The following is a 56,737-nucleotide window of genomic DNA, read 5'->3' on the forward strand; positions in this document are numbered from 1 at the left end:
CCGCGCCTCCATCGCGCCGGTCAGCCAGGACCAGCACACCTCCGGCAGCAACGGGTCCGCGGCCATCTCCGGCTCCAGCTCCGCCCGTACCAGCGTCACCAGCCGGAAGGTGCCCTTCCAGGTGTCGTGCCCGGCCGGGTCGTGCAGGAGGACCAGCCGGCCGTCGGCCAGGTCGTCCTCGCCGTCGACGACGGCCGCCTCCAGCGCGTACGCGTACGGCGCGAGCCGCTGCGGAGGCCGGGTCGGATCCATCTCGATCTCCGGCCGCAGCCGGGCCGAACGCAGCGCCTCCACCGCCCGCCGGAACGCGGGCGGCACGGGATTCGTCTCCGTGGTGCCCGCCGTCCCGTCCGTCTCCTCGTCGCCTTCGGAATGATCGGAAAAATGTCCCTGAGCCGCAGCCATGCCGGGAAGAGTAGGCGGAACGGGGCCCCCGCGCAGGGAGGGACACCCGGCCCGGGCGAGCGGCTTCCGCGCACATGCGAAGATTCTGGGCGTGAGTGCCAACGACGCCCCCACGGGCCAGCAGACGAAGCAGCAGCCGCAGACGTACGACTCCGCGTTCATGAAGGCGTGCCGGCGTGAGCCGGTGCCGCACACGCCGGTCTGGTTCATGCGGCAGGCGGGGCGCTCGCTGCCCGAGTACCTGAAGGTCCGCGAGGGCATCCCGATGCTCGAGTCCTGCATGCGGCCCGAGCTGGTCACCGAGATCACGCTGCAGCCCGTACGGCGCCACAAGGTCGACGCGGCGATCTACTTCAGCGACATCGTCGTCCCGCTCAAGGCCATCGGCATCGACCTCGACATCAAGCCCGGCGTCGGCCCGGTCGTCGCCGAACCGATCCGCACCCGCGCCGACCTGGCCCGGCTGCGCGACCTGACCCCCGAGGACGTCGCGTACGTCACCGAGGCCATCGGCATGCTCACCGCCGAGCTGGGATCCACCCCTCTGATCGGATTCGCCGGCGCGCCGTTCACCCTCGCGAGCTACCTCGTGGAGGGCGGCCCGTCCCGCAACCACGAGCACACCAAGGCGCTGATGTACGGCGACCCGCAGCTGTGGGCCGATCTGCTCGACCGCCTCGCCGAGATCACCTCGGCCTTCCTCAAGGTCCAGATCGAGGCCGGCGCCTCCGCCGTCCAGCTCTTCGACTCCTGGGTGGGCGCCCTCGCCCCGGCCGACTACCGCCGATCGGTGATGCCCGCGTCCACGAAGGTCTTCGACTCCGTCGCCTCCTACGGCGTGCCGCGCATCCACTTCGGTGTCGGCACGGGCGAACTCCTCGGCCTCATGGGCGAGGCGGGCGCGGACGTCGTCGGCGTCGACTGGCGCGTCCCGCTGGACGAGGCCGTCCGCCGCGTCGGCCCCGGCAAGGCGCTCCAGGGCAACCTGGACCCCGCCGTGCTCTTCTCGACGCGCGAGGCCGTGGAGGCCAAGACGGACGAGGTCCTGGCCGCCGCGAAGGGCCTGGAGGGCCACGTCTTCAACCTGGGCCACGGCGTGCTGCCGACCACCGACCCGGACGCGCTGACCCGCCTGGTGGAGTACGTCCACACGCACACCGCCGTCTGACACCGCGTACCGCCCCCGGCGGCACCGCGCTCGGCAGGCCGATGCCCGTCACCCCACGGGGGCGACGGGCATCGCCGCGGGGACACGACCTAGCCCGCCGCGCGGACCGCCGCCTGCGCCTTCCGTGCCGCGACCAGGACCGGATCCCATACCGGCGAGAAGGGCGGGGCGTAGCCGAGGTCCAGGGCCGTCATCCGTTCCACCGTCATCCCGGCCGTCAGCGCCACCGCCGCGACGTCCACCCGCTTCCCCGCCCCCTCACGGCCCACGATCTGCACCCCGAGGAGCCGGCCCGTGCGGCGCTCGGCCAGCATCTTCACCGTCATCGGGGCCGCCCCGGGGTAGTAGCCCGCCCGGCTGGTCGACTCCACCGTCACCGTCACGTACCGCAGCCCCACCGCGCGGGCGTCCTTCTCGCGCAGGCCCGTCCGCGCGATCTCCAGCTCGCACACCTTCGACACCGCCGTCCCCACCACGCCGGGGAAGGTGGCGTAGTCGCCGCCCACGTTCGCGCCGATGACCTGGCCGTGCTTGTTGGCGTGCGTCCCCAGGGCGATGTGGCGCTCACGGCCCGACACGAGGTCGAGCACCTCGACGCAGTCGCCGCCCGCCCACACGTTCTCGTGGCCCCGCACCCGCATCGCGAGGTCCGTGAGCAGCCCGTCGTACGTCCCCGTCGGCAGGCCGGCCGCCCGCGCCAGCGTCGTCTCCGGCTCCACGCCCATGCCCAGGACCACCACGTCCGCCGGGTACTCGGCGTCCTCCGTCGCCACCGCGCGGACCCGCCCGTCCGCGCCGGTGAGGACCTCGGTGACCGCCGACGAGACGACCGTCGTGATGCCGAGCCCGTCCATCGCCCGGTGCACCAGGCGGCCCATGTCCGGGTCCAGCGTGGACATCGGCTGCTCGCCGCGGTTGAGGACGGTCACCTCGTAACCGCGCTTCAGCAGCGCCTCGGCCATCTCCACGCCGATGTACCCCGCGCCCACGACGACCGCCCGGCGGCCCCGCGTCCGCTCCAGGGAGTCGAGCAGCGCCTGCCCGTCGTCCAGCGTCTGCACGCCGTGCACGCCCCGCGCGTCGATCCCCGGCAGCCGGGGCCGGACCGGGCGGGCGCCGGTCGCGATCACCAGCTTGTCGAAGCCGGTCCACGTCTCGGCGCCCGACTCCAGGTCCCGGGTGCGCACGCGCTGCCCCGCCAGGTCCAGTTCGGTCGCCTCGGTGCGCATCCGCAGATCGATGTCCCGCGCCTGGTGCTCCTCGGGGGTGCGGGCGATCAGCTCGTCGCGCGCGTCGACGTCCCCGCCGACCCAGTACGGGATGCCGCAGGCGGAGTACGAGGCGAAACGCCCCCGCTCGAAGGCGACGATCTCCAGCTCCTCGGGCTTGCGGAGCCTGCGTGCCTGCGAAGCGGCGGACATCCCCGCCGCGTCCCCACCGATGACCACCAGTCGTTCACTCATACGAACACGCTACGTCGCAGCGGCCGTTCAGTCCTCCCGCTGCGCGGGCGCCGCCGCGGACGGGCCCGCTCCCGGCGCCGCCTCCGACGGGCGGGCTCCCGGCGCGGGGAAGGGACGCGGGGGCAGCTGCGGGGCGGGACGCCGGGGCAGCCGCGGCCGGACCAGCCACCGCCACACCGCGTACAGGACCGCCGCCACCGCCAGCCACGGCGCCAGCGCCGCCAGCACGACCAGCACCCAGGCAAGCGCGGTCACCAGCGCGCCCCAGCCGCCGGCGAGCGCGTCGAGGAAGCCGGGCCGGTCCTCGCCCTCGGACGGCCGCTCCGTCCCCTTCTCGGTGAGGGAGAGGGTGACGGTCGCCAGTGTCGTCCGGTCCTTCAGCGACGCCTGCTGGGCCAGCAGCGACTCCAGATCGGCCTGACGGCGGCTCAGCTCCCCTTCCAGGGTCACCACCTCGCTCAGCTGCGTCGCCCGGTCCATCAGCGCGCGCACCCGTGCCACGCTCGCCCGCTGGGTGGCGATCCGGCTCTCGACGTCGACCACCTGCTCGGTGACGTCCTTGGCGTCCGCGGTCCGCGAGAGGAGCCTGCCGGTGCCCGCCAGCTCCCGCAGGACCGACTCGTAACGCTCCTGCGGCACCCGCAGCACCACCCGCGAGGTGGTGTGCGTGTCGTCGGCCCGCTCCGTCGACTCGTTGGCGACGTGGCCGCCCGCGGCCTCGGTGACCCGCCGGGCGGTGGCCAGCGCCTTCGTCGCGTCCCCGACCTCCACGGCCAGTTCGGCGGTACGGATGACGTGCTGCCGGGGCGCGGCGGCGGGCTTGCGGGCCTCCGCCCCCCGCTGCCCCTCCTGCGTCGCCCCGGCCCGGTCCTCGCCCGAGGCGTTGTCGCTGTCGGCGGCACCCTCGGGGCCCGGCGCCCGGCCGGCCTCCTCGGCGCCGCTCACGCTCTTCTCGTCGCCGGCGCCGTCCGACGCGGCGCAGCCGGTCAGGGCCAGCGAGGCCGTCAGCAGCGCCACGGCCGTCATGCGTGCTGCACGCATCCGGATCCCCCCAGGGTGGTGGTGAATGTCGATCGTTCGACGTTCGGGAGGGGGGAGCGGGTTGCCCTCCACCGGTAGCGAAGTGGTCACGTTCCGGCCTCGGAACGGCTCGGCGGCCTCGTTTGAGAGAGTGGACCCATGAACGCGGACACCACGGGCAGGTCGCTGGGGCACGTCGTCGTCGTGGGAGGCGGCATCGCGGGACTCGCCGCCGCGCACCGCCTGGCCACGGCGGGCGTGCGCGTCACCCTCCTCGAAGGCGGCGACCGCGTCGGCGGCAAGCTCCTCGCCGGGGAGATCGCCGGCGCCCCCGTCGACCTCGGCGCCGAATCGCTGCTCGCCCGGCGCCCCGAGGCGGTCGCGCTCGCGACCGCCGTCGGCCTCGGCGACCGGCTCACGGCGCCGGCCACCACCACCGCGTCCGTATGGTCGCGCGGCGAGCTGATCCCCATGCCCAAGGGGCACGTCATGGGCGTCCCGTCCGGCGGCGCGGCCGTCGCCGGGCTCCTCTCCGACGCGGGCGTCCGCGCCGTCGGGCGGGATCTCGACCTGCCGCCCACCGAGATCGGCGACGACATCGCCATCGGCGCGTACGTCTCCGAACGGATGGGCCACGAGGTCGTCGACCGACTCGTCGAGCCGCTCCTCGGCGGCGTCTACGCCGGAGACGCCTACCGCATCTCCCTGCGGGCCGCCGTGCCCGCGCTCTTCGAGGCCGCCCGTACCCACCCCACCCTCTCCGCCGCCGTCCGCGCCGTCCAGCAGGCCGGCGCCGCCACCCCGGCCGACGCGGCCGGAGCGGCCACCGGACTCGGCGGCTCGGTCTTCGCGGGCATCCAAGGCGGCATCGGCACCCTGCCCGCAGCCGTGGCGGACGCGATCCGCGCGGCCGGCGGAGAGATCCTGACCCACGCCCCGGTGACCGAACTCCGCCGCGTCACGGCCGAGGAGTCCGACGCGCACCCCGGGGCCGGACACCCTTACGCCGCCGCCACGGCAGGCCTGTCCGCCGCCGCGGGCCTGGCCTCCGCCACCGTGGCCGGTGCCGCCGTGGCCTCCGCCTCCGCCGCCGCCCGGCTCGCGGCCGCAGCCGACGGCGGGACCCCCGGCACGCGGTGGCGGATCGTCGCCGGCGACCGGGTGCACCACGCCGACGCGGTCGTCCTCGCCACGCCCACCTGGGCCGCCGCCGCCCTCCTCGCCGACGAGGCACCGGCCGCCGCCGCGCAGCTCGACACCGTCGAGTACGCCTCGATGGCGCTGGTCACCTTCGCCTTCCGGCGGAGCGACCTCCGCGCCGCCCTGCCCGGCTCCGGCTTCCTCGTGCCCCCGGTCGACGGCCACACCATCAAGGCCTCCACCTTCTCCGCCCGGAAGTGGCAGTGGGTCGCCGACGCCGCCCCCGACCTCTTCGTCCTGCGCACCTCCGTCGGCCGCTACGGCGAGGAGGAGCAGGTCCACCGCGACGACGCCGACCTCGTCGCGGCCTCCGCGAAGGACCTGGCCGCCGCGACCGGCCTGGCCGCCCGGCCCGTCGCCACCACCGTCACCCGCTGGATCGACGGCCTGCCGCAGTACCCCGTCGGCCACCTCGACCGCGTCGCCCGCGCCCGCGAGGCCGTCGCCGCACTGCCCGGGCTGCGCCTCGCCGGGGCCGCGTACGACGGGGTCGGCATCCCCGCCTGCATCGCCTCCGCCCACCGCGCGGCCGACGAACTCCTCGCCGACGCCTCCGCCGGGCGGGCGGGGTGACGGCCGGGGCCGGAGGCCGGGCGTACGCCGGGGAAACGGCCGGGGAGATCATCGCCACGTCGCAAACCACCGACCCTGGTGCGGGGCACTGTCCGTGACGGGCGAGAATAGGCGTATGAGTGCGCCCGAAAAGATCCCGAACGCCGGTAAGAAGGCGAAGGACCTCAACGAGGTCATCCGCTACACCCTGTGGTCCGTGTTCAAGCTGCGCGACGTCCTGCCCGAGAACCGCGCCGGCTTCGCCGACGAGGTCCAGGAGCTCTTCGACCAGCTCGCCGCCAAGGACATCACCGTCCGCGGCACGTACGACCTCTCCGGTCTGCGCGCCGACGCCGACGTGATGATCTGGTGGCACGCCGAGACGAGCGACGAGCTCCAGGAGGCGTACAACCTCTTCCGCCGCACCCGGCTCGGCCGCGCCCTGGAGCCGGTCTGGTCCAACATGGCGCTGCACCGCCCCGCCGAGTTCAACAAGTCGCACATCCCGGCCTTCCTGGCCGACGAGATGCCCCGCGACTACGTCAGCGTCTACCCCTTCGTGCGCTCCTACGACTGGTACCTGCTGCCGGACGAGGACCGTCGCCGGATGCTCGCGGACCACGGCAAGATGGCCCGCGGCTTCCCCGACGTCCGTGCCAACACGGTCGCCTCCTTCTCGCTCGGCGACTACGAATGGCTGCTCGCCTTCGAGGCCGACGAGCTGTACCGGATCGTCGACCTCATGCGCCACCTGCGGGCCTCCGAGGCGCGGATGCACGTCCGCGAGGAGGTCCCGTTCTACACCGGCCGTCGCAAGAGCGTCGCCGAGCTGGTGGCGGGCCTGGCCTGACGGCCGGTCCTACCGACCTGGTGACGACCCGGCGCCCAGCCGGGCCGCCACCCCTCGACCCGGAAGATCAGACGGCGGACGGAGCTCCGACCGCCGTTCCAGCGACACCGGGTCCGGCTCCGGGTGCGGCGCGCACGACGCGCGCCGCACCGGCGTCCTTCCCCCGGCCGGCGTCCCGGCCCCTCCCGGTGCCCCGGCCCGCGCCGCCGTCGCGCCCGGCACCTCGCCGGTGAGCAGATACGTCTCCAGATGCCGGTTCACGCAGCTGTTCGGCCCGCCGCCGATTCCGTGCGTCCCCGCGTCCCGCTCGGTCACGAGCGCCGCCCCCCACAGCCTGCGCTGCAGCTCCAGGGCCCCTTCATACGGCGTGGCCGCGTCCCGCTCGGCCGCCAGGATGAGCACCGGCGGCAGCACGCCCGCCCCGGTCCGGACGTCCACCGGCGTCCGGCGCGGCGCCGTCCAGTAGGCGCACGGCAGGTTCATCCAGGCGTTGTCCCAGGTCTCGAACGGGGCGAGCTTCGCGAGCCGGGTGTTGTCCCGGTCCCACACGGCGAAGTCCTCCGGCCAGGGGGCGTCGTTGCACTCGACCGCCGTGTAGACGGCCCTGCCGTTGCCGGGATCCGGGTCGCCTTCGCGCACCGGCCCCTCCGCCGGCGCGGCCTGCTCGATCAGGGGCTTCGGGTCGCCCTTCAGGAACCGTGCCAGCGCGGCGGCCCGCGGGGGCCAGTAGCCGTCGTGGTAGCCGACCTGGATCATCGCCGCGTGCAGCTGCCCCGGGCCCACCTTCCCGCCCGCCGGGCGGGCCGCGAGCGCGACGCGCACCTTCTCGTAGCTCGCCAGCACCGCCTCCGCCGTGGATCCCAGGCCGTACGTCCCGTGGTGCTTGGCCACCCAGCCGCGGAAGTCGGCCCACCGGCGCTCGAACGCCAGGGACTGGTCGAGGTTGTTGGCGTACCAGACCTGCCGGGGATCGGGGTTCACCGGTGCGTCGAAGACCATCCGGCGCACCCGCTCCGGGAAGAGCGTCGCGTACAGCGCGCCGAAGTACGTGCCGTACGAGGCGCCCATGAACGTCAGCCGGGGCTCGCCCAGCGCGGCGCGCAACACGTCCAGGTCGCGGGCGTTGTTGAGCGAGTGGTAGTGCCGCAGACCGGCGCCGGTGCGCCGCGCACAGCCCTGGGCGTACGTCTTCGCGCGGGCGATCCGCTCCTGCTTGTAGACCTCCGACGGCTGGGAGGGCGCCGGGGTGGGGCCCTTGACGCGGTCGGCGGGATCCTGGCAGGACACCGGCGCGGAGCTGCCCGTCACCCCGCGCGGGGCGTAGCCGACCAGGTCGTACGCGGCGGAGATCCGCTTCCACACGGGGAGCCCGGCGACCAGCGGGAAGGACGTCGAGGAGGCGCCGGGGCCGCCCGGGTTGTAGACCAGCGCGCCCTGGCGGCCGGAGGCCGGACCGGAGGCCCCGGTCCGGCTGACGGTGAGTCCGATCCGGGGGCCGTCGGGGTCGGCGTAGTCGAGGGGGACGCGGACGGTGCCGCAGCGCACGGAGGCGGGGAGCCTCTCGGCCGCCGGGCAGGCGCCCCAGTCGATGCCCTCGGCGGCGGCGCGGGAGGCGGCCGCGAGCAGGCCGCGGGCCTCGGCGGGCCAGGTGTCCGTGGCTCCGGCCGGTGCGGCGGGCGGGGTGCCCAGGGGTCCGGCCGGTGCGGCGGCCGCAGTGTCCAGGGCTCCGGCGGGTGCGGCGGGCACCGCGGTCTGGGAGGCGAGGACCAGGGACGTGAGGACCAGCGATCCGAGGGCTCCGTACCGTGCGAGCGTTCTCATCGGCCCTACCTTCGTGCGCGTGCGGGCAAGCGGGACGTCCCCGGATGCGTGCGTGCGGCCGTGCCCGATGCTCGCCCGCGCGTCTTCGTGCCCGGGCGCGCGCGGGCACGCGCGCATGCGGAACACAGGGATCGTTGGCGGGCCGGCGCGGGAAGTAAAGGACCGTCGGCGGGTGTCGCCCCGGATGCCCCCGGCGCGCCCCCTCGGGCGACCGCGCGCCCCGGCCGTCGGACGGCCGGGGCGCGAGGGAGGGGCAGGGGTGCGGTCAGCTGCTGGAGCCGCCGCCGCAGCTCGAACTGCCGCCGCTGGAGCACGAACTCCCGCTGGAACTCGAACTGGAGCACGAACTTCCGCTGGAACCGGAGCAGCCGCCGCCACCCCCGCCGCCGCCTCCGGAGCACGATCCGCCCGAGCAGCCTCCGCCGCCCCCTCCGCCCGTGCCGCAGCCGCCCCCGCCGCTGCCGCCGCCCGTGCTGGCGGCGCACCACACGGTGACCAGAGCGGCGGACGAGTCGGCCGTGGACGAGTGGCTGTGGTGGGTCCGGCGGGTGGAGGCGCGGGGGACCCGGATCCGGGCCGCGGTCAGCAACTGCTCCCGCAGCAGCGGGTCCGGCAGGGCGCGCAGTCCGTGCAGGGCGACCAGCTGCCCGGCGTCGGCGATGTGTCCGTGGGCCTGTCCGTACGCGAGGACGGCGCCGCGGCCCGCCGGGGGAACCCGCCGGGAGGCGATCGCTCCGCAGACGGCGGCGGTGATCCCGGCGCCGACCAGGGCGGGCAGCACCTTGAGGAAGAAGGGGACGTACATCTCCTCGCTGTCCGTGCCGGCGAATTCGGCGATCGTGAGGATCAGCGAAACGGGCACCATGGCCAAGGAGACGATGCCGACGGTCACGCTCCAGCGGATCGCGGTGCGGCGCACCCGGGGCGCCACGATCAGTCCGCGCGCCGCCAGTCCGTCGCCGATCTCCTGGACGGCCGGGTGGCTCATGGTCATCAGACGCAGATGGTGCAGGGCGCCGTGCGGGGCGGCCGCGTGCTCCTGGAGGAGGGCGCGCTCGACGTGGTCGCGGGGGGCGGGGCGCAGCACGGAGACGATGCCCGGGCCGCCGACGGCGATCCGGCCGTCGGCGTGGAGGGCGGCGAGGGCCGCGTCGACGACCCTGGCGGGGCCGCCGTTGAGGAAGGCGGCCTCGTGACGGTCGTGGATCTGCCCGCCGTTGCCGGAGCGGGTGCGGGAGGTCATGACGATCAGGGTGACCACGGCCGCCGCGGCGGCCAGGTAGTAGAGGACGGCGATCGTGTTCATCGGTCTCTCACCTTCGTACGAGCGCGGCGCGGGCGGCCCGGGCCAGGCGGGTGACCGGGCCCGGCGGGCGGGAACCGGAACGGTCCTGCCACCACTGGGTGAGCCGGTGTCGGGCATCGGGGTCTTCGGGGCGTCCGGCGACGAGCAGATGCTCGACGAAGTCGAGCGCGTCTCGGCGGTAACCGCCGGTCATGGGGCGGGACCTGGCGTACGCCAGGAACGCGGGCCGGAAGCCCGTGCCCAGGATCTCCGGGAGCTCGGGGGCGACCTTGGCGACGACATCGGCCCGCTTGGCCGACAGCGCGCGGCTCTGCACCCCCAGCCGGCGCGAGTCGAAGCCCTCGGGGGCGGGCGTCCCGGCGACCAGCGCGGAGAGCACCGCGGCCTGGTCGAGGGCGAGCCGCTCCCGGGCGGCGCCGGTACCGGCGGCGGCCGAGCGCGCAGCCGTACCCGCACGGCGCGGACCGGAGTCCGTATCCGCGTGCGTACGCGTCCCCGTACCGGAATCCGTATCCCCGTCCGTACCCGTTAGACGCGTACCGGAGTCCGTATCCGCGTCCGTACGCGTCCCGGTACCGGGGGCGGCCGGCGGCACCGGCATCGGGCCGCCCGAGACCCGGGCGCCCGCGCCGATGAGCAGCGGGCCCTCCGCGCGGGTCTCCTGCCCGGCCTGCTCCTGGGCTCCCCGTCGGCGCCCCGCGGCCACGGTCTCGCGGATCGAGGTCAGCTCCGCCGCCAGCTCCGCCCGCGCCGGGAAGTGGTCGTCCCGCTCCAGCAGGACTCCCGGCGGGGCGACCCGGGAGGCCAGGTCGGACAGGATCGCGAGGACGGGGGCGGTTACCGGATGGGCGTGGGTGTCGTGCCAGACGCCGTCGCGCTCGAGGCCGCCGGCGACGTGCACGTACGCGATCGCCTCGACCGGCAGCTCGGAGAGGGCCTTCGACGGGTCCTCGCCGCGGTTGACGTGGTTGGTGTGGAGATTGGCGACGTCGATGAGGAGCCGTACCCCCGTACGCTCCACCAGCTCCGCGAGGAACTGCCCCTCCGTCAGCTCCTCGCCGGGCCACGAGATCAGCGCCGCGATGTTCTCCAGGGCCAGCGGCACCGGCAGGGCGTCCTGCGCGATCCGGACGTTCTCGCAGAGCACGTCGAGCGCGTCCCAGGTGCGGGGGGCCGGCAGCAGGTGCCCCGCCTCCAGGACGGAGGTCGCGGTCAGCGGGCCCCCGGCCCGGACGAACGCGATGTGCTCCGTCACCAGGGGCGCCCCCAGCGCCGTCGCCTTCGCCGCCAGCTCCGCGAGCCGCCCGGCGTCCGGACGGTCCGCGCCGCCGATGCCCAGCGACACCCCGTGCGGGACGACCGTGACCCCCCGCGAGCGCAGCCGGGTCAGGGAGTCGGGGAGGTGGCCGGCGCAGAGGTTCTCCGCGACGACCTCCACCCAGTCGACGCCGGGCAGCGCCTCCACCGCGTCCGCGATCTCGGGCCGCCAGCCGATGCCGATGCCGAGTTCCGTCATGTCCCCCTCCTTCAGTCCCCGGTGTGATGGCCCCGCCGGATCCGTTCGAATCCAGCCGGAGGGACGTTCAGAGGTTGATTTGAGGTTCCGGCGTATCGGGCCCCGATGGCGCCGCTATCCGGACATGCCCTAGGAGTGCGGGGTGACGATCCCCCCGTCCGGCACCGGCCGGGAGGTGAACGACTGGTCCGTCCCCGACGGGACCACCGGCGTCGGCACGCCGGGCGACGGCACCGCGGGCGGCCCCGTCGGGCTCGACGTCTTGCGCCCGGCGGCCTCGTTCGCCAGCGCGTCGAAGTCGACCATCCCGGTCGCCTCCAGCATGGTGATGTGGTCGAGGACCGTCTGGTTCGCGTCACTCGCCAGCTGGCGTATCAGGGTGTTGCGGGTGGTGTGCCGGACCTCGGCGATCAGCGCGAAGACCTTGCCGTGCGCGTTGCGGAGCAGGTTCGCGAACTTTCGCTCGTACTCCTCCCCGCGCGACGCCGTCAGCTCGCGCAGCCAGCCCTGCTGCTGGTCGGTGGGCTGGTTGGGCAGCTCCACGCCCAACTGCGCCGCCACGGTCCGCGCCCGCCGGTCCAGGTCGGTGTGGCCGACGACGAGGTGGTCGCCGCACTCCACCATCGCCTTGCTGGGGGCGCGCTCGATGGCCTGCTGTCCGGCCGGTAGCTCCCAGAGGCCGGCCAGCCGCACCTTCACCAGGAAGTCCCGGTCGGTGGCGGAGAGCGGCCCCCACTGGGTGGCCACGGACGAGGCGTTGAGATTGGCCTCTCCGGTGCCGGAGCGGTCGGCATAGGACCAGACGGGGAAGGCGAGCGCGCCGACCGTGGCGACGAGCGCCGCGATGATGAGTGCCGTCCCGTTGACGCGTAGCGACAAGGTGTCTCCCGTACGTTCGTGGTACCGCAGACTGAACCGCCTCACGGGCAGCGGTTCAACCTCCTTGGCGATATGAGGAGATACGCACGGGGAGGGAGGTGCGTTCAGCCGAGGAGCCGACCCGCGGCCGGGAAGTCGGACACCACCGTGCACGAACCGGGAGCGATCTCCGTGAATCCGGCGTCCCGTACCACCGGCAGGCCGCTCGTCGTCAGCGCAGCCCAGCGCGCCGGGTCCGCCGTCCGCACCGCCAGCGGGAAGCCGGCCTCGCGCCAGGCCTCCCGGTCCGGCTCCGGCATCGCCCACCAGAGGAGCTGCGCCCCGTGCCCGGCCTGCGCCATCGCCTTCCCCGCGGACATCTCGAGGCCGGGATTGAGCCACAGCCGCGCGGCCCCGGCCGGTATGTCGCCGGGCTCGGCCGGGTCCTCCAGGTCGGTGCCGGAGACCTGGAGCTTGACCAGCTCCTTGGGCCAGCCGTCCAGCGGGACCGGCGGGAAGACCCGCACCTCCGCGGTCTCTCCGTGGACGGTGATGCCGGGCAGGGCGGCCGCCCGGCGCCACTCCGCGCCGCGCGCCCGGCGCACGACCTTCCGGATCCGGGCGTCCTGCCATTCGGTCATGACCCGCGCCCACTCCCCGTCGCCGTGCGCGCGTGCGTCGGTGAGGATCGTCAGCACGGCGCGGGCCGCCGTCTGCAGGGCGTCGGTACGGGCGGGGGGTTCGGCGCGCTCCACCCGGACGACGAGGGGCAGGACGAACTGGGGCTTGTCGTCGCGGGGATCGGTCTCGTTGCTGCTCACCCGGCAAGTCTGCCATCGCGGCCGCCCCCCGCCCGCGACGGGCGATTCTTGTAGGAACGACCGGTTCCGGGTCAGGATGCGAGCATGAAAAGTGATCTGTTCACCGGCGAACACCTTGCCGACGCCGCGACGTTTCCGGGGATGACCCTCCAGAACGCGAAGTCCGTGAAGTACACCGTCCAGGGCGAGATGCACGCCCGCCAGGGCTCGATGATCGCCTTCCGCGGGGACCTCCAGTTCGAGCGCAAGGGCCAGGGCCTCGGCGGCATGCTCAAGCGCGCCGTCACGGGCGAGGGGCTGGCGCTGATGGCCGTGCGCGGGCAGGGCGAGGCCTGGTTCGCGCACGAGGCGCAGAACTGCTTCATCGTCGAGATCGAGCAGCACGACGCGCTCACCGTGAACGGCCGCAACGTCCTCTGCTTCGACCCCACCCTCTCGTACGAGATCAAAACCGTGAAGGGTGCCGGCATGACCGGCGGCGGCCTCTTCAACAGCGTCTTCTCCGGTCACGGCAAGATCGCCCTGGTCTGCGACGGCACCCCGATCGTCATCCCGGTCTCCCCGCAGCTGCCGGTCTTCGTCGACACCGACGCCGTCGTCGGCTGGAGCGAGCGCCTGCACCCCTCCCTGCACCGCTCGCAGTCCTTCGGCTCGATGATGCGCGGCGGCTCGGGCGAGGCGGTCCAGCTCAAGCTGGAGGGCGAGGGCTTCGTCATCGTCCGGCCGAGCGAGCTGACCCCGCAGAAGGCGTCGGCCAACTGACCGTGTCCCCCACGCGCTTGGCGGGGGTGGGCCGCCGCTACGGCCTGCGCGGCTCGTGGGTGCTGCGCGGCGCCGACCTCACGCTGCCCGCCGGCGCCCTGGTGCGGGTCACCGGGGGCAACGGCTCCGGCAAGTCCACCCTGCTGCGGCTGATCGCGGGGATCGACGCGCCCTCCGAGGGGCGGATCACGGGCCGCCCCGCCCGCACGGCGTACGTCCCCGAACGCTTCCCTGCCGCACTGCCGTTCACCGCGCGCGGCTATCTCCGCCACCTCGGCCGCGTCCAGGGCCTCGGCGGGGCGGAGGCGGAGGCGCGGGCGGGGGAGTGGCTGGAACGCTTCGGCGGGAGCGACTTCGCCGACACCCCGCTCGCCGCACTCTCCAAGGGCAGCAGCCAGAAGGTCGCCGTCGCCCAGGCCCTCCTCGCGGGCCCGGAGCTGCTGGTCCTGGACGAGGCGTGGACCGGCCTGGATGCGGCGGCCCGCCGGGAACTCGACCACGCGGTCCGCGGCCGGCTCGCCGCCGGGGCGGCGGTGGTCTTCGTCGACCACGACCCGCGGAGACTGGTGGGGGAGGCCGACGCGGTGTACGCGGTGGCGAAGGGCCGGGTCCACCCGGCCTCGGTCGCGGCCAGCGGCACCGCGGCCTCCGGGGCTGCCGCCTCCGGGGCGCTCCCGGGACCGGCCTCTGCCGGCGGGGTCCGGGTGCGCATCGTGGTCTCCGGCGGGGGAGCGCTGCCCGACGGGCTCCCGGGCCGGCCCGCGTCCGCCCCCGGCCCGGACGGGACCACGGCTCTGACCGTCGACGCGGCCCACTCCGACGCGGTGCTGCGCACGCTGCTCACCGCCCGCCCCGCCTGGCACGTCCACCACCTCAATACCGAAGGCGTACGGGTATGACCGCACTGGTCCGCTACCACACGGCCCTGCTCCTGCGCTCCCAGCGCTGGCTCGCCCCGCTCCTCCTCTATGGCGTCTTCCTCGTCGTGGGCCTCCGCGCCGGAGAACCCGTGCTGGGCGCCCTCGGTTACGCCGTGGCCGGACTGCTGCCGGTGACCGCCTGGGTGGTACGGATCTGCCTGAGCCAGGAACCGGCCGCCGCGCGCGGGGTGGTGGCGGCCGCGGCGGGCCGCCAACGGGCCCACGTCGCGGCGATCCTGGCCGCCGTGGGCTGCGCGGGGGCGGTCGGCGCGGTCGCGGCCCTCGCGGTGACGGCGACGAGCGACCTGCGCCGGGTCGACCCCGTGGCGGCGGGCGCCGCCGGGCTCCTCGCCACGGCCGTCTGCGTACTGACCGGCGCGGCCGTCGGCACCCTCACCTCCCGCCCCTTCCTCCACGCCCGCGGCCTCTCCCTCGCCGCCCTGGTCCTCGGCTCCCTGCTCGCCCTGGTCACCACCGGCTCCCCGGCGGCCCACACCATCACCTCCCTGGTCACCGCCTCCGCCACCCCGACCGTCCCCCTCCCCTGGCTCCCCCTGGCCGGCGCCGTGACCCTCACGGCGGCGACGGTGACCCTGGCGTGCCGGGCGACGGCGTGGCGCGAGTGAGTACCCTCGATTCCATGGACAAGGACCCGGCCGAGCACCCGTCCACCGCTACGCCGCCGGCGGTCGAGGAGCCGTACGCCGACTGCGTCCTGTGCGGAAAGCCGACCGAGCACCCGGAGTCGACGAAGGGCATCACGCTCTGCCCGGTCTGCACCTGGCACGAGGCCCAACGCACCGCCTGCTCCGGCTGACGGAAGAGCCCGTTCCTGCCGGGGCCCCGCCCCCCGGGCCTTCCCGCGCTGCCGCCGCGCGCCTCCGGTGCCTTAATCTGTCCTGGGCCTTCACACTTTCCGCACGGGAGCGACCGAGCAATGAACGTTTCGCCTGCGTCGATCGTCTCCTCGGTCATTCCCCTGCGTGACGCGAGCCGTACCGGGAGCGGGCGCCCGCAGGGCCGAGCCGTCCACCTGCCGCCGCGGCGGAACGGCTGACCCGCTCACACGCCGAAACTTTCACGGCGGCCGGGCGCACCATGCCCGGCCGCGCATTCTGGAGACACAGTTGAAGACAGATCTGCCCCCGGAGACGGCCGCTCCGGCTCCGGCTCCGGCCGTGACACGTGCGCCGTCCCGGCGTGGTCCCCGGAACCTCATGGGGCCGAAGGCCAGGCGCTGGGCGCCCGCCTTCGGCGAGATAGCGGTCGGTGTGGCAGCCGCGCTCGGGTTCACGTACCTGGGGCTGGGGGTCGACAACAGTCCCGTCACGCGGGTGGGGCAGGTCAGTGGGCTGTCGAACCTGCAGTTGTGGTTCGCGCTACTCGTCCTGGCCGTCCTCGCCGCCGTGGGCTGGGCGACCGTTCGGGCGGGCGAGCGGGTGCGGAAGCTGTCGGTGCGGCTCGGTGCCGCCGCCGTCGCGGGGTTGAGCACCGGCTTCCTCGGGGCCGCTCAGGTTTTCGCACTGCGTGGGACGCCGTGGCCGCTGAACGGGCCGTACGGGGACAACAACCGCATCCTCGGATGGGCGGAGGAGGTGCTGCACACCGGGGCGATGGACGCGTTCTATCCGCCGGGGGTGCCGTACTCCATCGGCTACCTCGCCAAGGCCGGGCTCTTCGACGGTGAACCCGCGCTGGCGTTCAAGTGGGTGTTCATCGCTCTCGTGGCGCTCACCGGACCCGCCGCCTATCTGTTCTGGCGGATGAGCGTCACTCCGCTGCCCGCGCTCGCGCTCGGCCTCCTGCCCGCCCTGCAGCAGACGCTGCCGCACAAGCCGTACAGCCCCCTCGTCCTCGTCCTGATCGTGCCGCTGATCGCGAAGCTGCTGCTGTGGCTGCGCGCCTCGCCGCAATTCACCACCCGCGGGACCGTCCTGCGCGGCGGTTTCCTCGGGCTGCTCTTCGGGCTGCTCTTCCTCGTCTACTCCGGCTGGCACCTGTGGTCGCTGCCCGGCGTGCTCGTCGCCGTCCTGTTCTTCTACCCGTGGCGGACCGGCCGGCTGCGCGGTCTCGCCTTCCTCGGCAGCTCGCTGCTCGGCTTCCTGTTGGTGGCGGGCGTCTACCTGCGGGTCCTGTTGGGCGCGACGAGCACGCGTGACCAGTGGTGCTCGGGCTACACGCTCACCGAACCCGGGTACATCGGGACCACGCCGCTGAGCAGCCGGGCCTGGGACGAGCCGGGGGAGTACCCGGGCTTCGGGGAGTTCGCCGGCCTGCATATGTACGCGGTCGTCGTCCTGGTCGGCCTCGGCTTCGCCGTGGCGCTCGGCCTGCGCAAGGCCGTGGTCGTCGCCCCGCTCGCCTGCTTCGCCAGCGCGTGGCTCATCCGCTTCTGGCTGGCGGGCCACATGGAGGCCGACCAGCAGGTGCAGCTCTTCCCGCGCACCATCATGCAGATCCAGGTCACGCTGACCGCACTGACCGTCCTGGCCTGCGTGCTCGCAGCGCAGCGGCTCGCGCCCCTCGTGAAGCGCCTGCGCTCAGCGGATGCCGAGACCGAGACCGAGGACGGTTCCGAGGCCAAGCCCACGGCCAAGGGCGCGAGCACCGAGGCGCGCCGGTTCACCGCGGTCGGTGTGCTGCTGGCCATGGCGCTCGCCGGCGGCATGATCGGATCCTTCTTCGGCAACCAGTACCTCCCCACCCATCCCGACGAGAAGCTCGCCGGCACCCTCGCCTGGCAGGCCCATCAGTTCCGCAAGCCCGACGGCGACTGCCCGAAGTACGCCAACTTCGGCAAGTGCAAGCCCTTCCCGGCGCGCACCGTCGCCGAGGAGCCCGTCGAGGTGGAGTGGATGGTGTGCGAGTACCCGTGGCGGAAGGCGACCGAGGGCGGTTCGATCGTGCTGGATCTGATGACGCGGCCCTGAGGCGCGTCAGCGGGTGGGGGCCATCAGTTCGGAGACCTTCACGAAGCGGTAGCCCCGGGCGCGCAGTTCCGGGACGATCCGGCGGATCGCCTGTTCCGTGACGGGGGCGGCGCTGCGCGTGCAGTGCATGACCACCAGTGAGCCCGGTTTCACGCCGTCCAGGACCTGCTGGGCCACCGCGTCGCCGTCCTTCGCGAAGGCGTCGCCGCTGACCACGTCCCACTGCACCGCCGTCACCCGGGCGGGGCCGAGGGCGCGCAGCGCGGCGTCGTCGTAGCAGCCGCCGGGGAAGCGGAAGTACGGCACGACGTTGCTCGCGCCCGCGTCCCGGAAGGCGTCGAAGGCCCGCTGGACGTCGGCGGCCATGTCCGTCCGCGCCACCGTCGGCAGGCCGTAGCAGGGGGTCGCGAAGGCGTGGTGGCTGTAGGAGTGGTTGGCGATCTCGAAGAGCGGGTCGTTGCCGATCGAGCGGGCCTGGTCGGGGTACTCCTCCGCCCAGCGGCCCGTCATGAAGACCGTGGAGTCCACCCGCAGCCGGCGCAGGGTCTCGATCAGGCGCGGGTTGTCGAACCGTTCCCCGGCCGCCGCGCGCGGCCCCTGGTCCGCCGTCATGTCGGCGTCGAAGGTGAGCGCGACGACCTTCTCGGTGCCGCGGGCGGTGCGGTGCGTGTAGACCGGCGTGAGGCCGCCGGGACCGGGCGCCATCGTCGGCGGTGCCGTGCGCGCGGGCGCCGCCGGTCCCGGTGCGGCGGTACCGGGGCTCTTGGCGGCACCCGGGCCGCCCACCCCACCCGGGCCGCCCGCCCCGCCCGGGCCGCCCGCGTCGGCGCGGACGGTCGGGCGGGTGGGGGGCGGGGTGTCGGTGGTTCCCCCGGCGCAGCCGACAAGAACGGTACTCAAGAGGGCGAGTGCCGACATTCTTCGTACAGAAATGGTCACTCACGGAAATTATCTGATGATTCGCTCGGTGGCCGCCACCGGCACTCGGTCGGCGGCCGGATCAGCCTCCCGGCCGCCTCAGCGCCACCGCCGCCACCGCCGGATCAGCCTCCCGGCCGCCTCAGCACCACGGACCCCGCACCGCGAACGTCGTCCCCGGCGTGTAGCAGTTCACGTACATCGTCCGGCGGTCAGGCGAGAACGTCACGCCCGCGAACTCGCCCCACTCGGGCGCCTCCGGCGTCCCGATGTTGTTCGCCCCGCGCGCCACCGCGTACAGCCGGCCCTTCCGGCTGAGCCCGTAGACGTGCTGCGCGCCGTCGCCGTCCTCGCAGACCATCAGTCCGCCGCCGGGCGCCAGGCAGATGTTGTCCGGGGACTCGCCCGGCAGCCGGATGTCCGTGCTCGGACCGAAGACGACGACGAGGGTGAGCCGGCGCAGGTGCGGCTCGTACTTCCAGACCTGGCCGAAGTGGGTGGCCCCCGAGCCGTCCGCCGCGCGGGCGAAGCTGGAGACGAAGTAGACCGCCCGCCCGCCCCAATAGCACCCCTCCAGCTTCTGCGCGTGCGTGATGCCCCGCGGGCCGAAGTCCTGGAGGCGGATCGGGGTCCGCTCCGCCTGCGGATCCGGTACGGGGACCCACTCGACGCCGTCGAAGGACGCGCCCGTCTCCTGGATCACGGACAGGTCCGGGACCCCCGGCACCCGCATGGCCTGCAGCGCGCCGCCCGCGCGCAGCGAGCCGGTGCCGCCGAGCGGCTTGCGGGGCAGGAAGCGGTAGAAGAGGCCGAAGGGGTGCTGGAAGGCGTCCTCCGTCTCGTAGACGATCCCGCTGCGCGGGTCGACGGCGATCGCCTCGTGCTGGAAGCGGCCCATCGCGGTGAGCGGGACGGCCCCGGTGCGGTGCGGGTCGGCGCCGTCGACCTCGAAGATGAAGCCGTGGTCCTTGGTGTAGCCGGCGGTGCCCGCCTTCTCCTCGGTCTCCTCGCAGGTGAGCCAGGTGCCCCAGGGGGTCGGGCCGCCCGCGCAGTTGACTGCGGTGCCCGCGATCGCGACGCGCTCGCCGAGGACCTCGTTCCGGCCGTCCAGCTCCAGCGCCGTACAGCCCCCCTTGGCGGCGGGGTCGTAGGTCAGCCCTTTCACGGTCGGGACGCCGACGCGGCCCGTGGTCCGGTTCTCGTGGTTGCGTACGAGATGGGTCCGTCCGCGCCGTCCGGCGAAGGCGCCCATGCCGTCGGGATTGCTGGGGACCGGGCCCTCGCCCGAGCGGAGGGGGTCGCCCTCGCGGGAGAGGACCTTGTAGCGGAAGCCCTTCGGGAGGTCGAGCAGTCCGGCCGGGTCGGGGACGAGCGGGCCGTACCCGCTGCCGCTGCTCGCGGCCGCGCTGCCGGCGAAGAGTTCGCCGAAGGCGCCGGCGAAGGCGATCCCGGCGACGGACGCGCCGGTACGGGACAGGATCTGACGTCGTGTTGCGGACACGCTCATGAGGCAACCCACTCTGTTGGCGGACAGGTGTGTGTGACCCGCATGTGTGTACCACGCGTGGTGGTGACACGTGAACCATGCGGGCCCACGGTTACCTCGGGTGACAGCCGATCAGATGAGCGCGCGGCTCCGGCCGTCGGTGGCCCGGAAGGCCGGTGGATCAGGCCAGTTCGGCGGTGAGCGTGATCGTCGTGCCGGTGAGCGCCTGGCTGACCGGGCAGTTCTTCTTGGCGTCCTCGGCGAGGGACTGGAACTGGTCCGCGTCCAGGCCGGGGACCTCGCCGCGCACGGTCAGGTGGATGCCCGTGATGCCCTCGCCCGGCTGGAAGGTGACGTCGGCCTTGGTCTCCAGCCGGGTCGGCGGGTTGCCGGCCTTGGCGAGGCCGTTGGAGAACGCCATGGAGAAGCAGGAGGAGTGCGCGGCGGCGATCAGCTCTTCCGGGCTCGTCTTGCCGTTGGGCTCCTCGGAGCGCGCCGGCCAGGAGACGTCGTACGAGCCGAGGCCGGAGGAGTCGAGGGTGACGACGCCCTCGCCCTTGAGGAGGTCGCCCTTCCAGACGGTGTGGGCGTGACGGACGGTGGCCATGGTGAATCCCTTTCGATCGGGTATGGCCCCCAACCTACTGCTCCACCAGACCCTTTGCGTCGCGTGCCAGCGCCGTGAGCCGGGAGATCGCCCGGAAGTACTTCTTCCGGTACCCGCCCTTCAACATCTCTTCACTGAACAGCCGGTCGAAGGGGAGCCCGGAGGCGAGCACCGGGACCTCGCGGTCGTACAGCCGGTCGGCGAGGACCACGAGCCGCAGCGCGGTGGACTGGTCCGGGACCGGGGTCACCTCGGTGAGGCAGACCGCGGTCACGTCGTCCGTCAGGGCGCCGTAGCGACTGGGGTGCACCTTGGCCAGGTGGTCGAGGAGATGGGGGAAGTCGTCGAGGGAGGCGCCCGGGGTGGCGTACGCCGCCCTGACGACCTGCTCCTCGGCGTACGGAGCGGGGGCCTCGGGCAGTCCGCGGTGGCGGTAGTCCTCGCCGTCGATCCGCAGCGGGCGGAAGTGGGCGGACAGGCCCTGGATCTCGCGCAGGAAGTCGGCGGCGGCGAACCGGCCCTCGCCGAGCTTGCCCGGCAGGGTGTTGGAGGTGGCGGCCAGCGCGACACCCTCCTCGACGAGCCTGCTAAGCAGGGAGGAGACGAGGACGGTGTCGCCCGGGTCGTCCAGTTCGAACTCGTCGATGCACAGCAGCCGGTGTCCGCTGAGGGTCTTCACGGTCTGCTGGAAGCCGAGCGCGCCGACCAGATTGGTCAGCTCGACGAAGGTGCCGAACGCCTTGAGCGCGGGCTCGGCGGGGGTGGCGTGCCAGAGGGAGGCGAGCAGGTGCGTCTTGCCGACGCCGTAACCGCCGTCGAGATAGACGCCGCGCGGGCCGGTGGGGACCGCGGGCTTCTTCGCGAACAGACGGGCGAGGACCGGCTGCCGCTTGCCGGCGCCACTCGCGTGCGCGCCGCCGAGCCCCTCGGCGAAGGTGCTCAGCACCTCGACCGCCTCGGTCTGGCTCGGCTGGTTCGGGTCCGGGATGTACGTGTCGAAGCGCACCGAGTCGAACCGCGGGGGCGGCACCATCTCCGCCACGAGCCGGTCGGCGGGGACATGCGGCTCTCGGGCGCAGAGCGAGAGGGGGGCCGCTTCCGTGGAAGCCGCTTCGGTAATGGCACGGGTCGACACAGTTCCCCACTCTAAGGGCCGTGTCAGACTGCGGGGATGCGACGCCTGTTCCCTGTGACGGACATGACAGCAGCCGATGCGGCGGCCGGGGACCGGGAGTGGTCCCTCGACGAGCTGGCCGACGCCTACCCGTATCCGGAGGGTGACGGCGCGTGGCTGCGCGCCAACATGGTCTCCTCCCTCGACGGCGCCGGACAGCACGACGGCCGCTCCCAGCCGCTCTCCTCCGACACCGACATGCGGATCTTCGGCACCCTCCGGGGCCTCGCGGACGTGATCGTCGTGGGGGCGGAGACGGTACGGCTGGAGGGGTACCGCCCCGCCCGGGCGCGGGAGGCCTTCGCGGGCCGCCGGGCCGCCGCCGGGCAGGGCCCCGCGCCGGTGATCGCGGTGGTCAGCGCCTCCCTGGACCTGGACTTCTCGCTCCCGCTCTTCACCGGCCCGCTGGTTCCGACCCTCGTCCTGACCGGGGCGGCGGCGGACCCCGGGCGGGTGAGCGAGGCCGGGAAGGCGGGCGCGGAGGTGGTGGTCGCGGGGGATGGTCCCGGGGTGGACCCGGCGCGAGCCGTGGCCGCGCTGGCCGAGCGGGGCCTGCGGCGGCAGCTGACCGAGGGCGGCCCGCGGCTGCTCGGCCAGTTCGTGGCGGCCGGCGTCCTCGACGAGCTGTGTCTGACGGTCTCCCCGACGATGACGGCGGGGGACGCCCAGCGGATCGCCGGAGGGCCCCCGGTGGCCGTGCCGAAGCGCTTCGCCATGGCGTCGGTCCTGGAGGAGGCCGGGTTCCTTTTCACCCGCTACCGTCGGATCTGACATGGAGCGGAATTTGCCGTTCCGGTTAGCGTCCGCTGGGCACACTTACTCTCGCAGACCCCGTGTGGGCACGGGGAAGGATGGTTTCCGCAGAAGGGCTCCTGAGGTGTTCACAAGCGTTTTGATGATCGAGAAGCCCCTGACGTCGGTCGACGTGGAGTTCGTCACCACCCTGCACGGCGACGAGGAGGTCTCCTTCATCGTGCTGATGCAGCCGCGCGGTGACCAGGCCGATGTCCTGCTGCGTGCCATCGACGACGTCGCGATGGGCGAGCTGAAGGAAGCGACCCGGGAGGGCGAGGAACCGGAGGGCAAGGAGGCCAGACGCCCGGCGGAGGCGGCCCTGGAACACTCCCTCCAGGCCCTCCGCGACGCCGGCTGCGGCGCCGTCGGCCAGGTCGTCGAGGACCATCCGCTCGACAGGATGAAGACCGTGGTCGACGAGTCCGGCGCCGACGAGGTGATCGTCCTGACCGCGCCGCACTACGTGGAGGAGTTCTTCCACCGCGACTGGGCGTCCCGGGCCCGCCACAAGGTGGGCGTCCCGGTCCTGAAGCTGTTCGCGCACAGCGAGGAGCCGCAGGAGCCCGGGAAGGAGTAGGCGGGGGCCCGCGCGGGGGAGGGGCGCCCGGTGGGGCCCGCCCCTCCCGCACGCAAGCCCGCCCGCGCCGCCTCCCGCCCCCGGCAGCCCGCCCCGGCTCCCCGCCCGCCGCGTGCGGCGCCCGGAGGGCGGGCCGGGAGCCACTAGGCTGGGACCTCCTGTACGCCGCACTCCGGGGAGAGATCCGCATGGCATCCGCCATCCCTGCCGCCGCCGTCGTCCCTGCCACCATGGAGCGGCCGCACTTCATCGGCATCGGCGGTGCCGGAATGTCGGGCATCGCGAAGATCCTCGCCCAGCGCGGCGCGAAGGTCGCCGGCAGCGACTCCAAGGAGTCCGCGACCGCCGAGGCGCTGCGCGCCCTCGGCGTCACCGTGCACATCGGGCACGCCGCCGCCCACCTCGCCGACGACTCCTCCGCCGTCGTCGTCTCCAGCGCCATCCGCGCCGACAACCCGGAGCTGGTCCGCGCCGCCGAGCTGGGCATCCCGGTCGTCCACCGCTCCGACGCCCTCGCCTCCCTCATGGACGGCCTGCGCGCCGTCGCCGTCGCCGGGACGCACGGCAAGACGACGACCACCTCCATGCTGGCCGTCGCCCTGACCGAGCTGGGCCTCGACCCGTCGTACGCCATCGGCGGCGACCTCGCCGGGCCCGGCACCAACGCCCGCCACGGCGCCGGCGCGGTCTTCGTCGCTGAGGCCGACGAGAGCGACCGCAGCTTCCAGAAGTACGACCCCGAGGTCGCCATCGTCCTCAACGTCGAGCTGGACCACCACGCGAACTACGCCTCCATGGACGAGATCTACGAGTCCTTCCAGGCCTTCACCGCCAAGATCCGCCCCGGCGGCACCCTGGTCGTCGGCGAGCACCCCGGCGCCCGCGAGCTGGCCGCGCGGGTCTCCGGCAACCGGGACCTGCACGTGGTCACCGTCGGCGAGTCCGAGACCTCCGACGTGTGGATCCGCTCGATCGTCCCGAACGGCATGACCAGCGAGGTCGTCGTCGTCATGGACGGCGTCACACACACCTTCACCGTCTCCGTCCCGGGCCGCCACTACGCCCACAACGCCGCCGCGGCCCTCGCCGCCGGCGCCCGCGTCGGCATCGACCCCGCCGAGCTGGCCCAGGCACTCACCGCCTACACGGGAGTCGGCCGTCGCCTCCAGCTCAAGGGCGAGGCGGCCGGCGTCCAGGTCATCGACTCGTACGCCCACCACCCCACCGAGATGACCGCCGACCTGGAGGCCATGCGCGGCGCCGCCGGGGCCGCCCGCCTGCTGGTCGTCTTCCAGCCGCACCTCTTCTCCCGCACCCAGGAGCTGGGCACGGAGATGGGCGACGCCCTCGCCCTCGCCGACGCCTCGGTCGTCCTCGACATCTACCCGGCCCGCGAGGACCCCATCCCGGGCGTCACCAGCGAGCTGATCATCACCGCGGCCCGCGCCGCCGGCGCCGACGTCACGGCCGTCCACGACAAGGGCGCCGTCCCCGAGGCGATCGCGGGAATGGCGAAGCCCGGCGATCTCGTTCTGACCATGGGCGCGGGCGACGTGACGGACCTGGGCCCGCTGATCCTCGCCCACCTGGCGAAGTAACAGAGGGAGTGAGCCGATGTCGTACGACGTCGAGAAGCCGGACGAGCAGTGGCGCGCGGAGCTGACCCCGGCGGAGTACCAGGTGCTCCGCCAGGCGGGCACCGAGCCGGCCTTCCGGGGCGAGTACACCGACACCACGACCAAGGGCGTCTACTCCTGCCGCGCCTGCGGTGCGGAGCTGTTCACCTCGACGGAGAAGTTCGCGTCGCACTGCGGCTGGCCGTCCTTCTACGACCCTAAGGACTCCGACGCCGTCGAGCTGATCGAGGACCGCTCCCACGGCATGCTCCGCACCGAGGTCCGCTGCTCCCGCTGCGGCTCCCACCTGGGCCACGTCTTCGAGGGCGAGGGTTACCCGACCCCGACGGACCAGCGCTACTGCATCAACTCCATCTCCCTGCGCCTGACCGCGGAGCCCGACGCCGGCTGAGCCCCCGCCGGTACGCGTCAGCCGGCGGTCCCGCTCGACAGGGCGCCGCCGGCCACCACATCGGGCGGATGGAGCATATCGGGGACGACGGCCGCGCCCGGGGCCGTGTGGACGAGCGCGGTCACGGTGATGCCCTCCCGCGCGGTCCGGAAGTCCCGTGACCGCAGAAGGCACCCGGCGTAGGCCGCCGACAGCACGTTGTCGTACTTCGACTCCGGGATGGCGCACGGCGCGGCCGCCAGCGCCGCGCAGACACGGGACGTGTCGATGGCCGCGCTCTGCGCGTTGCTCACGCCGACGACGACGTTGCGGGTGCCGTACGCGTTCGGCATCGGGTAGTACCCCTCCAGATAGCCGCCCTTGTGCGCGCCGCAGTACCCGAGGGCCGCGGCGGGCAGGAAGGGGGAGACGGCCTCCGCCACCGTGGTCGCGTTGAGCCGCAGGTCGCGGCCGCCCAGGACCAGCGCCGGGCGGAATTCCGGATCCTTCGTGTACACCCCCACCGAGAGCGCCGTTCCGGACGCGCCCTCGACCACCTGGACGGTCTCCCACTCGCGCTCGTACTGGTGCAGCCGGTTCCCCGAGGGGAGAGCGACGGAATGGTCCGGCTCGGTGCCGAGGGCCTGCTGGATCCGGTAGTAGCCCCGCCCGGGGACGAGTTCCGTGAGGAGCCGTTCCTCGGCCGCCATGCGGTAGCCCGGGCTGGACGTGTACAGCTGACGGCCGAACCAGAACAGCCCGGCCGTCACGGCCAGTACGGCGACGACGACCACGGTCGTGGTCAGCGGGCGGCGCGGGGTGTGGTGGACGTTGATCTGGGGGCCGTCGCCCAGGTGCAGGGGGCCGTGGAACTGCCCGCCGTGGACGCTGACGGCGGGCCTCCGCTCTTCGGACGGCATGCGCGCGGGTCCGGTCCGGCCTAGCGCGGGCCGAAGTGGTTGATCTGGGTGCCGCTGCCCAGGTGCATGGGCCCGTGGAACTCCCCGCCGTGGATCTCGGTGCGCACCGGGGCCTTCTCGCCCTCCTGCGGGAACTCCCCGAGGATCGCCCGGAGTTCGCCGACGGACTCCGGGTGCTCCGCGAGCACCGCCCGGAGTTCCGTCCGCCACTGCTGCCTGGCGCTCTCGTGCGCGCCGCCGGGATCGGCGAGGACCCGGGCGCGCGAGGCGTCCAACTCCGCCTCGGCCGCGGCGCTCGACCTCCGGAGCAGGCTGCCGAACCGTTCCCGCGCGCGCTCCCAGCCGTCCGTCACCATCAGTGCGACCAACGTCGTCGCCCCCGAAGAGGCCAGCGCCACCAGCTCGGCTTCCATGTCGTTCTCCCCCCGCGGATCCAGCAGTTCGGTCGTGCCGGTGGCCATCCTAGATCGACGTGCGGAGGAGGCGCCGAGGGGCGCTTGCCCGCGGGGCGGGGGAGGGCCGAGGATTCCCGATGATCCATCAGAGATCGTCCTGGGGAGGGGAAATGATGATCAAGGGGGCCAACGCCTTCGTCCCGTCGGTGCCGCTGCGCATCGCCGTGCGGAGCGGGGTGGACGTCATGGCGCTGCTGCTCACCGAGCGGGGCCGGGTCAGGGGCGACGGGGATGTCGTCTTCCACGGCGCGCCGGTCCATCCGTCCGGCGCCGTGCGGCTGCTCGGGGAGGAGAGCGGCACGATATGGCTGGAGACCGACCTCACGGCCGTGGAGGGGGACATCGCCCGCGTCCTCGTCGTCGGATCGACGGAGGGCGGCGCGATGCGGGACGTGCACGGGCTGTCGGTGGAGGCGTACGCGCCGGACGGCACGTCGGTCGCGCGGTACGACGTGTCCGACGCGGGCGGGGAGACCGCGATGGTGCTGGCGGAGCTGTACCGGCGGGCGGGCGGCTGGAAGTTCCGTGCCGTGGGGCAGGGCTACGTCCAAGGCCTCGCCGGCCTGGCCACGGACCACGGCGTCGACGTGGCGGACACCGCCCCGGCCCCCGTTCCGGCCCCCGTTCCGGCCCAGGCACCTGCCCCGCCGCCGCCCGTGCCGTCGGCGGTTCCGTTCCAGGTTCCGCCTCCGGCGCAGGTTCCGGCGCAGCCGCCGTTCCAGGCTCCGGTTCCGGTCCAGGCTCAGGTCCCGCCTCCGGTCCACGCCCCGGCGCAGGCGCCGGTCCCGCCCGCGGTTCCCTTCCAGGTCCCGGGTCCACCTCCCGTACCGGCTCCCGCTGCCGTGCCGGCCCCGGCTCCCGCGCCGACCACGTGGACGTACGGTGCTGTCTTCGAGCCGTACGCGCAGACCGGCCGGGACAACGACGTGATCACGGTGGACGCGCTGCCGCCGGGGCCGGTCATCGTCGATCTCGCCGTCCGCGGGGACGGGTACACGGGCCTGTGGCCCCTCACCCGGTTCAACAAGGAGGGCGACAACCTCGTCAACAGCACCGAGGAGGACTACCGGGGCCGCGTGCTGGCCCACGTCCCCGACAGCGGCCGCCTACGGTTGCGGCTGAGGGCCGACGGGCCCTGGGAGCTGCGCGTACTGCCACTGGCGGCGGCCGCGCACCTGTCGGAGCAGCAGTTGGAGGGCCGAGGTCCTGACGTCCTGCTGCACACGGGAGGGACGGCCGATCTCGTCCTGCGCTACCGGGGTGACGACAACCTCATCGTCTACCTCTTCGAACTGGCGGGGCACCACGACTCCACCGCCCTGCCTAACGGTGAGAACGTCGTCAACGAGATCGGCAAGCGGCGCGAGACGGTACCCCTGCCGGAGGGCCCGGTCCTCGTCCAGCTGGAGATGGCGGACGGCCCGTGGCGGGCGCAGCTGAAGCACCTGGAGCCGCGCAGCCGGCCCTTCGCGGGGGACGGTTCCGGGCAGGTCACCGACATCCGCCACGCGCAGGGCCGCTCGCGGCGGGGCAGGCGCTGACCTCCCGCCCCGGGGATCAGGCGTGGGTCGCGTGCTCGACGAACGCGGCCCACGCGGCGGGGGCGAGGGCGAGCCGGGGGCCCTGGGGGTTCTTGGAATCCCGGACGTGGACGGTGGTGGGGCAGGCGGCGACCTCGACGCAGTCGTCGCCGTCACCACTGCTGTAGCTGGACTTGTGCCAGGAAGCGGCAACCTCGACGCAGTCGCCGTCGCCGCTGCTGCTGTAACTGGACTTGTGCCAGGAGAGGGCTACTTCGACACAGTCGCCGCTGCCGCTACTGCTGTAGCTGCTCTTGAACCAGGACAGTTCTGTGATGCTCATACCGCTCCTCGCATCTGCCGCAACAGGCTCCGGGAGTCTTCCAGGGTAAGAGCCTGTGAGCGCATCCTGGCATATCGCATCTGAAGGATGCTGACCACTTTGGGGTCGGCGATGAACTGGCCGCTTTCCTGCCCCTCGCAGTACGCGAACCACCTGTTGTCCGGGGTTTCGAGGAGCTGCATGGGGCCGCCGAGGCCCGCATGATGACCCCGCGTCCTCGGCATGATCTGGATCTCGATGTTGCGCCGCACGTCGAGTTCGAGGATGTGGTCGATCTGCTCCCGCATAACCTGCGCCCCGCCCGTCGGCCGTTCCAGGACGTGCTGATCCATGATGAAGCTGTATGCCGTGTTCGGCCGCTCGGTCAGGAGTCGTTTGCGTTCGAGTCGGGCCGCTAGGCGCGTCTCGATCTCGTCGTCTCCCAGCGGCGGGCGCTGCTCCCTGAACAGCTCCCGCGCGTACGGCGCCGTCTGCAACAGCCCCGGCACCAGCCGGTTCTCGTACGTGTACAGCGTCAGCGCCTCCGCCTCCAGCTTCGCCCACTGGCGGAACCAGCTCGCGATCCCCGGCTGCCGTGCCAGATGCCTCGCCGCCGCCCGGATCACCCCGAACGCGTCCAGCACCTCCTCCGCCCGCTCCACGAAGTCCTGGCGCGGAAACCGGCGCCCCTGTTCGATCGAGGCCACCGTCGGGACCGAGTACCGCACCCGGGGGGCGAACTCCTCCTGGGTCAGCCGCGCCCGTTTGCGGAAGGTCTTGACCACCTCCCCGAACGTCTTCAGGCTGTCCGACGTCTCCGGCTCCCCGCCGCCCGGAATCCCGTCCGTCATTCCGCACCCACCTCCCGCGCCCCACACGTCAACCCGCCCATGCTCACGCGCGGTTACCGGTACTGTCCACCCTCCGAACCCGTACGCTCACTCAGCGTACGGGTGGCTGACCTGGCAACACGGCCCTGACCTGGCCACATTGATCACATGACGTCTCCCGTGACCCGCGAAGAACCCGTCACCGTACGTGTGTTCACCCAGCGCTTCAGCTCCACCCCGCGCGGCGCCCGGCTCGCCCGGCACCTCGCCCTGCACCAGCTCGACCGCTGGGGCGTTCCCCACGGCGCGACCGCGTCCGACACGGCCGCGCTCCTCGTCGCCGAGCTGGCCGCCAACGCGGTCACGCACGGGCGGGTCCCGGGGCGGGACTTCGAGCTGACGCTCGCGTACACGACCGGGCGGCTGCTCCGCGTCGACGTGTCGGACACGCGCACGGAGCGCAGGCCGCCGGAGCCCGGCGGCCTCGCCGGGCCGGTGCCGCTGGGCGAGTCCGGGCGGGGGCTGGTGATCGTGGAGGCGCTGGCCTCGCGCTGGGAGGTCCTGGACCGTGTCCCGGTCGGCAAGACGGTCCGCGCCGAACTCGACCTCGGCTGACGCCGCGCCGCCGGGTGCGGGGCCGGCTTCAGGAGGCGGGCTGGAGGAGGTCCCAGCGGTTGCCGTACAGGTCCTCGAAGACGGCGACGGAGCCGTACGGCTCGTGGCGAGGCTCCTCAAGGAAGCGCACGCCCGCCGCCGTCATCCGGGCGAGGTCGCGCGCGAAGTCGTCGGTGTGCAGGAAGAAGCCGACCCGGCCGCCGGTCTGGTCGCCCACCCGGGCGGCCTGGCCGTCGTCCGCCGCGCGGGCCAGCAGCAGGCCCGTACCGGCGGGGCCGCCCGCCGGGCGCACGACGATCCAGCGCTTGCCGTTCCCGCGGTCGGTGTCCTCGACGAGGTCGAAGCCGAGGGCCTCGGTGTAGAAGGCGAGGGCTTCGTCGTAGTCGCGGACGAGCAGGGTGACGAGGGCGAGGGAGGACATGTCTCTACGTTATACGTATGACCCCGGGGTCGCCAGCCGGTGCGACAATGCCCGGCATGGACGCTCAGCAGCTCGCCGACCTCACCGCCCGTGCCCGGCGCCTCGCCGTCCCCGGCCGCCGGAGGATCCTGGGCCTCGCCGGAGCCCCGGGCGCCGGCAAGTCCACCCTCGCCGAGGAGCTGGTCGCCGGACTCGACGGGCTCGCCGCGCTGGTGCCCATGGACGGCTTCCACCTGGCCCAGGCCGAGCTGACCCGGCTGGGGCGGGCGGGGCGCAAGGGGGCGCCGGACACGTTCGACGCCGCCGGGTACGCCGCGCTGCTGGCCCGGCTGCGCGCCCCGGAGCCCGGCACCGTCGTCTACGCCCCCGCCTTCGACCGTTCGCTGGAGGAGCCCGTCGCCGGCGCGATCCCGGTCGCCCCCGACGTACCGCTCGTCATCACGGAGGGGAACTACCTCCTGCACGACGAGGGGCCGTGGGCGGCGGTCCTGCCGCTCCTCGACGAGGCGTGGTTCCTTGAGCCGGACGACGGGAGCCGGGTGTCCCGGCTGATCCGGCGCCACGTCCGGTTCGGCAAGGAACCGGCCGAGGCCGAACGGTGGGTGCGGGAATCCGACGAGGCCAACGCCCGGCTCGTGGCGCGGGGGCGAGACCGGGCGCACCTCGTGGTGCGGCCGGCCTGAGGCGCCCGGCTCCGCGCCCGGCTCCGCGCCCCGGTGCCCCGGTCGGCGGCGGCGCGCCGAACCCGTGCGGGGGGCCGCCGAGTCGGGCCGGAAGCGGCCCGTCGCAAGCCCTCCTGATCCACACACCACCCTCTAGGCTGATCAGGACGGCACGGACCGCAGGGCAACGGAAGGCGGCGCACGTGGGTTTGTTCCGGCGAGGACCCCGGCGGGACGGCGAGGACGCCCCCAGGGACCCCGAGTTCTCCTACTTCTCCGCACGCGAGGGCACGCTCTTCCGCGGCCAGGTCCGCGAGGCGTTCGCCGAACTCGGACTCGAAGTCACCGTCTACGCCGACCTGGTGAGCGACGACAGCGGCCGGCAGTTCGGCCTCGGCAACCTGGCGGCGGTCTGCCACAACGACCGGCGGGGGCCGCGCGTCTGGCCGGAGCTCGTCCGTCGCCACGTCCGCCTCGTCCTGCGCACCATGGACGGGCCCTCCGCCCTCGACACCCTCCCGCCCGAGCAGATCCGCGCCCAGCTCTACCCCCGGGTGGTCAGCGGCGACGGCATCGACCCGGGGGCCTTCGGCTACGCCAGGACCGTCGCGCCGGGACTGTACGAGATCCTCGCCCTCGACCTGCCGGAGAGCGTCATGCTGCTCACCGACGAGGCCCTGGAACCCCTCGGCGACGTCCAGCGGCTCCGTGACCGGGCGCTGGACAACCTGCGCGACCTTCCGGTCGAGGGGCACGAGACGGTCCGGGACGCCGACGGCATGTGCTTCGAGGTCGTGCTCGGCGACTCCTTCTACACCGCGAGCCGGGTCCTCGACCTGGACGCCGTCGTCCGCCGCGTCACCGGCCGCCCGCTGACCGAGCACGGGGCGCTGGTCGCGCTGCCGTTCCGGCACCAGCTCGCCTTCCACCCCATCCGCGACACCACCATCGTCGCCGCGCTCGGCGCGATGGCCTCCTTCGCCGCCTCCGGCTACGAGGACACCCCGGGCTCCATCAGCCCGTACGTCTTCTGGTGGCGCGACGGCACCCTCACCCAGCTCAGCGAGCGGGATGCCGAGGACGGCGACCTGCGCATCGTCGTCGGCGACGACTTCCAGGAGCTGCTCGAACGACTCATCGCGCAGGGGCCGGACAAGGACAGGCGCTGAGCGGTTCGTGCCCCGTGAGCACGGCCGGGCCGTCGTCACCCGCGTTCGGGCCGCAACTTCCGGGCCATCTCCCCGCGGTTCCGCACCGCCAGCTTTCGGTAGATGTTCGTCAGGTGCACTTCCACCGTCTTGGGGGCGATGAAGAGAGCCGCGGCGATCTCGCGATTGATGCTTCCCCGGCCGGCGAGTTCGGCGACCCTCCGCTCGCTCGGGGTGAGCGCCGCGAGACCCGTGGGCGGTGCCGAGCCCGCGCGGGCCGCGATCCTCCCCAGCTCGTGCCGGATCCGGTCGGCGAGCGTCGTGGCGTGGCAGGTGAGGGCGATGTCCAGCGCCCGGGACATCGCCGTGGACGCCTCGGGAAGCGACGACCGCTCGCCGAGACAACACCCCAGGGCGGTCAGCGCCTTGGCGTATTCGAGGCGCGCCGAGGACCCGCCGAGGGTGGCGACGGCGTCCTGCAGCAGCCCGAACCCTTCGTCTCCGGCGACCAGGGTGCCGGCGACGCGCTGGGCGCGGCCGAGGGACCGGGGGCCGCCCCAGTGGGAGGCGAGAGCCACTTCCTCGAAGGCCAGGGCCCGTGCCTCCGGGATCCGCCCCAAGGTGTGCAGCGCCTGGGCCAGAGGTGCTCGCCAGGACAGGAACGCGGGGTTCGTCCAGCCCCGGGTGGAGGCGCGGGCCCCACACGCGCGCAGGAGTTCGGATCCTCGCCGCCCCTCGCCCTCCGCGAGAAGGAGCTCGGCCCGGCTCACCATCAGCCAGTCCTCCTGTCCCGCGCGGTGCCGAGGCCCGGCGGTGTGGACCCGGTCGAGCGCCGACCGCGCCTCTTCCCCGCGGCCCTGCTCCCGCAGGCACTCGGCCAGGAAGGCCGCCGCGAGGGGACGCAGGACCTCCGCGTGCGAGGCGTCGATCCGCTCCATGGCCGCCCGCAGGCACTCCTCCGCCTCGGCCAGCACCCCTCGACGGAGCAGGGTGAGCGACCGGACCGTCTGCAGGACGGCCATGCCCGTATCGGATCCTTGGCGCCATTCCCGGTCCATGCGCTCGTCCAGGAGCGTCTCGGCGCGCCTGTCGTCGGCGGCGGCGAGTACCCAGCAGGCGTCCGCCACGGCTTCCGGGGTCGTGGACGCGTCCAGCAGCATTCCGGTGTCGAGCGCTTCGGACACGGCCGCCGCGCACGCCGACGCGGTGGCGTCCTGACTGATTCCGGTGTGCCAGGCGTGGACGAGGAAGGTGTTCTTGGCCTGGTCTCCCGCTGTGCGGGGGCGGGCGGACGCGTGGCGGCATCCGCCCGTCGGGCGGGGTGACCGGGGCGCCGGACGAGAGAAGTTGATCAGTGTCGAGTCCGAGGTCTCCGGGGTGGTTCCGTATCCGCTTCCGTTTCTGCGTACCGGGCCCGGGTCGGGGTCGGTACGGGTGTGCGGGGTCAGCGCCTCGGCCGGCCGGCCCAGCGCGAAGAGGGAGCGCCCCAGCAGGGAGGAGAGGGCGGCTTCGCACCCGGCGCAGCCGGTTTCGTCGAGGGCCGCCCGCAGATACGTGACCGCGGTGCGGTGGTCCACCAGTTGCGCGATCTCGCCCGCGAGGACGAGCGCCCGCACCCGGTCGTCCGGCGTGGCGAAGGGCTCCTGGAGCCTCCGGCTGGCGAACGCGAGGGCCGCGGCGGGTTTCCCCTCGTGCACGGCGTCCCGGGCCGCGTTCTCCAGCGCTCCTGCCGCCCACTGCGCGCCGAGAGGGAAGGAGCGGACCAGGTGGGACGCGACGCGGTCGTTCTCCGCGTGGCACCGGTGCAGGATCTCCGCGGCCGTGCCGTGCAACGCGGTGAGCCGGGCGGTCCCCGTCACGTCTCGGAGGGCGGCTACGGCGAGGGGGTGCGCGAAACCGAGCGAGCCGTCGTCCCGCAGGATTCCGGCGGCACGCAGGGCCGAGAGCTGACGCGTCGCCACCTCGACGGACTGGTGGGCCAGCGAAGCCGCCTCGTGCGGCGCGGCGCCTTCCCCCAGCGTCGCCATCGCCCGGGCCAGCTCCGCCGCGTCCTCGTGCATCGCTCCGAGCAGGCTGCGAAGGTGCCCGCCAAGGATGTCCACGGCGATCGCGGCGAGCGCGTCCGCGTCCGCGACGGAGGGGTCGATCCGCCGCTGGAGCAGGGTCCTGGCCAGCTCGCGGACGAGGAGGGGATTGCCGCCGGACAGGCGGTGGACGGAGTCCGCGAGTCCGCCGGGGAGAGGGGTGCCGGTGATCTCGTCGGCCAGCCCCAGGGAGGACGCCGCGCTCAGCGGCCGCGGCCGCAACAGCGTGACACCGTCGTCGGCGGCGAGTTGATCGACGAACGCTCCGGATGATCCTGATGAAGCGTCCGTCGGCGGCCGGGCCCCGGCGATCACCAGGAGGGGAAGAGACCGCATCCGGGGCAGCAGATAGGCGAGGAACCGCAGCGAGGCCTCGTCCGCCCACTGCAGGTCGTCCAACGCGAGGAGCAGGGGGGACCGCTCGCACCTCTCCACGACCGCCTGGTGGAGCCTGTCGAGCGCGGGGAAGGACGCGTCGTGACGCTCGCCGGTGGGAACCACGCGCCCGACGATCTGCCCGGCGAGGCCGAAGCCGTTCTCCTGCTCCCACCGCGAAGCGCGGCCGGACAGGACGCGCAGGCCTCGCGCCCGGCCCCTCTCCCGGCCCTCGCCCAGGAGACGCGACTTCCCGATGCCCGCGGGCCCGTGCAGGAGGAGGAACCGTCCCTCACCCGAGGCGGCGGACCGCACGGCCGCTTCGAGAACCGCGATCTCCTGGTCACGGTCCCGGATACGTGGCTCCACGCCGAACCCCCGGTCATCCGGGTGCGCAGGCGGGCACCTCGACGTACAGATCGTCCAGTGCCCGCAGGGAGACACCGGTCGGCACGAGGCGGAGGGCCAGGTCGCGGGCGGCTGCCGCGACGGGGTTCCGCAGGCCGGCCACGACGCCGGCCCGCCGGGAGCGGAGCCGGATGTCGTTCGTCCGCGCGAGCCGATCGGCAGAGTACGCGACCAGCGCCTCCTCGACCCCGTCGGCGCCGGCCTCGTCGAGTCGGCGACCGACCGCGACCGCGTCCTCGATCGCCTGGCACCCGCCCTGGCCGAGGTTGGGCGTCATGGCGTGCGCCGCGTCGCCGATCCAGGCGAGGCGCCCGTGGTGGAGTCGCGGGAGCGGCTCCGCGAGGTCGTACAGGTCGTGCTGCAGCAGGCGTTCGCCGTCGACGCGCCGCAGGAGTTCGGGGATGGGGCTGTGCCACGCGTGGAACCTGTCCCACAGGAAGCCGAGGGGTGCGGCGGGCCGGGTGCCCTCCGGCAGGAAGGCCGTCGCGAAGACGTACACACGGCCGTCCGCGAGGGGAACGATGCCGAAGCGCTCGCCCCGGCCCCAGGTCTCCGAGGTGGTGAGGCCGGGCAGGCCCTCGCCGGAGACGACGGACCGCCAGGCGGTCTCTCCGCTGTAGTGGAGACCGGCATGGTGCGGGAAGTACCGCTTGCGCAGGGAGCTGTGGATGCCGTCGGCGGCGATGACGACGTCGGCGACGACTTCTCCCGCGTCGGTCACGACGCAGGGGAGGCCGGACGCCGTCGCACGCACCTCGGTGACCGCCGTGCCGTACAGCAGCGCTCCCGGGGGGAGTTCGTCGGCGAGTCCGGCCACCAGCGCGGCACGGTGCACGGCCAGCGGAGGCGATCCGTAGCGGGCGGTCAGCGCGTCCGTGTCCGCCCGGCGCAACCAGGAGCCGTTGGGTTTGCGCATGCCCATGGCCGCCGGCACCGCACTGCCGGCCGCGGCCGCGGGGTCGAAGCCGATGGCGCGCAGCGCGCGGAGGGCGTTCGGAGCGAGGACGATGCCCGCGCCGGTCGCCGGCTGTGCGGGCGCGCGCTCCAGGACCAGGACGTCCCAGCCCTTCCTGTGGAGGGCCAGCGCCGTGGTCAGTCCGCCGATGCCGGCGCCCACCACGATCGCTCGTCGACGATTCATTGCCTTTCCCCTCTCGGCTCTACAGGTGTAGAGTCGGTTTCACCGTAGCACTACAGATGTAGAGTCGCCACGTGGACACCAGAGACCGCAGAACCCTGATCGCGGACGCCGCGATCACCACGGTCGCGCGGGCGGGCCTGCGCGGACTGACCCATCGCGCCGTCGACGCGGCCGCGGACCTGCCGGCCGGCAGTACGTCGTACTACTTCCGCAACCGGACCGCGTTGATCACCGCCTGCTACGAGCGCCTGCTCCAGCTCGATCTCCTGGACGTGGGCGACGCGGAGTGGACGCCGGCGGATCGAGGCCAGGCGGCGGAGGCGCTGGCGGTCATGCTCCACCGGTGGCTGACCACCGGCCGTGAACGGCAACTGGCCCGCATCGAACTCACCATCGAGGCGGCGAGGCAGCCCTCGCTGCAGGGCAGCCTCGCCGACGCCGGCCGCAGGGGGCGCGCACGGGCGGCCGTGATCCTGGCCGAACTGGGCGCGCGCGACCCGGAGTCGGCCGCCACGCTCCTCGTGGCGTGGACGGAAGGCATCCTGCACGACTACCTCGTGGGCGCGATGGCGTCGGTGCGGCCGGCGCCCGATGCGAGGGCCCTGGTCTCCGTCGCCCGCCGGATGCTGGACGCCGCCCTCGCCCCGGAACCCGCCCCCTAAGGGGCCGGTTCCGGGGCGCAAGACCGAGACATGTTGCGTGAATCCGCTCGGAGGTGCGGTGTTCTCCCAGTACCGACAGATCTTCGGCGAGCCGGGTACCCGAGGATTCTCCGCCGCCGGCTTCCTGGCCCGCCTGCCCATGTCCATGATCGGCATCGGCATCGTCGTCATGCTGTCCGAGACGCGGGACTCCTACGGCGTGGCAGGCGCGGTCGCCGCCACGTACGCGTGTGCCACGGCGCTCCTCGGCCCCCTGGTGGCCCGCGCCATCGACCGGAAAGGGCAGCGGGCGGTCGCCTTGCCGGCCCTGCTCCTCTCGACCGCGGCCCTCGTCCTCCTCCTGGTCCTCTCGGATTCCGCGTTCCCCGCCTGGCCGCTCTTCGTCTGCGCGTTCACGGCGGGGCTCATGCCGAGCATCGGCTCCCTGGTGCGGGCGCGATGGGCCGACGCCCTCACCGACGGGGAGGCCCTGCAGACCGCGTACTCCTTCGAGTCGGTAGCCGATGAGGTCGTCTACATCGTCGGGCCGCTGCTGGCCGTGACGCTGGCGTCCTCCTTCTTTCCCGGCGCGGGAGTCCTCGCCGCGGGCGGGCTGGCGCTCCTCGGCACGCTGGCCTTCCTCGCCCAGCGGAGCACCGAGCCCGCCGTCAGGAAGAGACGCGGGAACACGCGCTCGGCCCTGCGGATCCCCGCGCTGACGGTGCTCGTGGCGGTCCTCGTCGCCGTCGGGGCGATCTTCGGATCCTTCGAGGTCGCCGTCGTGGGATTCGCGGAAGCCCAGGGGAGCCGAGGCGCGGCCAGCTACGTCCTGGCGGTCAACGCGGCCGGTGGATGCCTCGCGGGTCTGCTCTTCGGGGCCGTCGCGTGGGACCGTCCCCTCGACCGGAGGTTCCTCGTCTGCGTGTGCGCCATGCCGGTGCTGCTGGTGCCTCTTCCGCTCTCCTCGTCGCTCGGCGTGCTGACGGCGGCGATGTTCGTCGCCGGTCTCGCCACCGCACCCGTGCTCATCACCAGCATGACCCTGGTGGAGCACCTCGTGCCGGACGCGTCCCTGACCGAAGGGCTGACGTGGGCCACCTCGGGCCTCAACATGGGCCTGGCCTTCGGGGTCGCCGTAGGAGGCTGGACGGTCGACCAGTCCGGAGCGCGTGCCGCCCTCCTCGTCCCGCCGGCCTCCGCGGTCCTCGCGGGGATCATCGCCGTCATCGGCAGGAAACGGCTGAGGACCCCGGTCGCCGCCCCGTCACGCCCTGCCGCCTAGGGGGGTCGGCCGGGGATCTAGGGGGTGTCCCTGATGTCTCCGGTACCGCGGTGGCATGTAATGGAGACAGCAAGATTCCAGACAGTTCATCCGCGTGGGCACACGCTCGGCAACGATGCTCCGCGGCGTGAGGGAACCGAATCCGGCCCGGGAGAACGTTGTGAACGCTTCGCGCGATGGCCAGGCGCTCTGGTCAGAGGGCGACTTCCTCCAGCAGCCGTCGCTTCTCTCGCACCCCCCGTTGGTGGGCCGGCAGCAGGTCATCCAGTCCGTCGGATCGACCCTGCGCGGCTCGACATGGGGCGGCGCGGTCCTGGCGGGCCGGGCGGGCGTGGGCAAGACCCGTCTGCTGCGGCACCTGGTCGAGGGCGCCCGGGAGCGCGGCCAGCTCGTTCTCCACGTACAAGCGGATTTCGCCAACGGCCGCCTGCCGCTCGCGGGACTCGTGTCCGCCATGAGCGACCTCGGCATGAAGGCCCCGGCCTCGGTCGCCGAAGCGGTCACGGCACTGGCCGACGCACAGCGGCTCGGTCCCGTGCTGATCTGCGTCGACGACGCACATCACCTGGACGATCATTCGGCGGCGGTGATTCTGCAGTCGGCTCGTCGCGGAGCGGCGAAACTCGTGATCGTGTCGTGCGAGTCGAGGCCGTGCAGCGAGGCGGTCACGGCCCTGTGGAAGGAAGGATGGCTCGCCCGGATCGCGGTCGATCCGTTGGGGAGCGACGAGGCGGCGCAGGTCGTGGAGGCCATGCTGGGAAAGCCGATGGCTCCGGTGACCTCCGCCCGCTTCTCGATGCTCGCCGACGGCAACCTGGTGGCCCTGCGCGAGCTCCTGGCATCCGCGCTCGAAGAAGGAGCTCTCGCCGAGCGTTCCGGCGTGTGGGTGGAGAGCGACGACGGCTTCCACTCGACGCGCCTGGCCGCCCTGATGCAACCGGCCCTGCAGCACCTGACCGACGCGGAGCGGTGGGCCCTCGACGTGCTCTGCGTGGCGCGCACATTCCCTCTCGAGGTCGCGACCGAGGTGGCCCAAGCATCCGTGTGGGAACGCCTCGAATCCCGGGGGCTGATCGCCGCGGACGACAGGCCGGACGTCCGGCTGAGCGTCTCCGACCGCATCCTGTCCGCAGCCGTCCTGCAGGAGCTTCCCGTCCTGCGTCGGCGCAGGATCCTGAGGCTTCTCACCGGTCTGCTCGACGGTCACCCGGTGACGCGCGAAGCGTCCGCCCCGCACATCGTGGAATGGCGCCTGGAGCTGGGGGAACGCGTGCCCGAGGCCGCCGTCGTCGACGTGTGCAGGAAGGCCTGGTGGAACAACGACTGGCAGGCCGCGTACCGCTTGGCCGACAGCGCCTGGAAGCAGCACCGGACTCCGGAGATCGGGCTGATGCTGGCGAGGATCCTGACCCACTGCGGGCACCGGGAGCGAGCCGAGTCCCTCTTCGCCACCGTGGCCGAGATCGGGACCGCCGCCCATCGAGCCGAAGCGCTGAAGGCCCTCGAGCGCATCCACCTCGTACGCGGCACGGCGCGCGGAGAGAAGCACGACGGGCCGCGGTCCACCGGTCCGGAACCTTCCGGAAGCGCGCGGGACATCGACGACGCCATCGCCGGCATGCTGGCCGGCAGGCCCGGCGAGTCCCTGCACAGCGTCCAGGAGATGGTCGGCAGCGACGATCCGACCTGCGTGGCCATGGCCGGATCGGCCGCGCTGGTCGCCCTGTTGAGCATGGGACGCCCCCTGGACTGCGTGGACCTCGAACCGCGGCTCGTGCGGGCCGCCGAGGCGATGCACACCGTGGACGTACAGGACTACGACGCGCTCAACCTGCGCGTGCTGACCTCCTACGCCCGTGCCCTCGCCGGCGAAGCGGTCCAGGGCGAGCAGGAACTGCGCGCTCTGATACGCGAGGCCGCCGACCGGAGGAACGGGGTGATGGCGAACCGCGCCGGGCTCTTCCTGGCGCGCCTCCTGTTCGACCGCGGACAGGTGCGAGACGCCTATCGGCTGTTCGTCACCGCCTGCGAGGACGACCTCTCCATCGTCCGCCAGGTCGCCGCGGCCGGCGCCCTCTGCTCCGCCCTGCACGACGGCGACGACGAGCTGATCCGGACGGCGGCGGAACGGCTGGAGACGGTCGCGGGTGATGAGGTCCCCCGCGTCGAAGTCCAGGTCGCGCGCGCCCTGTTCGAGATGCACAAGGGGCGCGTCGACACGGCGGTCCGGATCCTGGACACGGCCGGAGAGACGGCCCTCGCGTCCTGTGCGTACGGAGAGTTGGCGGACGTCCTCCACGCGCTGGCGAGAATCGACCGCGCGGAGCACGCAGCCCGCTTCATGGGGGCGTGGACCGCCGAGGTGCAAGGCGTACTCGACAGGATCCGTATCGACTTCGCCGAGGCCGCCGCTCTCCGGGACCCCGACGCGCTGTCCGCGTGTGCGCACGCCTTCGAGAAGAATTTCGCCGCCCTGTACGCGTCCGAAGCCTGGGCAAGCGCCTCCCGGGCCTACCGCCGGCGTGGTGAGCCCCGGCTCGCGGCGGCGGCGCACCGGCGCTGCGCCGAGTCGGGCAGAGGATACGACGGCATGCCGACCCACCTCCTGCACATGATGGACGAGCTCATCCCGCTGAGCCGGAGAGAAAGGGAAATCGCGCTGCAGGCCTCGGCCGGATTCTCCAACAAAGAGATCGCGGAACAGCTCGTCCTTTCCGTGCGCACGGTCGACAACCACCTTTACCGCGTGTATCGAAAGCTCGGCGTGACCAACCGGCGTGCGCTGCGGCGCATGATCGACGAACAGGGTTCATAGGGCGAAGGCGAGGGGGCCGTTCCCTCGCGTACCGGCGGGCATACCCCGCGTCGCATTCCGCAGCAGGAACGCACTCGGCGCCGGCGTGAGTATCCGGTACTCATGCCCCCGCTGATCCATGACGTTACGTTTCGACGTCAGGACCGTTCCACCGCCGCACCCACTCGCACCCCGACGGGACGAGGAGAAGCGGCAAAGCTGAAAGACCCCTTATGGAATCCATCGGCGCCCTGCGGAATGCCGCGCGTAGGACCTGCCACGCTCTCGCGGTCACGAGAACACCGACCCCAGGAGGGCGGGGCATCGCATGGATGATCGCCTTGGCGTGCTTCTCGCTCTACGCGACCCTCTCCTTGCGGCTGCACGCGCGCATGCTCACCACCGGCTACGATCTCGGGATATTCGAGCAGGGGATCAGCGCCTATGCACAGGGCCGGCTCCCCACCTCCGAGCTCAAAGCCCACGCTTTCCCGCTGCTCGGTGATCACTTCTCCCCGATTCTCGCCACCCTGGCCCCCTTCTACCGGTTGTGGCCCACGCCGGAGACCCTTCTCCTCGCTCAAGCGGCTCTGCTCGCCGTGGCCGCCGTTCCCCTCGCGCTGTGGGGATGGGAGGTGGCGGCGAGGCGGGGCGCGCTCGTCACCGGGCTGGGCTACGGAGCCTCCTGGGGCATAGCGCAAGCAGTCGGATTCGACTTCCACGAGATCTGCTTCGCCGTCCCGCTGATGTCCTGCGCGGTGACGGCGCTGGGCAACGAACGGTGGCACGCGGCCGCCCTGTGGGCGAGTCCCCTGGTTCTGGTGAAGGAGGACCTCGGCCTGACCGTGGGAGCCGTCGGCGCCTACATCGCGTGGCGCGGCTCGCGTCGCCTGGGGATCACGGTGGCGCTCTGCGGACTGGCCGGCTCCCTGGTCGCGATGTTCCTCGTCATCCCCGCCTTCAACCCGGGCGGCGTCTTCACCTACTACGCGAGCGTCTCGGACGGAGAGGACGGCGATCGGCTCGAACTGCTCTTCCGCTACACGCTGGGGCTGGTCACGCCGGCGATCAAGATGGCGACGCTGGCCCTGCTCCTGGCGCCGACCGCGTTCCTCGCCCTCCGTTCTCCCCTCGTGCTGCTGGCGGTTCCCACCCTGGCTTGGCGCTTCGCGTCGTCGAACGCCTTCCACTGGGGACCGCAGTTTCACTACAGCGCCGTTCTCATGCCCGTCATGTTCGGGGCGTTCGTCCACGGGCTGGAGAAGTACCGTGCCGCAGGCCTGCCGAAGCCGGTCGCCAGGGGCCTCCTGATCTGCTCGCTGGTGACACTCTGCACCGTCCCGTTCTTTCCGTTCTCGAAGCTCGCCACGGGCGATCTGTGGGGGCCGAGCGCGCGGGTCGACACCGCGCACAGGATTCTCGCCGAGATCCCGGACGGTTCCACGGTGGTCGCCTCCAACCGCCTGGTCCCGCAGCTCACCAAACGCTGTGTCGTCATGGTCATCGGATGGCCGCGCAATCGCCCCGACCCCGACTGGGTCGTGGTGGACACGGCCACGCCGCAGGGATGGCCGACAAGCGGCGAGAACGAGGCCGCCGAGATCCAGAAATACCGGGCGAGACGGTACGAGAAGGTCGCCGAGGAGGACGGCTACGTCCTGCTGCGCAAACCGGAATCGGTGGACGGGGAGATCGCCGGATAGTCGTCCGCGGTGCGCCGCCCGGCCTTGCTGAACGGCCCTGTTGAGCAGCGATTGCTCACAGGGCGGCAGCCGACGGGTGCTCAAATTGATGAGGCGTCAGGGCGGTTCGCGAACCCCCTGGGCCCCCATCCGCGCGCAACGCAGAGATAACGAAGGAAGAGCCCTATGCGAAGAACGACGAAGGCACGAGCGGGGGGAATGCTGGCCATGCTGACGGCGGCCCTCCTTCTCACGCCGCAGCAGCAGGCGCAGGCCTGGGTGGACTCACCGCTGTCCTACGAGTACAGCTACTCGCTGGGGACCAGTTTCTTCTACTCGCCCGAGTCCGTCATGGCCGGAGCCGCGTCCAAGTTCGTCGACACGTTTCCCTTCGAGGTCGACTGCGGCCAGTTCGCGCAGCTCCCTCCGAAGCACGAACCGCCGTACAAGTGCAATCTGCCGACCGGGCCGTTCCTCAACCCCCTGGCCGTCACCGACCGCACGGCGACCACCTTCCAGTTCACCTCGCTCCCGGGACATGCCGAGGGCCCGGATCGCAAGATCCGGTTCAGTTTCTCGAAGACGTCGGACCAGGACATCCGGCTCAATGTCGAGGGCTGGGGGCCCTTCACCGCCGAGGCGGCGGGATCCATCCAGTCCGGTGCCGTCAAGCAGATGTGGCAGAGCTACGCCAACAATCTGAAGGCCTACATCGAGGCCGGCATCCTGAACGGCGTCGAGGAGAAGTCGGAGCGAGAGGCGATCACCCGGCGCGCCCTCTCCTGCGGCGACGGCGGAATCACCGAGGCCAACGACTGCTTCGAACCCGACTCCCTGAAAATGCTCGCCGGCTTCGGGGGGAGCCCCGGCGCGGTGGGCACGGCCGAGCACGACACCGCGGCCGGTTGCCGCGACGCGGACTTCGTCGCCGCCGACCCGTTCTACCCGAACACGCGCGCTGCCACGAGTGCCGGACTCCTCTCGTGCATCGGCGACCTGAAGAAGAAGTTCAACGACGCCATCACCGCCGGGGGTGTCTTCGTCGACAGCCGCTACAAGGTCGACGCGACGACCGGCCCGTGCTTCTCCTGGACCACGCAGACCAGGAAGTGCCAGCTCATCAAGGGATTCGGCCAGGAGCTCGCAGGGATACACGACTTCTATCTCCGCAGCAACTACACGGACAAGGCGGAGCCCGAGTTCAGTGTGACGAACCCTCCCGGCCTGGGCCTGCACGCGCCGTCCGGCCTGTTCAACATGCTGGGAACCGCTCCCACCGCGGCCGAGATACCGAACGACCTCACCATGGGGTGCGTTCCCGCCTCGGCCAACAACTACTGCGCCGCCGCGACCCCCATGGGCCTCAAGGGGCGGACCCAGCACGAATACCTGGAGAAGGACCGGGGTGAGATAGCCCCGCCTCCCAGCACCTTCATCGGCCACCCCGTCAGCGTGCGCGGCCAGACCACCGTCGACGGAAGGTCCAACTTCGTACGCGCGGTCGAGGCGTCGATCGCCGAGACGACGGAGCAGTGGAAGGACTTCCGCGAGCAGCTCCGCACCAAGTACGGCGCTCGACGGGGCAACGAGATCGCGTGCGCGATGACCCACGACGACGCGATGCGTTGCCAGCCCGGACCCATGGGTGCCGGTATCGCTCTGGAGGACCCCGCCACCGGCAACTTCACCGATGTGGGCCGGTTCACGCACGGCTACCCGGACAGCCCCTTCGGCCCCTCCCTGGAGAACAGCTTCCAGAAGCTCATGGGTGAGGCCAAGAGGCTCGCCGAGCAGCGGTCCGGCGACCCCAAGGGGGACTTCCAGGTATCCGTCTACGGATTCGCCGACCAGAAGGACGCCGCGTACATCGACGCCTTCATCACCCACAACGACTGGTTCATGACGAGCGCCTGGACCTGGGCGCACAACACCAACCCTCTCTACGGACCCGTGTACTCCAACGGATTCCCCGGCTACGAGTGCCACGAGGGCGGCCCGCAGGCCCAGAACATCCCCACGCCGGCCGTGGGTCAGCACGTGTTCCAGGTTGCGTACACCTGCTCCTACGCGCTCTGAACGACGGAGCTTCCGGGCCTTCGGTGACCGACACCCGGCCTGCGGTCCTCGGTCCCCTCCCTCCCGTCGCGGTCATCCCGCCGGGAGGGAGGGGACCGCGCCACCCACCACCCCTCTGCGAAGGAGACGCGATGTCCCTGCGAAAAGAACCCCGCCGGCGGCACCTGCTGGCCCTCATGGCGGCTTCCGCCTCCGGACTCCTGATGCCGGAGGCCACCGCCGCACCACGCGGGCCTGCCCCCGGCGGCGCCGGGGCCGACGGCCTCGTCGACGCGCTGGAGCGAGCGGCGCACCCTCTGCGCTCCACGGACCCCGGGGTGGGGACCGCCGATCTGCACGCCCTGGGCGCCATGATCGGCGACGCGGAGGTCGTCGGACTCGGCGAGGCCACGCACGGCTCCCACGAATTCTTCGCGATGAAGGAACGCGTCTTCCGGTACCTGGTCGAGGAGCGGGGCTTCACGACCTTCGCCCTCGAGATGAGCTGGCCGGCGGGCCTGCTCATCGACGAGTACGTGCAAGGCGGCCCGGGCGGGGCCCGGGAGATCGTGCTCGATGCCCTCGCGGGGACCCCGTGGGCGCGTCAGGAGTTCGTCAGCCTCATCGCCTGGATGCGCGGCCACAACCAGCGCCACCCGGACCGCACGGTGCACTTCATGGGCGACGACCTGGGAGGGCCGAAGCTCGGCGACCGGATCTTCGAACGCGTCGTCTCCTCCGTACGGACAGCGGCGCCGCGGATCCTGACGAGGCTGGTCGACCTGTACGCGGGGCTGCGCCCGTTCGACGACTTCTACGGCTACCTGCACAAGCCCGTCGAGGAACGCAGGCGGAACGCCGCGCTCGCGCAGGAAGCACTGGACCTCGTGGCCGGGCGGCGGCACAGCCCGGACGACCCGTACGCGTGGACCGTGCAGCACGCCAGGAACATCGCCCAGACCTTCGCCTTCGCCACGATCGACCTCGCCGATCCCGCCACCGTTCCCCCGGCTCAACGGCTGCGCGATCAGGCCATGGCGGACAACGTGCTGTGGTGGAAGGAGCGCACCAAGGGCAGGATCCTGCTGTCCGCGCACAACGCCCATGTGGGGTACCGGGCCACCGATCCCGTCACGTACGCGCGCACGCAGGGCGTGGCCTTGCGTGAGCGTCTGGGGAGGCGCTACGCCGCGATCGGGTTCACCTTCGCCGGCGGCACCTTCCTGGTCAAGGACGCGTCCGGCGGCGCCGCGTGGACGCCCGTCAGCGTGCCCCCGGCCACGCCGGGCATGAACGAGCACACCCTGGACCGGGTGCGGTACCGGGATTTCTACGTCGACCTCCGGACCGTACGAGCCCCGGCGCGCGCCTGGTTGGCCGGCGCACGTCCGGTGTACGACGCCGGGCAGGTGTTCACCCCGGATCCGCTGCCGGAGCTCGCCCTCGGCACGGCGTACGACGTCCTCGTCCACCTGCACCGGGTCCGGGCGGCCACGCCCCTGGCGAGGAATTGAGTACTCAACCCTCACGTTTTCGCCGGTACGCGTGACTAACGTCGGTCTCCATTCGGGACATCCGACCACTCAGGGGAAATGATGAGAATGCGTGCGATGGGCATCGCGATTGCCGCGCTGCTCTCCGGAACCATTGCGGCCGCTCCGGGCGCAAGCGCCACGGAAAGCCCGGCCGCGACGGCTTTCCAGCCGTTCAAGGTCGTCACCTCCAACACCATGCTGCTTCCCTCCTTCGTCTCGGACGGCCTTGCTCAGGACGTACGCGGGGAGCTCATAGGCAAGGCGCCGTATGTGAAGGGAAACGATGTCGTCGTCTTCCAGGAACTCTTCGACGACACGGCGAGCGACCTTCTCTTCCAGCATCTGGAGGGCTACCCCCATCGCACGCCGGTGATCGGCAGGTCGCGTGACGGGTGGAACGCGACCGCGGGGAACTACTCCTCGCTCCCGTACGAGGACGGGGGAGTGGCCATCGTGAGCAAGTGGCCCATGCTGCGCAAGATCCAGTACATCTTCGACGCGAGCTGTGGGGCCGACACCATGGCGGAAAAGGGGTTGGCCTACGCGAAGCTCGGCACGCCGGGCTCACCCGTGCATGTCATCGGGACCCATCTCCAGGCGGACGACGACGGCTGTGACACCGGCGAGGCGGCACAGGTCCGCAAGCGCCAGCTGGGCGAGATCACGGCCTTCGTCGACTCCCTGCGAGTTCCCGCGAACGAGCGCGTCATCTACGCGGGCGACATGAACGTCGACCGGCATCGATCCGAATACCCGGCCCTGGTCCAGGGGCTCCACGCCGTTCCCCCGACCTACTCCGGCCACCCCTACACCAGCGATCCGCACACCAACGCGGTCGCCCGGCTGAGGTACCCGAACGCGCCCCGCGAGTGGCTCGACTACGTGTTCTACGACAACCGGCACGCGCACCCCGCGAGCTACGGAAATTCCGCCCTGCGCGTGACATCCCCGTTTTGGGAACTGGATGACATCTCGTACAACAGGTATTCCGACCACTACCCCGTGACCGCCTCGTAGTGATGCGAACCCGACCCCCCGCGCACCTCTGGAGCAGGAAATGACAATGAATCGCAGAGCGGTCCTCAAGGCGGCCGCCGCGACAGCCGCCGCGGCCCCTCTCGCCACGGCGATGGCGACCCCGGCAGCGGCCGTGTCGACCAATCCGCGCATCACGCAATGGGAACACGCCACGTCGACCTCCCATCAGGCGTGGTGGACACAGCAGTGCAACGGCATCTGCACGGACGGCCAGTACTGGTACGCCGTCTCGAACAGCTCGCGGGACCGCCGGGTCTACAAGCTCTCCATGGACTTCCGCACCGTGGTGGCCAGCAACGCGGCGCCGGCCGACTACCTGCACATCGGTGCGCCCACCTTCGACCCGGTGCGCAAGCTGCTCTACGTTCCCGTCGAACGGGACGGCGGAGAGCCGTGTTACGTCTGGACCATGACCTCCGCGCTGAATTCGCTGACCACGCTGAAGCTGTCCGGACGTACGGCGGGATCGCGGTCCCCTCAGAAGCACAAAGCCCCGTGGGTCGCCTACAACCCGATCGACCGACTGCTCTACAGCTCGGCCTACGGTCCCCCGGACACGACGGACCCGGCGCTGCAGGTCAACTGGCTCAACGCGTTCTCGCCCGTCGACGGGACCCTGAAGAAGCAGGTCCTGCTCCCCTCGAAGCTGCACAACGTCCAGGGCGGCGGAATCTCCGGGAACGGCAACATCTTCCTCGCGACCGACTACGCCTTCAACGGCGCCAAGAGGATCTATTCCTACGACCTCTCGAACGCCCGCGATCAGCAGGTCGCACCCTACTGGGGAAACATCGCCATCCCGGACTCCAGTGACGAGGACGGGCTGGAAGTGGAACACTGCACGCTCGCCTCGCTCGCGTGGGACGGCGGGCGCAGCACCTCCGTCACCGCCGTCGTCCTCAATACCGAGGTGGAGGACGACGTCTATCTCCGGCACTACTGGGTTCCCTATCCCGCGGCGCTCTGACCCGCCGGGAAAGCCGTCCGCCCGGCCGCCCCTCCCGGATCGAATCCGGGAGGGGCGGCCGGGCGGCTCTCCGTGGGCCCTGTCGTCTCAGGGAACGTGGTGCGTGGCCGGGTCGGTCTCACGAACGAGGCTGCACCGAGACGTGCACCCGCAGATTGCAGGACGCGGAACCATTCCAGTCCTGATGCAGGGTGTACGGGGTGTACCGCATCATGCCGTCCCGCAGGGTGAACTCCTTCGAAGCGAAGCAGATCTGATCATCGGAGCTGGGCCAGTCCTCGTCGATCAGCTTCGACTCGATCTTGATGACGTCTCCGGTGACCGCGGTGAGAAAGACACGGTCGCGGGTGCCGTTCCCGCCCCGGCTCATGCACTCGATGGAAGACGACGACGAGCAGAACTGGAACTTCTCGATGTCGTACCGCTGCCCTTGGTAGACGGGATAGGACTTGTCGAGAGCGTCGTGCATGGTGAGGAAGGGGTAGTCGTTCCCGGTCAGCGGATGAGTCATGTTCCGGACGCTCAGGGATCCGTTCATGTCGGCGGTGTTGCAGGCCGCCACCTCGTCCCAGCTTCCCTCGCTTCCGCCTCCGAGGCAGTCGCCGATACCCGGAAAGGTGATGTCCTCGAACGTCACGGTGACGTCATAGGTCAGGGGAATCTTGATCGGAGGGACCGCCGCGGCGGCCGGCGAGACCAAGCCGGTGCAGAAGGCGGCGAACGTGGCCAGTGAAGCGATCCCGACGCGCTTCCTCGTCGCATGTGACATTGCGTCCCCTTTGGTCGAATCTTCGCGGAAAGGTGAAGGAAGGCTATGGGGGGGAGCGCCGCGCGTCGTAGAGTGCCCGCTACTCAATTCCGGTGCGGAGTCTCCCGCTTTGTTGAGTAGGTGCTGCTCTCGAGGAAAGGGCGGCACCGACACTAATCTCCTCGCACGGCCCCGATGCCGGCCGAAGTCGAAAAATCTGACGACTGAATCGAGGAACTCGTGGAATCCCTTACGCAGTTGAGGAGAGCGCTGAGCGTCGGCACCTCACTCGTCGCGCTCGCGGGTGCGTCGCTCACGATCGCTCCCGCCGCCTCCGCGTCCGGACCGCCGCCCATCGCCATCGACCCCCGGAACGTGGCGGTGACCTTCTCCGTCGAGTCCGTGGAAGTGAACGGCATCAGCGACGGGGACGGGCCCGACAACCCCGATGTGGAGATGTACGGGTATGCCTCCGCGACCCCGGAGAAAAGCGGACCGGTCGTCTGGCAGCTCGGCAAGTGTGCGGTCAGCTACCCCTCGCCCACCGGTCTCATCTGGTCCTCTTCCGGAGAGTCCGGCTGGTCCTCCGAGAGCTGCAGCCCCAAGAACGTGCGCAACTCGGACACGTACGACTTCGCGGAGGCCTGGCTCTGCAGGGCGGAGGGCTACGGGCACCCGACACGCGACTTCGACTGCGCACACGGAGCCCCGCAGAATCAGTGGCTCGACAACGTCGACAGCTACGAAAAGGTGCAGTTCGCCTACGACTTCGAGGACTACGACGAACTCTCGGCAGACGATTCGGTCTGCGAGGCCAAAGCGTCCTTGACGGTGACGCCCAGGATGCTCAAGCCCGGCGAGAGCACCACCTTCCGCCTCTCCACCCCCAAGCAGGACGACGACGACGCGGCCTGTGTCGTCACCTTCACGATGACGTACGCCTCGGCCCAGCCCGCCGGATAGCCGCGCCGGCCGTACGCCTCAGCCGTCGGTCAGGATCACCGCCGACTCGGCCGGCAGCAGCAGCGCCCCGTCCCGTCCCGGCGCCTCGACCGGTTCCCAGGCCGTCACGATCCGGTCCCGGCCGTTCGAGCCCAACGGGATCTGCGCGGTCTCCTTCCCCAGGTTGACCGCGATCCGCAGCACCCCGCGCCGGAACGCCAGCCAACGCCCTCCCTCGTCATAGGCCACCCGGACCGCCGCGAGGTCCGGGTCGGTGAGGTCGGGGAGGGTGCGGCGCAGGGCGATCAGCTCCCGGTGCCAGGCCAGGAGCCGGTTGTGCGGGGCCCGTTCGCGCTCCGTGCGGTCCAGGACCGACCGGTCCCGGGTCGCGGGGTCCTGCGGGTCCGGGATGTCCTCCTCCGCCCAGCCGTGCTCCGCGAACTCCCGCCGCCTCCCCCGCCGTACCGCCTCTGCCAGCTCCGGATCGGTGTGGTCGGTGAAGTACTGCCAGGGCGTGCCCGCCCCCCACTCCTCGCCCATGAAGAGCATCGGCACCGAAGGGCCGGTGAGGACGAGCGTCGCCGCGCAGGCCAGCAGCCCGGGGGAGAGGGTCGCCGAGAGCCGGTCGCCGGTCGCCCGGTTCCCGATCTGGTCGTGGGTCTGGGCGTAGCCGAGGAACCGCTGCGCGGGCGTACGGGCCCGGTCCACGGGCCGCCCGTGGCAGCGGCGGCGGAACGTGGAGAACGTACCGTCGTGGAAGAAGACGTGCGTCAGGGTCTTGGCGAGCGCGGCCAGCGGTGCGCGCGCGAAGTCGGCGTAGTACCCCTGGGACTCGCCGGTCAGCGCCGTGTGCAGGGCGTGGTGGAAGTCGTCGTTCCACTGGGCGTGGATCCCGAGCCCGCCCATGGTGCGCGGGGTGGTGGTCCGCGGATCGGCCAGGTCCGACTCGGCGATCAGGAAGTGCTGGCGGCCCTGCTCCTTCGCCAGCTCGTCCACGGCCTCCGAGAGCTCCTCCAGGAAGGTCCGCGCCCGGGTGTCGGCGAGCGCGTGCACCGCGTCGAGGCGGAGGCCGTCGATCCGGTAGTCCCGCAGCCAGGCGAGGGCGCTGCCGATCAGATACGCGCGGACCTCGTCCGAGCCGGGCGCGTCCAGGTTGACCGCGGCGCCCCACGGCGTGTGGTGGGTGTCCGTGAAGTACGGACCGAAGGCGGGCAGATGGTTCCCGGACGGTCCCAGGTGGTTGTGGACCACGTCCAGGATCACGCCCATACCGAGCCCGTGGGCCGCGTCCACGAAGCGCTTGAGGGCCTCGGGCCCGCCGTACGGCTCGTGGACCGCCCACGGCGAGACACCGTCGTACCCCCAGCCCCACGTCCCCGGGAAAGGACAGAGCGGCATCAGCTCCACATGGGTGATGCCGAGCCCGGCCAGCTCCCCGAGCCGCGCCGCCGCCGCGTCCAGGGTGCCCTCGGGGGTGAAGGTCCCGACGTGCAGCTCGTACAGGATCGCGGAGCGCAGCCGCAGGCGCGGCGCGGCATGGCGCCAGGTGTACGCGTCGTGGTCCACGACCGCGCTGTGGCCGTCGGGTCCGTCGGGCTGGCGGCGGGAGCGGGGGTCGGGCAGGAGGGGGCCGTCGTCCAGGGCGTAGCCGTAGCGGTCGCCGTCGGCGGCCGGCGCGACGGCCGTCCACCAGCCGTCGCGCTCGGCATCCCGTTCCATCGGGTGCTCGGCACCGTTCAGTTCCAGCGTCACCCGTTCACGGGCCTGCGGAGCCCACACCTCGAACAGCACTGGCCGATCCCCTCGTCGACGGACCTACGACTGACCGCGCGTACCGAGGTCCATCCTGGCAGTCAGGAGTCGGTACCGCCCGGCGCGTCCCACACGTAGTTGATCGCCCGCTCGAAGGTGACATAACCCGCCCGGGCGAACGCTTTCGCCATCGGTACGTTCGCGAGATCGGTCGCGGCGCGGATGCGCGGCACGTTCTCGCCGGCCAGGATCCGGGTGCCCTCGGCGAGGATGTCGTCGATGTGGCCGTGGCCGCGGTGGGCGGGGAGGACGCCGATGTAGGCGATGGTGTGGTGGTAGTTGTTCCGCGCCGGGATCACGAAGCCCACCGGCTCGCCGGTCTCCGGGAGCCGGGCGACCTGCCACCACTCCCGGGGCGAGGTGTAGTGCGCGAACTCCTCGGCGTAGTGCTTCTCCGCCGCCTCGCGCGGCGACAGGCCGGACGCCAGATCGGCCTGGCCGTGCGCGTCGAGCGTGCCCTCGAGCACCGGCGTCATCAGCGCGACGAGCTCCTCGCGGTCCCGCACCGGCCGGAACGCCAGACGGCCCTTCGGCTCCGGTACGGCGGTGCCCGGGCGCCACTCCAGGCGCAGCCGCTCGACCAGCGGGCGGGCACCGGCGCGCTCCAGGACGCCGAAGAGTGCCCCGAGCCGGTCGCGGGTCTCGGGGACCTCGCGCCAGTCGGGCGGCAGGAACCGGCCGTACTCGGGGCGGGGGGTCCCGGCCGGTACGACGGCGGCGGTCGCCGTCTCGACCAGGCGCAGCCCGATCTCGGCGCGCTCGTCGGCGGGCACGGCGGGATCGAGGTCGAAGAAGTCGAGGGCGAGCGGCGCGCCGCCCCGCTCGTGGGTCCACCAGGCGATCCGGCCGAGCACCCGGTCGCCGCGCAGCGCCACCCACATCCACTCGGGGATCCGGCGACCGGTGGCGAGGTCGTCCTCGAGCTCGTGGTCGAGGACGTAGGCGAGACGCCGGAAGAGGGCGAGTTCGCCGGGGCCGGAGAGCGGGCGCAGGGTGAGGCCGTCGGCGGTGCCCGTCGGGCCGGCGGCCGTGGGTGACGCGGCGTCGGGCGTCGGCAGAGAAGACGTGGTCACGTCCGGGTTCCCCCTGGGAGTCGAGTGCGCAGACCGTAACAGCGATCTTGTGCGGGGCGGTACGGCTTTGTTGTCCGGAGCGCTTCTGGACACTCCGGGCTCTTCGGCCCGACAATCACACGTGTGACGACGCCTTTCGAGTTCCCCACGCACTCCGCGCGGCTCTCCGACGCCGAGCGGGACCGTGCGCTGGTGCTGCTCCGGGAGGGTGCCGCGCAGGGCCGGCTCTCGCACGACACCTTCCTCTTCCGGATGGAGCGCGCGCTCGCCGCGCGCCGTCCCGACGAACTCGCCCTGCTGACCGCCGATCTGCAGACGGAGTCGCGCTGGACGCGGCGCGTGGTGGGCGCGGTCGAGAAGATGTCCGCGTTCACGGCGAGGGTCGGGCGCGCGTGGCAGGCCGAGCGGCTGCCGAAGCTGCTCCTGCCGGCCCCGGGCCCCCACCCGCTCCGCATCGGCCGCGACCCGGTGAACGGCCTGCGCCTCAGCCACGAGACGGTCTCCCGCGCCCACGCCGAACTCTCCCTGCAGGATGGCCTCTGGGTCCTCCGCGACCTCGGCTCGACGAACGGCACGACCGTCAACGGGCGCCGGGTGACGGGTGCGGTGGTGGTCCGCGCGGGCGACGCGGTGGCCTTCGGCCAGATGTCCTTCCGTCTCTCCCTCCGCTGAACGACGGCCGCGCGGGCGGGGATTGCGGGGGAGGGTTCTCGGGCCTCCTCGTGACAGGTGCCGGCGGCCCTGTCCGCCGCCGGTGAGGCGGCCCGTCCGCGGTCGGTGACGGCAACCCGCCCGCGGCGGTCACGGGGCGCGAACCCGCCCGCGTACGCCTCGGCGGTCCTCGGCGATCCGAACGCGCGGCCCGCCCCCGCCCCCGCCCCCGCCCCCGCGCCCGCCCCCGCGCCCCTCCCCGGCACGCGCGCCTCGCGCCCCTGGCCGCGGCGCCCGGCCCGCGGGCCTGAGGCGCAGCCTCCTCCTCCGCACCCTCACCCGTTCGGCCGAGTAGCGGACGCGGCGGGCAGGGGGCGGTGGTGAGGTGGGGAGACGGGCGGTCGCGGGTGCCGGTCGTCGTGGGCTGGTGGAGCGGAAACGACAGGGGGCGCGATGCGCGACAGGTCGAAGCCGGACATACCCAGGGACAACGCGATGCGCGACACGCCGAAACCGGACATACCCCGGGACAGCTGGGCCGAGGTGCCCAGGATGGCGCCCGCCGCCGTGAAGCGACCGGCGGAAGGCGGACGGGCCGCCCTCGCCCGGACCGTGGCGCCCAGTCCGATGGCGCCCGGCGCCGGCCGGGACCCGCACCGGGTGCACCGCGTGCTGCGGAAGGAGTTCCCGCTCACCTTCGACCCGCTGCTGCGGGCCTGGGTGCTCAGCCGGTTCGCCGACGTGGCCTGCGCGCTCACCGACGCGCGGTTCACCCACGGCCACCGCCCCGGGGACCCGCCCTGCGCCCGGAGCCACGTCGACGTCGACGAGGCGGAGTTGCGGGCCGTCGCCGCGCGCACCGCCCGCCTGCTCGCCCGGCGCCTCGCCGACCGGCCCCGCGTGGACCTGGTCGCCGACTACTGCCACTGGCTGCCCGCCGGCACCGTCGCCGCCGCCACCGGCGTGCCCTACCGCGACATGATGCGCCTGGTGCGCGGACGCGCCGCCTCCGCGCTCGCCGGGCAGTGCAGCGCGCAGATCGCGGTACGCGAGAAGGCCCTGGCCTCCTTCCTCGCCAACGTCCTCCTCGACCCCGATCTGGTGGCCGCCCTCCGCGACGCGCCGTCCGACCTGATCGCCCGCGCCTGGACCGAATCGCTGCGCCGCGACCCGCCCGTGCAGATCGCCGTGCGCCGCACCAGCGCCCCGGTGCGGGTGAGCGGCGGCACCCTCCCCGAGGGCGCGCCCGTGGCCCTGCTGGTCGGCTCCGCCGGACGGGACCCCGAACGGTTCCGGGCGCCCGACCGCTATGACCCGTTCCGCGACGACCCCGGCCAGCTCACCTACGGCCACGGCGCCTGCCCCGCCGTCCTCCTGGCCCGTTTCGAGGCCGAGTACGCCCTGCGCGCCCTCTTCGAGGCCATGCCCGCGATCCGGATCGCCGACGGATACCGCCCCGAGCAGACGGGCCTGATCACCCGCGGCCCCGCCAACCTCTTCGTCCGCCCCCGAGGCTGACCGTCGCCCGACCGGGGGGCGCGCCCGGCGACGGACGCGCCCCCCGGCCCGGGTCACTCCGGCAGGCGGCCGAGCAGTGCCACCGGACGCGCGTCGAAGAGTTCCGCCAGCTTGACCTCCGAGTCCGGGCCACCCGTGAACTCCCGTACCCCGTCCAGCAGATCGGTCCACCGGCCTTCCGGAAGTACCAGCTCGGTGTCCTGCCAGCCGCCCGCCTCCGCGAGCCGCAGGGGCAGCCGCGTCACGGCCGTCACCACCTCGCCCGCGCGGGCGAAGGCCAGGCAGTGTGCGGCCGCCGGACCGGACGCGGCCAGAGGGAGATAGCTTTCCCGGGCGCCGAAGACGTCGGGCCGCTCCCGCCGCACCCGCAGCGCCGCCCGCACCACCGCCGCCTTGTCGTCGTCCTCGCCGACCGCGAACGGCTGCCGGTTGTCCGGGTCGACCAGGGCGCGGTACTCCCGCTCCGTCCCCTGGTACAGCTCCGGCACCCCCGGCATCGTGAGCTGCACCAGCGCCGCGCCCAGCAGCTGCGCCCGGATGTGCGGCTCCAACGCGAACGCCGCCTCCGACGCCGAGCGGAGCGGGATACGGCCCGGGCCCGCCGCCACGAAGTCGGTCACCGCCCGTTCGTAGACCGGATCCGGCTCCGTCCAGCTGGTGTGCAGGCCCGCCTCCCGTACGGACTTCAGCACCGCGGGACCGAGCCGGTCCGCGTCCGCCGTGCCGAAGCCGAACGCGGTCTGCCAGGCCGTCCACGCGAGGTGCGGGTCGGGCGCCGGCACCCCCGCCACCTCTTCGAGGAGCGCCGCCCACACCGTGGGGCACTGCGCGAGCACCGAGATCCCCGCCCGCACGTCCGCGCTCCGCTTGGTGTCGTGGGTCGTCAGCACCGTGCCCGTGGCCGGCCAGTCCCGGGCAAGACGCAGGCAGTACGCGTGGAACTCCTCGGGCGTGACCGCCGGGCGGCCGGGGTCGCCGCCGACCTCGTTCGCCGACAGGAGCGGGGTGTAGCGATAGAAGGCCGTGTCCTCCACCGACTTGGCGCGCAGCGCCGACGAGGTCTGCGCGAACCGCGCCCGGAACGCGCGGTGCGCCGGGCCGTCGCCCAACCGCCCCAGCGCCAACGCCCGTACGGTGTCCACCGCCTCGGACTCCTCCGCTACGGCGAACGCGGCCTTGGCGCCCCGGGCGGCCTCCTCGGTGAGGACCTGCTCGCCGCCGGTCCGGTACGTGCGGTACACCGGCACCCGGACGAGGAGCTCGCGGATCGCGGTCTGCAGCGCCCAGGGCGCGTGGTCGCGCAGCTCCGGGTCCGCCGCGCAGACGCGGCCGGCGATCCGGGTCAGGGCCGAGGTCTCCGCGGCCAGTTCGTGCGTCACGACCTCGTACGCGGCCCGGCGCGCGGTCGCCTCCCAGCAGCCGCCCCGGTCCCCGGCACGCCCCGCGAACTCGCGGTACACATCGAGGAGTTCGTCGGCACCGACCGGGTCCACGAACACCCCGTCCACATACCGCAGGGCGTCGTATCCGGTGGTACCCGCGACGGGCCAGTCGACCGGCAGCGGCTCCGTGCCGGTGAGGATCTTCTCGACCACCGTCCAGCACCGGCCGTCCGTCGCCTCCCGCAGCCGCTCCAGATAGCCCTGGGGGTCGGCGAGTCCGTCGGGGTGGTCGATCCGCAGGCCGTCGACCACCCCGTCCCGTACCAGCCGCACGATCGTGGCGTGGGTCGCGTCGAAGACCTCGGGGTCCTCGACGCGGACCCCGATGAGATCCGAAATGGTGAAGAAGCGGCGGTAGTTCAGCTCCGTGCGGGCCAGCCGCCACCAGGCCAGGCGGTACCACTGGGCGTCGAGCAGTTCGGTGAGCGGCAGCTCCTCGGTGCCCGCGCGGAGCGGGAACTCCTGCTCGTCGAGGCGCAGGACGCCGTCCTCGACCCGCA

The 56,737-nt window shown here is 72.6% G+C and carries 50 protein-coding genes (2 of these 50 running past the window's edge); 27 read left to right on the plus strand and 23 right to left on the minus strand.

Annotation, left to right across the window (positions count from 1 at the left end):
* A protein-coding gene (locus ACFZBD_RS21655) for a DUF3000 family protein (protein WP_391141723.1) crosses the window boundary here: on the minus strand, window positions 1–405 show its 5' portion. It extends 288 nt beyond the left edge of the window; only the first 405 of its 693 coding nucleotides appear in the window; the start codon lies at window positions 403–405; its stop codon lies off the left edge, out of view.
* 91 nt (window positions 406–496) lie between these two features.
* On the opposite strand from ACFZBD_RS21655, the gene hemE reads away from it, so the two are divergent.
* Window positions 497–1,573 (plus strand): uroporphyrinogen decarboxylase, encoded by a 1,077-nt coding sequence (hemE, locus tag ACFZBD_RS21660; RefSeq protein WP_391141726.1) that lies wholly within the window; start codon window positions 497–499, stop codon window positions 1,571–1,573.
* 89 nt (window positions 1,574–1,662) lie between these two features.
* On the opposite strand, the gene ACFZBD_RS21665 is transcribed toward hemE, so the two are convergent.
* A complete protein-coding gene (locus tag ACFZBD_RS21665) occupies window positions 1,663–3,036 on the minus strand; it encodes an FAD-dependent oxidoreductase (protein WP_391141728.1) in 1,374 nt (457 codons plus the stop codon).
* A 27-nt stretch (window positions 3,037–3,063) separates the two neighbouring features.
* On the minus strand, window positions 3,064–4,077 hold the full coding sequence (locus ACFZBD_RS21670; protein ID WP_391141731.1) for a DUF4349 domain-containing protein: 1,014 nt from the start codon (window positions 4,075–4,077) through the stop codon (window positions 3,064–3,066).
* 138 nt (window positions 4,078–4,215) lie between these two features.
* Here ACFZBD_RS21670 and hemG point away from each other — a divergent pair, with 138 nt between their 5' ends.
* Both hemG and hemQ read left to right on the plus strand, forming a co-directional pair.
* Window positions 4,216–5,829, plus strand: a complete 1,614-nt coding sequence (gene hemG, locus ACFZBD_RS21675; RefSeq protein ID WP_391141734.1) for a protoporphyrinogen oxidase — start codon at window positions 4,216–4,218, stop codon at window positions 5,827–5,829.
* 115 nt (window positions 5,830–5,944) lie between these two features.
* Window positions 5,945–6,658 (plus strand): hydrogen peroxide-dependent heme synthase, encoded by a 714-nt coding sequence (gene hemQ, locus ACFZBD_RS21680; RefSeq protein WP_391141736.1) that lies wholly within the window; start codon window positions 5,945–5,947, stop codon window positions 6,656–6,658.
* Window positions 6,659–6,667: 9 nt separating this feature from the next.
* Here hemQ and ACFZBD_RS21685 read toward each other — a convergent pair whose 3' ends face one another.
* From ACFZBD_RS21685 to ACFZBD_RS21705, 5 genes are all read right to left on the minus strand, one after another.
* On the minus strand, window positions 6,668–8,479 hold the full coding sequence (locus ACFZBD_RS21685) for an alpha/beta fold hydrolase (RefSeq protein ID WP_391141739.1): 1,812 nt from the start codon (window positions 8,477–8,479) through the stop codon (window positions 6,668–6,670).
* Between the two features lie 265 nt (window positions 8,480–8,744).
* Entirely contained in the window at window positions 8,745–9,785 is a 1,041-nt protein-coding gene (locus tag ACFZBD_RS21690; protein WP_391141741.1) for a TIGR04222 domain-containing membrane protein, read from the minus strand.
* A 7-nt stretch (window positions 9,786–9,792) separates the two neighbouring features.
* The gene (locus tag ACFZBD_RS21695) at window positions 9,793–11,301 is read right to left on the minus strand and encodes a DUF692 family multinuclear iron-containing protein (protein ID WP_391141743.1); all 1,509 of its coding nucleotides are present in this window, start codon (window positions 11,299–11,301) and stop codon (window positions 9,793–9,795) included.
* A gap of 129 nt (window positions 11,302–11,430) precedes the next feature.
* Window positions 11,431–12,180 carry a DUF4142 domain-containing protein gene (locus ACFZBD_RS21700; protein ID WP_391141746.1) on the minus strand — a complete coding sequence of 250 codons (750 nt, stop codon included), beginning with the start codon at window positions 12,178–12,180 and terminating at the stop codon, window positions 11,431–11,433.
* Between the two features lie 104 nt (window positions 12,181–12,284).
* Window positions 12,285–12,980, minus strand: a complete 696-nt coding sequence (locus ACFZBD_RS21705; RefSeq protein WP_391141748.1) for a peptidyl-tRNA hydrolase — start codon at window positions 12,978–12,980, stop codon at window positions 12,285–12,287.
* 84 nt (window positions 12,981–13,064) lie between these two features.
* Here ACFZBD_RS21705 and ACFZBD_RS21710 point away from each other — a divergent pair, with 84 nt between their 5' ends.
* The 5 genes from ACFZBD_RS21710 to ACFZBD_RS21730 all read left to right on the plus strand — a co-directional run bounded on the left by ACFZBD_RS21710 (window position 13,065) and on the right by ACFZBD_RS21730 (window position 17,592).
* Window positions 13,065–13,742, plus strand: a complete 678-nt coding sequence (locus ACFZBD_RS21710) for an AIM24 family protein (RefSeq protein WP_391141751.1) — start codon at window positions 13,065–13,067, stop codon at window positions 13,740–13,742.
* 2 nt (window positions 13,743–13,744) lie between these two features.
* Window positions 13,745–14,641, plus strand: a complete 897-nt coding sequence (locus tag ACFZBD_RS21715) for an ATP-binding cassette domain-containing protein (protein WP_391141755.1) — start codon at window positions 13,745–13,747, stop codon at window positions 14,639–14,641.
* The gene (locus tag ACFZBD_RS21720) at window positions 14,638–15,288 is read left to right on the plus strand and encodes an ABC transporter (protein ID WP_391141758.1); all 651 of its coding nucleotides are present in this window, start codon (window positions 14,638–14,640) and stop codon (window positions 15,286–15,288) included. The genes ACFZBD_RS21715 and ACFZBD_RS21720 overlap by 4 nt, the downstream gene beginning before the upstream one ends.
* 14 nt (window positions 15,289–15,302) lie before the next feature.
* Window positions 15,303–15,479 carry a hypothetical protein gene (locus ACFZBD_RS21725; RefSeq protein WP_391141761.1) on the plus strand — a complete coding sequence of 59 codons (177 nt, stop codon included), beginning with the start codon at window positions 15,303–15,305 and terminating at the stop codon, window positions 15,477–15,479.
* A gap of 400 nt (window positions 15,480–15,879) precedes the next feature.
* The gene (locus ACFZBD_RS21730; protein WP_391141763.1) at window positions 15,880–17,592 is read left to right on the plus strand and encodes a hypothetical protein; all 1,713 of its coding nucleotides are present in this window, start codon (window positions 15,880–15,882) and stop codon (window positions 17,590–17,592) included.
* A gap of 6 nt (window positions 17,593–17,598) precedes the next feature.
* Here ACFZBD_RS21730 and ACFZBD_RS21735 read toward each other — a convergent pair whose 3' ends face one another.
* The 4 genes from ACFZBD_RS21735 to zapE form a co-directional block, all read right to left on the minus strand.
* On the minus strand, window positions 17,599–18,510 hold the full coding sequence (locus tag ACFZBD_RS21735; RefSeq protein ID WP_391141766.1) for a polysaccharide deacetylase family protein: 912 nt from the start codon (window positions 18,508–18,510) through the stop codon (window positions 17,599–17,601).
* A gap of 142 nt (window positions 18,511–18,652) precedes the next feature.
* A complete protein-coding gene (locus ACFZBD_RS21740; protein WP_391141768.1) occupies window positions 18,653–20,017 on the minus strand; it encodes an alkaline phosphatase PhoX in 1,365 nt (454 codons plus the stop codon).
* Window positions 20,018–20,177: 160 nt separating this feature from the next.
* Window positions 20,178–20,603: an OsmC family peroxiredoxin gene (locus ACFZBD_RS21745; RefSeq protein ID WP_391141771.1), complete on the minus strand. Its 426-nt coding sequence runs from the start codon at window positions 20,601–20,603 to the stop codon at window positions 20,178–20,180.
* A 34-nt stretch (window positions 20,604–20,637) separates the two neighbouring features.
* Window positions 20,638–21,738, minus strand: coding sequence for a cell division protein ZapE (gene zapE, locus ACFZBD_RS21750; protein ID WP_391141774.1), 1,101 nt, complete (start codon window positions 21,736–21,738; stop codon window positions 20,638–20,640).
* A gap of 36 nt (window positions 21,739–21,774) precedes the next feature.
* Between zapE and ACFZBD_RS21755 the strand changes: the two genes are divergently transcribed.
* The 4 genes from ACFZBD_RS21755 to msrB all read left to right on the plus strand — a co-directional run bounded on the left by ACFZBD_RS21755 (window position 21,775) and on the right by msrB (window position 25,177).
* Window positions 21,775–22,548 (plus strand): dihydrofolate reductase family protein, encoded by a 774-nt coding sequence (locus tag ACFZBD_RS21755; protein WP_391141776.1) that lies wholly within the window; start codon window positions 21,775–21,777, stop codon window positions 22,546–22,548.
* A 106-nt stretch (window positions 22,549–22,654) separates the two neighbouring features.
* On the plus strand, window positions 22,655–23,149 hold the full coding sequence (locus ACFZBD_RS21760) for an indole-3-glycerol phosphate synthase (RefSeq protein WP_391141778.1): 495 nt from the start codon (window positions 22,655–22,657) through the stop codon (window positions 23,147–23,149).
* 188 nt (window positions 23,150–23,337) lie between these two features.
* The gene (gene murC / locus ACFZBD_RS21765; RefSeq protein ID WP_391141781.1) at window positions 23,338–24,747 is read left to right on the plus strand and encodes a UDP-N-acetylmuramate--L-alanine ligase; all 1,410 of its coding nucleotides are present in this window, start codon (window positions 23,338–23,340) and stop codon (window positions 24,745–24,747) included.
* A 16-nt stretch (window positions 24,748–24,763) separates the two neighbouring features.
* Complete coding sequence (gene msrB / locus ACFZBD_RS21770) at window positions 24,764–25,177, plus strand: peptide-methionine (R)-S-oxide reductase MsrB (protein ID WP_391141782.1); 414 nt, start codon at window positions 24,764–24,766, stop codon at window positions 25,175–25,177.
* A 17-nt stretch (window positions 25,178–25,194) separates the two neighbouring features.
* On the opposite strand, the gene ACFZBD_RS21775 is transcribed toward msrB, so the two are convergent.
* Both ACFZBD_RS21775 and ACFZBD_RS21780 read right to left on the minus strand, forming a co-directional pair.
* Entirely contained in the window at window positions 25,195–26,076 is an 882-nt protein-coding gene (locus ACFZBD_RS21775) for a hypothetical protein (protein WP_391141784.1), read from the minus strand.
* A gap of 20 nt (window positions 26,077–26,096) precedes the next feature.
* On the minus strand, window positions 26,097–26,537 hold the full coding sequence (locus ACFZBD_RS21780) for a hypothetical protein (RefSeq protein WP_391141786.1): 441 nt from the start codon (window positions 26,535–26,537) through the stop codon (window positions 26,097–26,099).
* 104 nt (window positions 26,538–26,641) lie between these two features.
* Between ACFZBD_RS21780 and ACFZBD_RS21785 the strand changes: the two genes are divergently transcribed.
* A complete protein-coding gene (locus tag ACFZBD_RS21785) occupies window positions 26,642–28,072 on the plus strand; it encodes a TerD family protein (RefSeq protein WP_391141788.1) in 1,431 nt (476 codons plus the stop codon).
* A gap of 16 nt (window positions 28,073–28,088) precedes the next feature.
* Here ACFZBD_RS21785 and ACFZBD_RS21790 read toward each other — a convergent pair whose 3' ends face one another.
* Together ACFZBD_RS21790 and ACFZBD_RS21795 are read right to left on the minus strand one after the other, a co-directional pair.
* On the minus strand, window positions 28,089–28,394 hold the full coding sequence (locus ACFZBD_RS21790) for a DUF397 domain-containing protein (protein ID WP_391141790.1): 306 nt from the start codon (window positions 28,392–28,394) through the stop codon (window positions 28,089–28,091).
* Complete coding sequence (locus ACFZBD_RS21795; RefSeq protein WP_391141792.1) at window positions 28,391–29,224, minus strand: Scr1 family TA system antitoxin-like transcriptional regulator; 834 nt, start codon at window positions 29,222–29,224, stop codon at window positions 28,391–28,393. Before ACFZBD_RS21795 ends, ACFZBD_RS21790 begins: the two co-directional genes overlap by 4 nt.
* 147 nt (window positions 29,225–29,371) lie before the next feature.
* Between ACFZBD_RS21795 and ACFZBD_RS21800 the strand changes: the two genes are divergently transcribed.
* A complete protein-coding gene (locus ACFZBD_RS21800; RefSeq protein ID WP_391141794.1) occupies window positions 29,372–29,818 on the plus strand; it encodes an ATP-binding protein in 447 nt (148 codons plus the stop codon).
* A gap of 28 nt (window positions 29,819–29,846) precedes the next feature.
* Here the strand turns inward: ACFZBD_RS21800 and ACFZBD_RS21805 are convergent, their stop codons facing one another.
* Complete coding sequence (locus ACFZBD_RS21805) at window positions 29,847–30,239, minus strand: VOC family protein (protein ID WP_391141797.1); 393 nt, start codon at window positions 30,237–30,239, stop codon at window positions 29,847–29,849.
* Between the two features lie 47 nt (window positions 30,240–30,286).
* Between ACFZBD_RS21805 and ACFZBD_RS21810 the strand changes: the two genes are divergently transcribed.
* Both ACFZBD_RS21810 and ACFZBD_RS21815 read left to right on the plus strand, forming a co-directional pair.
* Window positions 30,287–30,922 (plus strand): nucleoside/nucleotide kinase family protein, encoded by a 636-nt coding sequence (locus ACFZBD_RS21810; RefSeq protein ID WP_391141800.1) that lies wholly within the window; start codon window positions 30,287–30,289, stop codon window positions 30,920–30,922.
* Between the two features lie 182 nt (window positions 30,923–31,104).
* On the plus strand, window positions 31,105–32,070 hold the full coding sequence (locus tag ACFZBD_RS21815) for a hypothetical protein (protein WP_391141802.1): 966 nt from the start codon (window positions 31,105–31,107) through the stop codon (window positions 32,068–32,070).
* Between the two features lie 35 nt (window positions 32,071–32,105).
* On the opposite strand, the gene ACFZBD_RS21820 is transcribed toward ACFZBD_RS21815, so the two are convergent.
* Both ACFZBD_RS21820 and ACFZBD_RS21825 read right to left on the minus strand, forming a co-directional pair.
* The gene (locus ACFZBD_RS21820; protein WP_391141805.1) at window positions 32,106–34,877 is read right to left on the minus strand and encodes an AAA family ATPase; all 2,772 of its coding nucleotides are present in this window, start codon (window positions 34,875–34,877) and stop codon (window positions 32,106–32,108) included.
* Window positions 34,878–34,890: 13 nt separating this feature from the next.
* Window positions 34,891–36,057 carry an FAD-dependent oxidoreductase gene (locus tag ACFZBD_RS21825; protein ID WP_391141807.1) on the minus strand — a complete coding sequence of 389 codons (1,167 nt, stop codon included), beginning with the start codon at window positions 36,055–36,057 and terminating at the stop codon, window positions 34,891–34,893.
* A 71-nt stretch (window positions 36,058–36,128) separates the two neighbouring features.
* On the opposite strand from ACFZBD_RS21825, the gene ACFZBD_RS21830 reads away from it, so the two are divergent.
* The 8 genes from ACFZBD_RS21830 (at window position 36,129) to ACFZBD_RS21865 (ending at window position 48,051) form a co-directional block, all read left to right on the plus strand.
* Entirely contained in the window at window positions 36,129–36,719 is a 591-nt protein-coding gene (locus tag ACFZBD_RS21830) for a TetR/AcrR family transcriptional regulator (protein ID WP_391141809.1), read from the plus strand.
* 37 nt (window positions 36,720–36,756) lie between these two features.
* Entirely contained in the window at window positions 36,757–37,980 is a 1,224-nt protein-coding gene (locus tag ACFZBD_RS21835) for an MFS transporter (protein ID WP_391141812.1), read from the plus strand.
* A gap of 160 nt (window positions 37,981–38,140) precedes the next feature.
* A complete protein-coding gene (locus ACFZBD_RS21840; RefSeq protein WP_391141815.1) occupies window positions 38,141–40,795 on the plus strand; it encodes a LuxR C-terminal-related transcriptional regulator in 2,655 nt (884 codons plus the stop codon).
* A 311-nt stretch (window positions 40,796–41,106) separates the two neighbouring features.
* Window positions 41,107–42,477, plus strand: coding sequence for a DUF2079 domain-containing protein (locus ACFZBD_RS21845; RefSeq protein WP_391141818.1), 1,371 nt, complete (start codon window positions 41,107–41,109; stop codon window positions 42,475–42,477).
* 165 nt (window positions 42,478–42,642) lie between these two features.
* Window positions 42,643–44,532 (plus strand): hypothetical protein, encoded by a 1,890-nt coding sequence (locus tag ACFZBD_RS21850; protein ID WP_391141821.1) that lies wholly within the window; start codon window positions 42,643–42,645, stop codon window positions 44,530–44,532.
* A 131-nt stretch (window positions 44,533–44,663) separates the two neighbouring features.
* Entirely contained in the window at window positions 44,664–46,025 is a 1,362-nt protein-coding gene (locus ACFZBD_RS21855) for an erythromycin esterase family protein (protein WP_391141823.1), read from the plus strand.
* A 96-nt stretch (window positions 46,026–46,121) separates the two neighbouring features.
* Window positions 46,122–47,063 carry a sphingomyelin phosphodiesterase gene (gene sph, locus ACFZBD_RS21860; RefSeq protein WP_391141826.1) on the plus strand — a complete coding sequence of 314 codons (942 nt, stop codon included), beginning with the start codon at window positions 46,122–46,124 and terminating at the stop codon, window positions 47,061–47,063.
* Between the two features lie 46 nt (window positions 47,064–47,109).
* Window positions 47,110–48,051, plus strand: a complete 942-nt coding sequence (locus tag ACFZBD_RS21865; protein ID WP_391141829.1) for a hypothetical protein — start codon at window positions 47,110–47,112, stop codon at window positions 48,049–48,051.
* Between the two features lie 118 nt (window positions 48,052–48,169).
* Here ACFZBD_RS21865 and ACFZBD_RS21870 read toward each other — a convergent pair whose 3' ends face one another.
* Window positions 48,170–48,820 carry a hypothetical protein gene (locus tag ACFZBD_RS21870; protein ID WP_391141832.1) on the minus strand — a complete coding sequence of 217 codons (651 nt, stop codon included), beginning with the start codon at window positions 48,818–48,820 and terminating at the stop codon, window positions 48,170–48,172.
* Between the two features lie 219 nt (window positions 48,821–49,039).
* Between ACFZBD_RS21870 and ACFZBD_RS21875 the strand changes: the two genes are divergently transcribed.
* Window positions 49,040–49,762 (plus strand): hypothetical protein, encoded by a 723-nt coding sequence (locus ACFZBD_RS21875; RefSeq protein WP_391141835.1) that lies wholly within the window; start codon window positions 49,040–49,042, stop codon window positions 49,760–49,762.
* 18 nt (window positions 49,763–49,780) lie between these two features.
* Here ACFZBD_RS21875 and treZ read toward each other — a convergent pair whose 3' ends face one another.
* Window positions 49,781–51,532 (minus strand): malto-oligosyltrehalose trehalohydrolase, encoded by a 1,752-nt coding sequence (gene treZ / locus ACFZBD_RS21880; RefSeq protein ID WP_391141838.1) that lies wholly within the window; start codon window positions 51,530–51,532, stop codon window positions 49,781–49,783.
* 62 nt (window positions 51,533–51,594) lie between these two features.
* A complete protein-coding gene (locus ACFZBD_RS21885; protein WP_391142217.1) occupies window positions 51,595–52,545 on the minus strand; it encodes a GNAT family N-acetyltransferase in 951 nt (316 codons plus the stop codon).
* Window positions 52,546–52,749: 204 nt separating this feature from the next.
* On the opposite strand from ACFZBD_RS21885, the gene ACFZBD_RS21890 reads away from it, so the two are divergent.
* The gene (locus ACFZBD_RS21890; protein ID WP_391141841.1) at window positions 52,750–53,298 is read left to right on the plus strand and encodes an FHA domain-containing protein; all 549 of its coding nucleotides are present in this window, start codon (window positions 52,750–52,752) and stop codon (window positions 53,296–53,298) included.
* A 474-nt stretch (window positions 53,299–53,772) separates the two neighbouring features.
* Window positions 53,773–54,795: a cytochrome P450 gene (locus ACFZBD_RS21895; RefSeq protein WP_391141844.1), complete on the plus strand. Its 1,023-nt coding sequence runs from the start codon at window positions 53,773–53,775 to the stop codon at window positions 54,793–54,795.
* Between the two features lie 53 nt (window positions 54,796–54,848).
* On the opposite strand, the gene treY is transcribed toward ACFZBD_RS21895, so the two are convergent.
* Window positions 54,849–56,737: the 3' portion of a malto-oligosyltrehalose synthase gene (gene treY / locus ACFZBD_RS21900; RefSeq protein WP_391141847.1), read on the minus strand. 445 nt of this gene lie beyond the right edge of the window; the window shows 1,889 of its 2,334 coding nt (coding positions 446–2,334); the start codon falls outside the window, past its right edge; it ends in the stop codon at window positions 54,849–54,851.

Source organism: Streptomyces sp. NPDC008121, assembly GCF_042957155.1.
GTDB lineage: Bacteria > Actinomycetota > Actinomycetes > Streptomycetales > Streptomycetaceae > Streptomyces.

Coding starts and splice junctions, on each gene's coding strand:
- ACFZBD_RS21710 (WP_391141751.1), top strand. CDS start 13,065: ATGAAAAGTGATCTGTTCACCGGCGAACACCTTGCCGACGCCGCGACG.
- ACFZBD_RS21670 (WP_391141731.1), bottom strand. CDS start 4,077: ATGCGTGCAGCACGCATGACGGCCGTGGCGCTGCTGACGGCCTCGCTG.
- ACFZBD_RS21795 (WP_391141792.1), bottom strand. CDS start 29,224: ATGACGGACGGGATTCCGGGCGGCGGGGAGCCGGAGACGTCGGACAGC.
- ACFZBD_RS21685 (WP_391141739.1), bottom strand. CDS start 8,479: ATGAGAACGCTCGCACGGTACGGAGCCCTCGGATCGCTGGTCCTCACG.
- ACFZBD_RS21740 (WP_391141768.1), bottom strand. CDS start 20,017: ATGAGCGTGTCCGCAACACGACGTCAGATCCTGTCCCGTACCGGCGCG.
- ACFZBD_RS21800 (WP_391141794.1), top strand. CDS start 29,372: ATGACGTCTCCCGTGACCCGCGAAGAACCCGTCACCGTACGTGTGTTC.
- ACFZBD_RS21730 (WP_391141763.1), top strand. CDS start 15,880: ATGGGGCCGAAGGCCAGGCGCTGGGCGCCCGCCTTCGGCGAGATAGCG.
- ACFZBD_RS21745 (WP_391141771.1), bottom strand. CDS start 20,603: ATGGCCACCGTCCGTCACGCCCACACCGTCTGGAAGGGCGACCTCCTC.
- msrB (WP_391141782.1), top strand. CDS start 24,764: ATGTCGTACGACGTCGAGAAGCCGGACGAGCAGTGGCGCGCGGAGCTG.
- ACFZBD_RS21720 (WP_391141758.1), top strand. CDS start 14,638: ATGACCGCACTGGTCCGCTACCACACGGCCCTGCTCCTGCGCTCCCAG.
- ACFZBD_RS21695 (WP_391141743.1), bottom strand. CDS start 11,301: ATGACGGAACTCGGCATCGGCATCGGCTGGCGGCCCGAGATCGCGGAC.
- ACFZBD_RS21845 (WP_391141818.1), top strand. CDS start 41,107: ATGATCGCCTTGGCGTGCTTCTCGCTCTACGCGACCCTCTCCTTGCGG.
- ACFZBD_RS21775 (WP_391141784.1), bottom strand. CDS start 26,076: ATGCCGTCCGAAGAGCGGAGGCCCGCCGTCAGCGTCCACGGCGGGCAG.
- hemG (WP_391141734.1), top strand. CDS start 4,216: ATGAACGCGGACACCACGGGCAGGTCGCTGGGGCACGTCGTCGTCGTG.
- murC (WP_391141781.1), top strand. CDS start 23,338: ATGGCATCCGCCATCCCTGCCGCCGCCGTCGTCCCTGCCACCATGGAG.
- ACFZBD_RS21810 (WP_391141800.1), top strand. CDS start 30,287: ATGCCCGGCATGGACGCTCAGCAGCTCGCCGACCTCACCGCCCGTGCC.
- ACFZBD_RS21665 (WP_391141728.1), bottom strand. CDS start 3,036: ATGAGTGAACGACTGGTGGTCATCGGTGGGGACGCGGCGGGGATGTCC.
- ACFZBD_RS21790 (WP_391141790.1), bottom strand. CDS start 28,394: ATGAGCATCACAGAACTGTCCTGGTTCAAGAGCAGCTACAGCAGTAGC.
- ACFZBD_RS21865 (WP_391141829.1), top strand. CDS start 47,110: ATGAATCGCAGAGCGGTCCTCAAGGCGGCCGCCGCGACAGCCGCCGCG.
- ACFZBD_RS21735 (WP_391141766.1), bottom strand. CDS start 18,510: ATGTCGGCACTCGCCCTCTTGAGTACCGTTCTTGTCGGCTGCGCCGGG.
- sph (WP_391141826.1), top strand. CDS start 46,122: ATGGGCATCGCGATTGCCGCGCTGCTCTCCGGAACCATTGCGGCCGCT.
- ACFZBD_RS21895 (WP_391141844.1), top strand. CDS start 53,773: ATGCGCGACACGCCGAAACCGGACATACCCCGGGACAGCTGGGCCGAG.
- ACFZBD_RS21870 (WP_391141832.1), bottom strand. CDS start 48,820: ATGTCACATGCGACGAGGAAGCGCGTCGGGATCGCTTCACTGGCCACG.
- ACFZBD_RS21805 (WP_391141797.1), bottom strand. CDS start 30,239: ATGTCCTCCCTCGCCCTCGTCACCCTGCTCGTCCGCGACTACGACGAA.
- ACFZBD_RS21825 (WP_391141807.1), bottom strand. CDS start 36,057: ATGAATCGTCGACGAGCGATCGTGGTGGGCGCCGGCATCGGCGGACTG.
- ACFZBD_RS21780 (WP_391141786.1), bottom strand. CDS start 26,537: ATGGCCACCGGCACGACCGAACTGCTGGATCCGCGGGGGGAGAACGAC.
- ACFZBD_RS21855 (WP_391141823.1), top strand. CDS start 44,664: ATGTCCCTGCGAAAAGAACCCCGCCGGCGGCACCTGCTGGCCCTCATG.
- ACFZBD_RS21785 (WP_391141788.1), top strand. CDS start 26,642: ATGATGATCAAGGGGGCCAACGCCTTCGTCCCGTCGGTGCCGCTGCGC.
- ACFZBD_RS21725 (WP_391141761.1), top strand. CDS start 15,303: ATGGACAAGGACCCGGCCGAGCACCCGTCCACCGCTACGCCGCCGGCG.
- ACFZBD_RS21850 (WP_391141821.1), top strand. CDS start 42,643: ATGCGAAGAACGACGAAGGCACGAGCGGGGGGAATGCTGGCCATGCTG.
- hemQ (WP_391141736.1), top strand. CDS start 5,945: ATGAGTGCGCCCGAAAAGATCCCGAACGCCGGTAAGAAGGCGAAGGAC.
- ACFZBD_RS21690 (WP_391141741.1), bottom strand. CDS start 9,785: ATGAACACGATCGCCGTCCTCTACTACCTGGCCGCCGCGGCGGCCGTG.
- ACFZBD_RS21755 (WP_391141776.1), top strand. CDS start 21,775: ATGCGACGCCTGTTCCCTGTGACGGACATGACAGCAGCCGATGCGGCG.